Annotated in this window: 55 protein-coding genes (1 of these 55 only partly in view); 28 read left to right on the forward strand and 27 right to left on the reverse strand. The window is 63.2% G+C overall.

Features of this window, described 5'->3' with window-relative positions; genetic code table 11:
• The first annotated feature begins 415 nt into the window (after positions 1-415).
• From VSR34_RS05955 to VSR34_RS05990, 8 genes are all read left to right on the forward strand, one after another.
• A complete protein-coding gene (locus tag VSR34_RS05955) occupies positions 416-1,546 on the forward strand; it encodes a HAMP domain-containing sensor histidine kinase (RefSeq protein ID WP_028210161.1) in 1,131 nt (376 codons plus the stop codon).
• Between the two features lie 510 nt (positions 1,547-2,056).
• Positions 2,057-2,323: a translation initiation factor IF-1 gene (gene infA, locus VSR34_RS05960; RefSeq protein WP_028210160.1), complete on the forward strand. Its 267-nt coding sequence runs from the start codon at positions 2,057-2,059 to the stop codon at positions 2,321-2,323.
• A 314-nt stretch (positions 2,324-2,637) separates the two neighbouring features.
• Entirely contained in the window at positions 2,638-2,928 is a 291-nt protein-coding gene (locus VSR34_RS05965; RefSeq protein WP_081715839.1) for a hypothetical protein, read from the forward strand.
• A gap of 51 nt (positions 2,929-2,979) precedes the next feature.
• Complete coding sequence (locus VSR34_RS05970) at positions 2,980-3,243, forward strand: hypothetical protein (protein WP_238327618.1); 264 nt, start codon at positions 2,980-2,982, stop codon at positions 3,241-3,243.
• Between the two features lie 60 nt (positions 3,244-3,303).
• Entirely contained in the window at positions 3,304-3,519 is a 216-nt protein-coding gene (locus tag VSR34_RS05975) for a hypothetical protein (protein WP_028210158.1), read from the forward strand.
• A gap of 84 nt (positions 3,520-3,603) precedes the next feature.
• A complete protein-coding gene (rpsU, locus tag VSR34_RS05980; RefSeq protein ID WP_081715861.1) occupies positions 3,604-3,816 on the forward strand; it encodes a 30S ribosomal protein S21 in 213 nt (70 codons plus the stop codon).
• A gap of 341 nt (positions 3,817-4,157) precedes the next feature.
• The gene (locus tag VSR34_RS05985) at positions 4,158-4,361 is read left to right on the forward strand and encodes a cold-shock protein (RefSeq protein ID WP_028207638.1); all 204 of its coding nucleotides are present in this window, start codon (positions 4,158-4,160) and stop codon (positions 4,359-4,361) included.
• A gap of 190 nt (positions 4,362-4,551) precedes the next feature.
• Positions 4,552-4,776, forward strand: coding sequence for a hypothetical protein (locus VSR34_RS05990; protein WP_081715838.1), 225 nt, complete (start codon positions 4,552-4,554; stop codon positions 4,774-4,776).
• Positions 4,777-4,896: 120 nt separating this feature from the next.
• On the opposite strand, the gene VSR34_RS05995 is transcribed toward VSR34_RS05990, so the two are convergent.
• Both VSR34_RS05995 and VSR34_RS06000 read right to left on the reverse strand, forming a co-directional pair.
• Positions 4,897-6,849 (reverse strand): ATP-binding protein, encoded by a 1,953-nt coding sequence (locus tag VSR34_RS05995; protein ID WP_342962087.1) that lies wholly within the window; start codon positions 6,847-6,849, stop codon positions 4,897-4,899.
• Between the two features lie 94 nt (positions 6,850-6,943).
• The gene (locus VSR34_RS06000; protein WP_342962088.1) at positions 6,944-8,635 is read right to left on the reverse strand and encodes an ATPase domain-containing protein; all 1,692 of its coding nucleotides are present in this window, start codon (positions 8,633-8,635) and stop codon (positions 6,944-6,946) included.
• Between the two features lie 267 nt (positions 8,636-8,902).
• Here VSR34_RS06000 and VSR34_RS06005 point away from each other — a divergent pair, with 267 nt between their 5' ends.
• Entirely contained in the window at positions 8,903-9,028 is a 126-nt protein-coding gene (locus VSR34_RS06005) for a hypothetical protein (protein WP_255217820.1), read from the forward strand.
• A gap of 44 nt (positions 9,029-9,072) precedes the next feature.
• Here the strand turns inward: VSR34_RS06005 and VSR34_RS06010 are convergent, their stop codons facing one another.
• From VSR34_RS06010 to VSR34_RS06045, 8 genes are all read right to left on the reverse strand, one after another.
• Entirely contained in the window at positions 9,073-10,638 is a 1,566-nt protein-coding gene (locus VSR34_RS06010) for an alpha/beta hydrolase (protein ID WP_342962089.1), read from the reverse strand.
• Between the two features lie 99 nt (positions 10,639-10,737).
• Positions 10,738-12,201 (reverse strand): efflux transporter outer membrane subunit, encoded by a 1,464-nt coding sequence (locus VSR34_RS06015; protein ID WP_342962090.1) that lies wholly within the window; start codon positions 12,199-12,201, stop codon positions 10,738-10,740.
• Between the two features lie 89 nt (positions 12,202-12,290).
• Entirely contained in the window at positions 12,291-15,368 is a 3,078-nt protein-coding gene (locus tag VSR34_RS06020; protein ID WP_342962091.1) for an efflux RND transporter permease subunit, read from the reverse strand.
• Positions 15,365-16,429: an efflux RND transporter periplasmic adaptor subunit gene (locus VSR34_RS06025; protein ID WP_342962092.1), complete on the reverse strand. Its 1,065-nt coding sequence runs from the start codon at positions 16,427-16,429 to the stop codon at positions 15,365-15,367. Before VSR34_RS06025 ends, VSR34_RS06020 begins: the two co-directional genes overlap by 4 nt.
• A 163-nt stretch (positions 16,430-16,592) precedes the next feature.
• Positions 16,593-17,870 (reverse strand): arginine deiminase, encoded by a 1,278-nt coding sequence (gene arcA, locus VSR34_RS06030; protein WP_342962093.1) that lies wholly within the window; start codon positions 17,868-17,870, stop codon positions 16,593-16,595.
• Positions 17,871-17,891: 21 nt separating this feature from the next.
• Entirely contained in the window at positions 17,892-19,316 is a 1,425-nt protein-coding gene (locus VSR34_RS06035; RefSeq protein ID WP_342962094.1) for a basic amino acid/polyamine antiporter, read from the reverse strand.
• 116 nt (positions 19,317-19,432) lie between these two features.
• Positions 19,433-20,011, reverse strand: coding sequence for a hypothetical protein (locus VSR34_RS06040; protein ID WP_342962095.1), 579 nt, complete (start codon positions 20,009-20,011; stop codon positions 19,433-19,435).
• A 262-nt stretch (positions 20,012-20,273) separates the two neighbouring features.
• A complete protein-coding gene (locus VSR34_RS06045; RefSeq protein ID WP_342962096.1) occupies positions 20,274-22,247 on the reverse strand; it encodes an alpha/beta hydrolase in 1,974 nt (657 codons plus the stop codon).
• A 277-nt stretch (positions 22,248-22,524) separates the two neighbouring features.
• On the opposite strand from VSR34_RS06045, the gene VSR34_RS06050 reads away from it, so the two are divergent.
• Positions 22,525-22,842: a hypothetical protein gene (locus VSR34_RS06050; protein WP_342962097.1), complete on the forward strand. Its 318-nt coding sequence runs from the start codon at positions 22,525-22,527 to the stop codon at positions 22,840-22,842.
• A 395-nt stretch (positions 22,843-23,237) separates the two neighbouring features.
• Entirely contained in the window at positions 23,238-24,602 is a 1,365-nt protein-coding gene (locus VSR34_RS06055) for an FAD-dependent oxidoreductase (protein WP_342962098.1), read from the forward strand.
• A gap of 135 nt (positions 24,603-24,737) precedes the next feature.
• Here the strand turns inward: VSR34_RS06055 and VSR34_RS06060 are convergent, their stop codons facing one another.
• Positions 24,738-25,568 (reverse strand): MerR family transcriptional regulator, encoded by an 831-nt coding sequence (locus VSR34_RS06060; protein WP_028214291.1) that lies wholly within the window; start codon positions 25,566-25,568, stop codon positions 24,738-24,740.
• A 317-nt stretch (positions 25,569-25,885) separates the two neighbouring features.
• Here VSR34_RS06060 and VSR34_RS06065 point away from each other — a divergent pair, with 317 nt between their 5' ends.
• Together VSR34_RS06065 and VSR34_RS06070 are read left to right on the forward strand one after the other, a co-directional pair.
• Entirely contained in the window at positions 25,886-26,503 is a 618-nt protein-coding gene (locus tag VSR34_RS06065) for a LysE family translocator (protein WP_342962099.1), read from the forward strand.
• Between the two features lie 66 nt (positions 26,504-26,569).
• Positions 26,570-28,936, forward strand: coding sequence for a DNA polymerase II (locus VSR34_RS06070; protein WP_342962100.1), 2,367 nt, complete (start codon positions 26,570-26,572; stop codon positions 28,934-28,936).
• Between the two features lie 25 nt (positions 28,937-28,961).
• On the opposite strand, the gene VSR34_RS06075 is transcribed toward VSR34_RS06070, so the two are convergent.
• Positions 28,962-30,377: a PLP-dependent aminotransferase family protein gene (locus VSR34_RS06075; RefSeq protein ID WP_028231937.1), complete on the reverse strand. Its 1,416-nt coding sequence runs from the start codon at positions 30,375-30,377 to the stop codon at positions 28,962-28,964.
• Between the two features lie 168 nt (positions 30,378-30,545).
• Between VSR34_RS06075 and VSR34_RS06080 the strand changes: the two genes are divergently transcribed.
• On the forward strand, positions 30,546-31,874 hold the full coding sequence (locus VSR34_RS06080; protein ID WP_028214287.1) for an aspartate aminotransferase family protein: 1,329 nt from the start codon (positions 30,546-30,548) through the stop codon (positions 31,872-31,874).
• A gap of 222 nt (positions 31,875-32,096) precedes the next feature.
• Positions 32,097-32,345 carry a hypothetical protein gene (locus VSR34_RS06085; protein WP_028214286.1) on the forward strand — a complete coding sequence of 83 codons (249 nt, stop codon included), beginning with the start codon at positions 32,097-32,099 and terminating at the stop codon, positions 32,343-32,345.
• A 150-nt stretch (positions 32,346-32,495) separates the two neighbouring features.
• On the opposite strand, the gene pcaC is transcribed toward VSR34_RS06085, so the two are convergent.
• From pcaC to VSR34_RS06110, 5 genes are all read right to left on the reverse strand, one after another.
• Positions 32,496-32,888: a 4-carboxymuconolactone decarboxylase gene (gene pcaC, locus VSR34_RS06090; RefSeq protein ID WP_028231939.1), complete on the reverse strand. Its 393-nt coding sequence runs from the start codon at positions 32,886-32,888 to the stop codon at positions 32,496-32,498.
• Positions 32,888-33,676: a 3-oxoadipate enol-lactonase gene (gene pcaD, locus VSR34_RS06095; RefSeq protein WP_342962101.1), complete on the reverse strand. Its 789-nt coding sequence runs from the start codon at positions 33,674-33,676 to the stop codon at positions 32,888-32,890. Before pcaD ends, pcaC begins: the two co-directional genes overlap by 1 nt.
• A 32-nt stretch (positions 33,677-33,708) precedes the next feature.
• Entirely contained in the window at positions 33,709-35,076 is a 1,368-nt protein-coding gene (locus VSR34_RS06100) for a 3-carboxy-cis,cis-muconate cycloisomerase (RefSeq protein WP_028231940.1), read from the reverse strand.
• A 145-nt stretch (positions 35,077-35,221) separates the two neighbouring features.
• On the reverse strand, positions 35,222-35,881 hold the full coding sequence (locus VSR34_RS06105) for a 3-oxoacid CoA-transferase subunit B (protein ID WP_342962102.1): 660 nt from the start codon (positions 35,879-35,881) through the stop codon (positions 35,222-35,224).
• Between the two features lie 17 nt (positions 35,882-35,898).
• Complete coding sequence (locus VSR34_RS06110; RefSeq protein WP_028231941.1) at positions 35,899-36,606, reverse strand: 3-oxoacid CoA-transferase subunit A; 708 nt, start codon at positions 36,604-36,606, stop codon at positions 35,899-35,901.
• Positions 36,607-36,936: 330 nt separating this feature from the next.
• Between VSR34_RS06110 and VSR34_RS06115 the strand changes: the two genes are divergently transcribed.
• Positions 36,937-37,860 (forward strand): LysR family transcriptional regulator, encoded by a 924-nt coding sequence (locus VSR34_RS06115; protein WP_028214280.1) that lies wholly within the window; start codon positions 36,937-36,939, stop codon positions 37,858-37,860.
• Between the two features lie 119 nt (positions 37,861-37,979).
• The gene (gene folE, locus VSR34_RS06120) at positions 37,980-38,636 is read left to right on the forward strand and encodes a GTP cyclohydrolase I FolE (RefSeq protein ID WP_028214279.1); all 657 of its coding nucleotides are present in this window, start codon (positions 37,980-37,982) and stop codon (positions 38,634-38,636) included.
• Between the two features lie 56 nt (positions 38,637-38,692).
• Here folE and epsC read toward each other — a convergent pair whose 3' ends face one another.
• Positions 38,693-39,622 carry a serine O-acetyltransferase EpsC gene (gene epsC / locus VSR34_RS06125; protein WP_028214278.1) on the reverse strand — a complete coding sequence of 310 codons (930 nt, stop codon included), beginning with the start codon at positions 39,620-39,622 and terminating at the stop codon, positions 38,693-38,695.
• A gap of 109 nt (positions 39,623-39,731) precedes the next feature.
• The gene (locus VSR34_RS06130; RefSeq protein WP_028214277.1) at positions 39,732-39,965 is read right to left on the reverse strand and encodes a hypothetical protein; all 234 of its coding nucleotides are present in this window, start codon (positions 39,963-39,965) and stop codon (positions 39,732-39,734) included.
• 306 nt (positions 39,966-40,271) lie between these two features.
• Here VSR34_RS06130 and VSR34_RS06135 point away from each other — a divergent pair, with 306 nt between their 5' ends.
• The gene (locus tag VSR34_RS06135) at positions 40,272-40,733 is read left to right on the forward strand and encodes a DUF3005 domain-containing protein (protein ID WP_342962103.1); all 462 of its coding nucleotides are present in this window, start codon (positions 40,272-40,274) and stop codon (positions 40,731-40,733) included.
• Between the two features lie 463 nt (positions 40,734-41,196).
• A complete protein-coding gene (locus VSR34_RS06140; RefSeq protein ID WP_028214275.1) occupies positions 41,197-41,901 on the forward strand; it encodes a LuxR family transcriptional regulator in 705 nt (234 codons plus the stop codon).
• Here VSR34_RS06140 and VSR34_RS06145 read toward each other — a convergent pair.
• Positions 41,885-42,193, reverse strand: coding sequence for a helix-turn-helix transcriptional regulator (locus VSR34_RS06145; protein WP_238328076.1), 309 nt, complete (start codon positions 42,191-42,193; stop codon positions 41,885-41,887). The two genes, VSR34_RS06140 and VSR34_RS06145, sit on opposite strands and share 17 nt — an antisense overlap.
• A 177-nt stretch (positions 42,194-42,370) precedes the next feature.
• Here VSR34_RS06145 and VSR34_RS06150 point away from each other — a divergent pair, with 177 nt between their 5' ends.
• Positions 42,371-42,961, forward strand: a complete 591-nt coding sequence (locus VSR34_RS06150) for an acyl-homoserine-lactone synthase (protein ID WP_028214273.1) — start codon at positions 42,371-42,373, stop codon at positions 42,959-42,961.
• Positions 42,962-43,073: 112 nt separating this feature from the next.
• Here VSR34_RS06150 and VSR34_RS06155 read toward each other — a convergent pair whose 3' ends face one another.
• Complete coding sequence (locus VSR34_RS06155) at positions 43,074-44,636, reverse strand: MFS transporter (RefSeq protein WP_342962120.1); 1,563 nt, start codon at positions 44,634-44,636, stop codon at positions 43,074-43,076.
• 322 nt (positions 44,637-44,958) lie between these two features.
• Here VSR34_RS06155 and VSR34_RS06160 point away from each other — a divergent pair, with 322 nt between their 5' ends.
• From VSR34_RS06160 to VSR34_RS06185, 6 genes are all read left to right on the forward strand, one after another.
• Entirely contained in the window at positions 44,959-45,420 is a 462-nt protein-coding gene (locus VSR34_RS06160; RefSeq protein WP_028214272.1) for a universal stress protein, read from the forward strand.
• 272 nt (positions 45,421-45,692) lie between these two features.
• Positions 45,693-46,349 carry a helix-turn-helix domain-containing protein gene (locus VSR34_RS06165; protein WP_342962121.1) on the forward strand — a complete coding sequence of 219 codons (657 nt, stop codon included), beginning with the start codon at positions 45,693-45,695 and terminating at the stop codon, positions 46,347-46,349.
• Positions 46,350-46,481: 132 nt separating this feature from the next.
• Complete coding sequence (locus tag VSR34_RS06170) at positions 46,482-47,759, forward strand: SUMF1/EgtB/PvdO family nonheme iron enzyme (protein ID WP_028214270.1); 1,278 nt, start codon at positions 46,482-46,484, stop codon at positions 47,757-47,759.
• A 480-nt stretch (positions 47,760-48,239) separates the two neighbouring features.
• The gene (locus tag VSR34_RS06175) at positions 48,240-48,611 is read left to right on the forward strand and encodes a BON domain-containing protein (RefSeq protein WP_028214269.1); all 372 of its coding nucleotides are present in this window, start codon (positions 48,240-48,242) and stop codon (positions 48,609-48,611) included.
• Between the two features lie 982 nt (positions 48,612-49,593).
• On the forward strand, positions 49,594-49,743 hold the full coding sequence (locus VSR34_RS06180; RefSeq protein ID WP_238328073.1) for a hypothetical protein: 150 nt from the start codon (positions 49,594-49,596) through the stop codon (positions 49,741-49,743).
• Positions 49,744-50,462: 719 nt separating this feature from the next.
• A complete protein-coding gene (locus tag VSR34_RS06185) occupies positions 50,463-50,900 on the forward strand; it encodes a hypothetical protein (RefSeq protein WP_051381489.1) in 438 nt (145 codons plus the stop codon).
• A gap of 176 nt (positions 50,901-51,076) precedes the next feature.
• Here the strand turns inward: VSR34_RS06185 and VSR34_RS06190 are convergent, their stop codons facing one another.
• Positions 51,077-51,286, reverse strand: coding sequence for a hypothetical protein (locus VSR34_RS06190; protein ID WP_028231943.1), 210 nt, complete (start codon positions 51,284-51,286; stop codon positions 51,077-51,079).
• A 191-nt stretch (positions 51,287-51,477) separates the two neighbouring features.
• Positions 51,478-51,942 carry a triose-phosphate isomerase gene (locus tag VSR34_RS06195; RefSeq protein WP_081716195.1) on the reverse strand — a complete coding sequence of 155 codons (465 nt, stop codon included), beginning with the start codon at positions 51,940-51,942 and terminating at the stop codon, positions 51,478-51,480.
• 107 nt (positions 51,943-52,049) lie between these two features.
• Here VSR34_RS06195 and acnB point away from each other — a divergent pair, with 107 nt between their 5' ends.
• Positions 52,050-54,635: a bifunctional aconitate hydratase 2/2-methylisocitrate dehydratase gene (gene acnB / locus VSR34_RS06200; RefSeq protein ID WP_342962104.1), complete on the forward strand. Its 2,586-nt coding sequence runs from the start codon at positions 52,050-52,052 to the stop codon at positions 54,633-54,635.
• 53 nt (positions 54,636-54,688) lie between these two features.
• On the opposite strand, the gene VSR34_RS06205 is transcribed toward acnB, so the two are convergent.
• Positions 54,689-54,865 (reverse strand): hypothetical protein, encoded by a 177-nt coding sequence (locus VSR34_RS06205; RefSeq protein WP_154671347.1) that lies wholly within the window; start codon positions 54,863-54,865, stop codon positions 54,689-54,691.
• A 62-nt stretch (positions 54,866-54,927) separates the two neighbouring features.
• Between VSR34_RS06205 and VSR34_RS06210 the strand changes: the two genes are divergently transcribed.
• Complete coding sequence (locus VSR34_RS06210) at positions 54,928-55,725, forward strand: substrate-binding domain-containing protein (protein ID WP_342962105.1); 798 nt, start codon at positions 54,928-54,930, stop codon at positions 55,723-55,725.
• On the opposite strand, the gene VSR34_RS06215 is transcribed toward VSR34_RS06210, so the two are convergent.
• From VSR34_RS06215 to VSR34_RS06225, 3 genes are all read right to left on the reverse strand, one after another.
• On the reverse strand, positions 55,726-55,974 hold the full coding sequence (locus VSR34_RS06215; RefSeq protein WP_028214264.1) for a hypothetical protein: 249 nt from the start codon (positions 55,972-55,974) through the stop codon (positions 55,726-55,728).
• A gap of 174 nt (positions 55,975-56,148) precedes the next feature.
• On the reverse strand, positions 56,149-57,477 hold the full coding sequence (locus VSR34_RS06220) for an MFS transporter (protein ID WP_036045945.1): 1,329 nt from the start codon (positions 57,475-57,477) through the stop codon (positions 56,149-56,151).
• A gap of 50 nt (positions 57,478-57,527) precedes the next feature.
• Positions 57,528-57,671 carry the 3' end of a gamma-glutamyltransferase family protein gene (locus VSR34_RS06225; protein ID WP_028214262.1) on the reverse strand. It continues 1,494 nt past the right edge of the window, so 144 of the gene's 1,638 nt are visible here — the last part of the coding sequence; the start codon falls outside the window, past its right edge; its stop codon occupies positions 57,528-57,530.

Genomic DNA, 57,671 nt, shown 5'->3' on the forward strand with positions numbered 1-57,671 from the left:
CATCGCGAACAAGCCTTTTTTCTGGCCTCTTTTCGTCGATTTGCCGATCGGGGGCGGCGTCAGTCTCAGGGTATCGGAAAATGGATCCGCATCGGTACACCCGGCAAGTTTTCAGCGGAACACGCGTACCGCCCCGGTCATTTCACTTTGCGCGCCAGGATGGCGCCAGGGTTGACCATTAGCGGTCTCGCCATGGAGCGTGCATTGGGGCAGTAAAAGCTACAATGAACATATCCATGTCCGCTTCCCCTTCCGGTGCTGCGGGCCACTGAAAATCCCTTCATCTGATTTCCGGCGTACACGCATCGAGCCCACGTTTGACCGATTGGAGCATCGCACCATGCCGTTTAGGCAAACGTGATGGCAGAGAACTTGCCTTTCCAACTCCGTATCCGCAAAGCACCGAGGGGGATCGATGAGCCTGTCCGACTTTATTGAGGCCAACCTTCGCGAGCTGGTTGAGGACTGGACGGAGTATGCCCGGACGATCAGCCTGGAGGAGAGCCATCTCGACGAGCGCGAGTTGCGCAATTCCGCTCGCGACATCCTCATACGAATTGCGGCCGATATGCGCGAACCGCAGTCGGACGTGCAGCAGAAAGCCAAGTCGCGCGGCGAGGAGCCTGCGTCGAAATCCAGTTTCAACGAGACGGCTCACCTGCACGCAGACGATCGCCTGGCGCATGGCTACGGAATCAATGAGGTGGTGGCGGAATATCGCGCGCTGCGTGCGAGTGTTCTGCGCAGATGGCTGATGATGCCGCAGGCCGATGCCGCAGCCTTTCAGGAAATGATCCGTTTCAATGAAGCCATCGACCAGATGCTCGCGGAATCGGTCCGGCAGTACGCGCAACGGAGTCAATACATCCGCGATCTGTTTGCCGGCGTACTCGCGCACGATCTGCGCTCGCCCGTCGGCGCGATTCTGAATTCGGCCGATGTGCTTCTGCGGGACAACGCCCTCTCGGCTTTCAGCGCGCGCGCAGTCGCCAACGTACAACGCAGCGCGGTGCGCCTGAAGCGGATGATCGATGATCTGTTCATCTTCGCACGCGCCCGTCTGGGCGAAGCGCTTCCGGTCGAATTCACGCCTCAGGACCTGGGACGCATCGCCAGTGACGCTGCTGAAGAAGTACGCGCCGCGTGGCCCGACGCGCGCATCGAAGTTTGCCTGACCGGCGACCTTGCCGGCAGATGGGACGGCGCGCGGGTCGGCCAGCTCCTCGTGAATCTGCTCGTGAATGCTGTTCAGCACGGCTCCGGAAAAATATGCCTGAGCGTTGCTGGCCAAGGCGAACAGATGACGCTTGCCGTATCGAACGAAGGCGACGCGATACCGGCGCGCGCGCGGCCCACGCTGTTTGATCCGTTGACGCGTGCGAATCCATCGCCTGGGCGTAGCGCCATGGTTTCCGGAATGGGGCTTGGCCTTTACATCTGCAGGTGCATAGCAAGCGCGCATCACGGCACGATATGGGTCGATTCGACGAAAGACGAGACCACGTTCACGGTTCAGATGCCTCGTTTCCCGTCGTCCCGGAGCTGACGATAGGCCCCACACCGGTATTTGATTGCTCCACGCAGCGATTCGACGGAATACGGCGCCACGTCCGCGGGTACGCGAGCCGGTCGAATGCATCCGGCTCACAAACTCGCCCGTCACTACGAAAGGTCCGTCTCGGGGGTTTGTGCGGGAGGTGGCTGTCTTCGGTTACAATGCATGACGATTCGCCCCTTACGTCGCACAACAAGGTCTCCGTTGGCGCGTTGCGAATGCTCCTTCGACTGATCGCCCGGTGATACCGGCGACAAGCCTATCCGTTGGACGTGCCTCTATCCCGATTGGACCGGTATAGCTGGCCTGGGCGTCTGACTTCTCCACTCGACTGCAGGATCTGCCGCCCGAACAGGGGCGACGGCCGTGACATCTCCAACGCGAGGCAGCTCATCTGCCCCACGCGTCCCACCATTGCGGGGCAAGCGTCTCTCAACGCGCGTAGCTTGCTCCTCGCCGAGGCATCGCACATCGATGTCCGGCACATTAAAGGACCTTTGAATGGCAAAAGAAGAACTGCTGGAACTCGACGGTATCGTTGAGGAAGTGCTTCCGGACAGCCGCTACCGCGTTGCGCTCGACAATGGCGTCGTGGTCGGTGCGTATGCTTCCGGACGTATCCGCAAGAACCACATCCGCATCCTTGCCGGAGATAGGGTCACACTGGAACTCTCGGTATACGACCTCACAAAAGGACGAATCAATTTCCGGCACAAGGACGAGCGCAGCGGTGGCTCAACGCAGAGGGCAGCGTTCCGCCGTCGTTGAAACCGGCGGCCAGGGACGCGGGCTGCGCCCTTCACTGACACGGTACCAGGGCGCATCGCCGTCATCGATTGCGCCAGCGCGCTTCGCGAACGGGACGCAGAAGTTTTACTGTACAAAGGCATCAATGGGCGTAGCATGAAGTCGTTGATGCTCACAGCGTCCCGGGCCTTCCCCAGTCGCAGTTCGTGTGGGTAGCGACCGTTCAATTTCTTCGCAGGCCGAACAATCGCGGCCACCGGTGCTGGGACCGGCTTCAGTCGCCCGCACTCCCCTCCACAATCCGCCGCGTAACGATGCGGTCGCAAAGGCAAGCCATGACAACAGGTCTCCGTTTGTACCGTGGGCTCGAAATTCACCCACTGGTTTATCCGCATCGCGCCACTACCGCAGCTGGCGGCCATAACTACGACGAGGGTTTCGATGCGGCCGTACGAATCCAGGAGCCGGAAAGTTCAGAGGCAACGTCGCGCAGCCGTGTATTCAGGCTCGCCCAGCCCACACCCTTCCAGAATGCCGGTGACGCACGCCGGGCATCGACTGCCTATGCAGTCCGCCTCATCGATGAATGCCCTGAGAACACGAGCGTGCTCGATCTCGAGGCGTGAATCGCCTCACGGGGAGGGTCGTGCCGCACAGGCAAGCATTCGCAGTGAGCCATGCTGGAAGACAGGAGAAGGGAAATGGGCAGAAATGAACTGCTGGACCTGATTCGAAACGACGGCACCGGTATTATCGACCGTTTTCTGCCTTCGGGGGCTCGCGCCGAACTCGAAAGCGTTATCCGCGACGGTCATCGCAACGTCGATGCGAATGCGTGGCTGATGTTCATGTCGGTCCGCGCCCTGCTGCGCAACGACGGCATGCCGACCTGCGAGTCGGATTGGGAGGCGGGCCATGTCATGGCCCTTCTGAACGCGTAAAGGCCCGTCGCGCAACCGGTGGTCACCACCACCGCAGCGCGGCAATCACGCGAGAAAGCAATGCAATTCAATTCAACGCGGTTTCTCATCGACCCCACCCCGCGCCGGGCCGACGGCGAGTATATGGCCCATGTCCGCATCAGTTGCTACCGTGCCGACGGCAGCGAATATGACGTCCATCTAAGCGGTGACCTGGCGGGCTTTGACGTACGCGACGACGCGATCGCCTACGCGAAGAACTGGGCGCGCGAATGGCTGGATGCACGCTTTGGCTGATGGGAGCGCAAGCGGATGGACCGAACTTACCCCGCCGCGCCCCTCCACATGATTCACATCACGAACTCACAAACAGGAAAAGAATTGACTACTGTCATCCCCAAACTGAATGAGCCTCTGGAAGTCGCATTGCGCCGCTTCCGCCGTTCGATCGAGACCACCGGCTTGTTAAAGGAACTGCGGGCCAGAATGGCTTACGAAACACCGACTGCCGAGCGCAAGAGAAAGAAGGCTGCGGCGGTGGCGCGACTGCGCAAACAGCTCAAGCGCTCATTGCCGCCAAGAAAACCTTACTGACCGAAGCAGCTCCGCTCGCTTTTCCGGGAATCCTAACCAGTACCGGACGCCGTCATTCACGTCGCTATCACGCGCCGCACGTGAGCGAGCAAGCGGCCCCGCAAGATGACATCGGATACCGTGCGGCCCTCGCTACGCGGGCCTGCGGCAGTGTGAAACCGAAATACCTTGACTTTGATTACTTTCCCCGGTAGTGTCGAGCGCTGAAGTCTTCAAGAAGTGCGATTGCTGCTCATCATTGACCGCATCCTGCGGTACTCGTTGTCCTCTCCCCTCCTTGATCCTTTTCCCAGCGCCCCGTGCGGAGCGCATCTATGTACGTTCATGCTCAGGAGAATTCCATGGACACCGGTACCGTAAAGTGGTTCAACGACAGCAAGGGTTTTGGATTTATCACGCCCGACGCTGGTGGCGATGATCTGTTCGCGCATTTCTCGGAAATTCGCGGCGACGGATTCAAGACACTCGCAGAAGGCCAGAAGGTCAGCTACGAGACAAAGCGCGGCCCCAAGGGCATGCAGGCCTCCAATATCACCCCGCTGTAAGTCATCCGGGCTTGTGCCGCCGCGACGGCGGCACCGCACCCCTTCGTCCAGTTGGTCCGCATTGGGCATCTCGTGCCGGGTGGCAAAAATGCCAGCCGCCTTCCGACGACGCCCCCGAAGACGCCCTCCATCACGTTCGGCCAGTCTCTCCAGGCGAGATGACTTGGCTCCAGCTTTTTAAAAGACAATAGTGCAAAATCCTGTCGCCAGGCACTACCGCGGCTACGCGGTCAGGCCCTCGGCTCACCGTCTTCCCGACGGTTGTTTCTCTTCGAACCTCACACTTACGCGCCCGCTCGATCGCGAAGGACGTTCGCGTTACGAGTTTTATTCGCTCGGCTATTTCCCCACCGAAACGGAAGCCCTGCGATTTTCAGATCATTGGGGGCGCGACTGGATCGACACCCGGGGCTAATTGCGTTTCGACCGTTCACCGTGCCAACGCGGACATAATCCAATCCCCCGACTTGTCGCTGCACGCCTCCATGAGCCCGAAGGCCGCGTTCCCAGATGGGCGCCCGCTCCTTCGAGGACGCTAGCCGGATCGAACAAGACGTAGCGCCTTAGCTATCTCCGCCACGAGTTGATGCTGTTGATAGGGCTTGCGCAGCCGCACGATGTCCATGCTCGTTCCCGACGGCAAATCTGCGTAGCCGGTTGCCATCACGACCGGCAGGTCGGGCCTCAATTGACGAGCGGCGTAAGCCAACTGGATACCCGTCATGCCGGGCATCGAATAGTCGGTAATGAGCAGATCCACTTTGCGACCGTTCTTGAGCACTTCGAGTGCACTTGCGCCAGAGTTCGCTTCGATGACTTCGTGTCCCAGATCTTCGAGCAAATAGGCAGTGCTGTTGCAAATCAACGCGTCGTCATCGACGAGCAGAATGGTGACCCCTTTGGGCGCGGCCGAGCCTTCGTTCGACATCGATTCGGCCACCGCCTGTCCGACGGGTAGCTGCGCTGTCACAGGCAGCCACAACTCTACCCGCGTACCGCGGCCCTCCTCACTTTCGAGCCGCAGCGCGCCGTTCAGTTGAAGCGCGAGGCCGTGCGCCATCGAAAGACCCAGACCGGTGCCTTTGCCGAGTTCTTTCGTCGTGAAGAAAGGTTCCATCGCTTTCGAGAGCGTTGTCGCATTCATGCCGTGTCCCGTGTCGCTCACGATCACACGTACGTAATCGCCGGCGGCGAGATCCGGGTGTCCGGAGGCCTGCGCCTCGTCAACGCGTATCGAGACCGTCCCGCCGTCCGGCATCGCATCGCGTGCGTTGACCACGAGATTCAGAAGCGCGAGTTCAACCTGGTTGGCGTCCGCCAGCGTGAGCGGTAGCTGCGCCGGCAACTCGAACTCCAGTTCGATGCGCGCCCCGACTGAACGTTCGAGCAGGTCGGTCATGCCGCGAATCAGATTCCCGAGGTGAGTCGGTTCTATCCTCAGGTCCTGTTGCCGCGCGAACGCGAGAAGACGCTGCGTGAGCGACGCACCGCGGCTCGCACCACGAAGTGCGCCATCGACGAGGCGCGCGAGTTTCTCGTCGTGAATCTGCTTGCGCAGCAGTTCGAGGTTGCCCATGACCGCCATCAGCAGATTGTTGAAATCGTGGGCCACTCCGCCGGTCAACTGTCCGATCATTTCCATTTTTTGAACCTGACGCAGCACCTCCTCGGTATGCTCGCGCTGCTGGATCTCTTCGAGCACGGTTCGATGCGCGCGCTCGAGCTGAGCGGTGCGCTCCAGGACCTTCGCTTCGAGCGTTTCGTTGAGGCGGCGCAGGTTGGCTTCAGCGGTCTTTCGCGAGGTGATGTCCGATGAAACGCCGACGAGCCTTGCCTTCCTGCTTCTGCGGTCGAACACATGCCTTGCGCGCAGATCGACCCAACGCAGGGTGCCGTCGGACCAGAAACAGCGGCATTCGACGGCAAAGTCGCGGCGTGTTTCGATGCTGATCCGTATCGCCTCACGCGCGCGCTCCCTATCGTCCGGATGGAGGCGCGCTTCGAAATCTCCGTACGTGAAGGGGCCGCTCGCCGGCCAGCCAAAGACCGCCCTCGTTGGTGCCGAGGCGGTGAATTCGGTCGGCGGCAGGTCCAGCTCCCACTGTCCGAGCTGGCCCGCGGTCAGCGCGGTCCTCAGACGCGCCTCGCTTTCATGCAGTTCCTCCATGCGCGCGCGCGCTTCGTACTGCCGATAGCGCCCCCGCTGCGCAGTCGCCACCACACTGACGAACGTCATGGGATGGAACGGGCGCTCGAGAAATACGACGTTGCCGAGCGTCCTCACCAGAGTCTGCGGCTGCGGGTTGCGGTCCGGATAGCCGCCCCGCTGCGTGAGGATGATGAACGGAAAGTCCGACCACTTCGGCTGCGTCGCCACCCACGCTGCGACATCGGTGAGGTCGGCATCACGCAGCGCCTCTTCGGTCACCACCGCGCAGCAGATCTCGTCGCTCAGCGACGCCGAAAAATGCGCAATATCGGCGCACACGATCGTCCCTGTGCCGGCCTCCCGCAACAGAGCCGCGGCGACCGGAGCATCCCGTCCCAGCGGCGCCAGGATCAGGGCGCGACATGCATTTCGATCAATCGTCGTCATCAGCCATGGCGCCGAGGTTCATCAGTGGCGCGTGCCCCACGAAAATCGGCACGCCGCGCAGCACTCCCTGGAACTCGTCGAGAGCGGCGCCTACCGTCAGCCCGTTTTCACTGATGCGAAATTCACGGATCGTTTCTTCGTGGCGGCCCGTGCGCTTCTTGATGACGGATACGGCGCGCCTGACCCTGCCTCGCGCCTCGAAATACCGCAGCAGAATCACGGTATCGGCGAGGTAGGTCACATCCACGGGTGCTTTCATGTCGCCGACGAGGCCATGCTGGGCCACGGTCAAAAAAGTGCTCGCGCCCTGCCGGTTCAGATACTGCAGCAGCTCGTGGATGTGAAGCACGAGCGCGTTTTCTGCCGGCATCGCGGCCTGATATCCGTTGAGGCTGTCGATCACCACCGTTTTCGCCTGCGCACCATCGACGCGCGAACGGACGCGGTGGGCGAATTCACCGGGAGACAGCTCGGCGGCATCGACCTGCTCGACGTGCAGACTGCCCCGATCGCGCATCGCCTCGAGGTCGAAGCCCATCTGGCGTGTCCGATCGAACAACAGGCCGAGTTCCTCGTCGAAGACGAACAGCGCCGCCTTCTCGCCGCGCTGAAGCGCCGCCGAAATGAACTGCAGCACGAAAGTCGATTTACCCGTGCCGGCCGGCCCGAGGACCAGCGTGCTGGATCCCTGCGCGACACCGCCGCCCAGCAGCGTGTCGAGTTCGGCGACACCGCTGCTCATCGTCTCGCGCGCACTGCGGAGCCGGTGCTCGGCGGCGACGAGGCGCGGGAAAACGGCAACACCGCCGGTCCTGATCGCGAAGTCGTGGTATCCGCCGCGGAACGCCCGTCCGCGATATTTCGAAACTTTCAACCGGCGCCGCTCCGCTCCGTAGTCAGGCGAGAGCTCTTCGAGCTTGATGACGCCGTGGGCGATGCTATGGACGGTCTTGTCGGTTGCCTCCGAGCTCAGGTCGTCGAGCAGCAGCACCGTTGCGCCATAACGCGAGAAAAAATGCTTGAGGGCCAGGATTTGCCGGCGGTAGCGCAGCGAACTCTGAGCGAGCAGGCGAATCTCGGACAAGCTGTCGAGCACGACGCGTTTTGGCTGCGTACGCTCGACGGCGCTGAGAATCGTCCTCGTGGTCTCGCCGAGTTCCAGATCCGACGAATACAGCAGACTCTGCTGCTGGTCCGCATCGAGCAGACTTTCGGGCGGGACGACCTCGAACACGTCGATTTCGTCCGCGAGATGCCAGCCGTGCGACGCGGCGCCGTTGCGCAACTCCTTCTCCGTTTCGGACAATGTGATGTAGAGCCCCCGTTCGCCCGCTTCCGCGCCCGTGATGAGAAAGCGCAGCGCGATCGTCGTTTTTCCCGTCCCGGGAGCGCCTTCCAGAAGAAAGATATTGCTCGCCGTCAGCCCGCCCACCAGGACATCGTCTAGCCCCGGCACGCCGGTTTTGGCTGTCTGAAGGTGGTTTGCCGTTTCAGTGGCCATCGATCGCTCCAGATTGCTTGAGGATGTTTGGACGAAGGTATGTCCCGCGATTATAGAAAGCGCATCGGCGATGCGGAGCAGGCGCGCGTCGAAGGCGTGCCCACACTGGCGTCGCAGCCGGAGAATCGACGGCTCACGGCATCGTCCGACAGGGCGAGCTGCCGCGTGCGGCGTCACCGTGGGTCGTCATGTTTCCTGAGCCCCTGTAAAGCGACGCATGATAGTCGCATTTTTTGGACCCGGCCCCCACGATGGGGTCAAGGGCGCTCGGTGGCGCAAGCGTGAACGGCGCCCGCTTCTCAGCGGACGTACCCGCGAGCGGAAGCGATGCAGGCCCGAATGCGCTAGCGAGGCGGTCCGGAAAATGCGCACGATGCAGTGCGCGCAGCCGGCGCGCAGGCCTGTGGCACGCCCAAAGCGCCACCTACCCGCTCCGGAGCGCCCATGCAATCCGATCCTCCGATTCCCGACCAGCCGGTGGTCCCTGATCTGCCCACGCCCGGCACCCCGACCGATGTGCCCGACGTCGGCACGCCGGAGCCCGAACCGGACCAGACGCCCCGTGAGTGAAGCGCGGCGCGGACAGGCCGCTGGAAACATGGGAGCACCTTGGTCTAGGGCTCGTCGCCCCCGACCGGTTCGAGCGCGTTCAGGTCGTCCGGAAACCCGTCAGGCTGTCCAGCCGCGGTTTCGTGGGTGCGCGGCGCGGACTTGACAACCGGTGTCGGCATCTGGCCCATACGTTCGTCGATACGTTCCAGCACGTAGGGGAAGAACGGATTCGACGCAATGCGAAACATCGAGTCGAGCGTCAGAATCAGCGTGCCGCGCTCGCCGCGCGGCGCTAGCGTGCCAAGGTGCTCGTGGAAGTTTTCCGAATCGTCCGGTGCGATGCCGTATAGCGTGTCCGTGACCGGGAATGGAATCGCGACGTGAGAGAGCGAGAAAATTTCCTGCGGATAATCGATATCCAACGGTTTCGTTGTCGTCTGTACTTCGCCTGCAGGGATACTGCGCTCGACGGTATGCGGCGAATCTGGTGAGGCGTTGCCAATCACCGTCGTGCGATAGTTCTGGGGCCCGGTGCGCAGCAGTCGCGAAATCGCCGTATCGAAAGCGGCGCGCAGGAAAGTCCTGAATCGCACGCTGCGGTTCACATCGAACAGCACCACTTCACTGCCGTTCTCGGGAAGCTTGTCATAGAGCGACGACATGATGGCGGGCGTGCTGACCGTGAAATCGGTCACCGACTGGAACGTCAGGATCGGCGGCAGCGCGTCGAGCCGGTTCTCGCGCTCGAGCCTCGCCATTTGGTCCTGAATGGCGGTGGTCAAGAGGTACGATTGACGGGCGCCGTTCACCGGGAAAGAGTTGTATTTGAACGGATTGAACTCCGGAATGATGCCGAGCCATGCCGCACGCGCGAACGCGGGCAGGACCGCAGGCAAGCCGGCGAGCCCCGCGAACCGCGCGTAACGCGTCACGCCGATCATCGGTGAAATGAGCACGACTCTGCTCGGACGCGTCAGCGCGGGATGCTCGATCGCATCGAGTGCATATTGGAGTGCCAGCGCGCCACCATTCGAAAAACCCACGAGTTCGAGCGGCTTGTCCGGCCCCACACGCCGACGCGCTTCCCGTACGGCGAGCCGGGTGGCGGCAGCCCAGGCCTGCCAGTGGACGTCGGCCAACCCGGCTGGCACCGTACCGTGACCCGGCATGCGGATGCCGATCGCGACGAAGCCGCGATCGCGATAGTGGCGTGCGATATGCCGCAAGCTGAATGGCGAGTCCGTCATGCCGTGCAACAGCACCACCGCACCGACCGGCGGCCCCTGCGGCTCGAGGATGTACGAACGGTTCCAGTCCTGTTCGAAGTGCCCAGGATAAATCGGCGCGCCTTCGTAGTACCGGTTCGTCGGAATGCGCTCGGACGGGCTCAGTTTCCCGACGACGTTGACACGAACCTCCTCGAAAATGCGTGCCTCGGCTTTCAGGTAGGCGTCCCAGTCCCCCGCGTCGATTTCCTCGACGGTCATTTCGCGCGGCACGTAGGTGTGCCAGACAGATAGACCTGGACCGCGCTGCGAGTACCACGCGCGCAAACCGATTGCGAGTATCACCAGCAGGACGACAACCCATGCGGCAATCTTGATCAGCTTCAGGGAGGTGCGTAGCATTCTCGTTCTCTTGAATCCGGTTGAGCCTCACATGGGTTACCGCTGCGTTGCGCAGGGCCCGTTGATAAAAAGCTGGGCGAGTTCCAAGCCTGCTCGATTTCACCTGCCTTGCACTGAATTGCCCCTTCCCGCAGCACTCAGTGCCACCGGCCTACGCGAATCGGCGATATCCACCCATCCGCCCCCCATGGCCTGATACACGCCGATCACCTGGTTGAAGCGCGAGGCCTGCAGGCTGGCGAGCGCAAGCTCGGCGGAGAACAGGTCGTTTTCGGAGACCAGCACTTCGAGATAACCGATCAGGCCGTCTTCGAACTTCAGCCGCGAAAGCCGCGCAAATTCGCGCAGCGCCTCGACCCGCTGCTGTTGCAGTTCGGCCTGCTCGATGGTCTTCTGCGAGCTGACGAGCGCATTGTTCGTATCGCCGAACGCACCCAGCACCGTCTGCCGGTAGACCAGTTCGGCCTGGCGCTTCTGCGCCTCGGCCGACTGCACCTGTCCGCCGATCGCGCCCGACGTGAAGATCGGCCCGGTCAGCCCCGCCGCGACCGACCAGACCTGTGCCGGCCCCGAAAGGAAGTCGCCAAATGCGGTGCTCACCGAACCGAGCGCGCCCGTAAGCGAGATGGTGGGATAGTACAGCGCGCGCGCCGCGCCGACATTGGCGTTGGCCGCGACCAGATTCTGTTCGGCCTGCAAAATATCGGGGCGCCGCTCGAGCAGCGTCGACGGCAGGTCCGCCGGTATCACCGGCGGCACGAGTTCGCTCACCGACTTGCCGCGCGGGATCGGCCCAGGTGTGCGCCCGAGCAGAACGGAGATGCCGTTTTCCACGATGCCGATCTGCTGCTCGATGGCCGGTATCGCGGTTTGCGCGAGCTTGTACTGCGAGCGCACCTGCGCAAGCTCCGTCTGCGAAACGAGGCCGTCGCGGTAACGCAACTCGAAGATGCGCAGTGTTTCGCCGAAATTGCCCGCCGTGGCCCGCGCAATGTCGAGTTGCCGGTCGAGCCCGCGCAGCGTGATGTAGCTGGTCGCCACGCCCGTCACGAGCGAAAGCACGACGCCGCGTTGCGCCTGTTCGCTGGCATAGACCTGCGCCTGCGCGGCTTCGGTCAGGCGCCTCACGCGCCCGAACAGATCGATCTGCCAGGAGGCGGACAGCATGCCCTGATAGAGGTTGAAGACGGGATCGAGCGTGGGCGGCAGCGGCGGCATGCCGGCCTGGCTCGCGCGGTTACGGCTCACGTTGGCGCCGTAGCCGATCTGCGGCAGACCCTGTGAGCGCGCGGAGCGCAGCACGCCGATGAACTGGTCGACGCGCGCGGCCGCGATGCGCACGTCGAGATTGCCCTGCAGCGCCGATTGAACCAGGTCGTTCAGCACCGGGTCGTCGAACTGCTCCCACCATGCCGTGTTCACGACCTCCTCGGCCTGCGGCAGGTCGATGCGCCACGTGGCCGGCACCTGCACTTCTGGGCGACTGTAATCGGGTCCCACGGTGATGCAGCCGGCCACGCAAGTGGCTGCGGCAAGCAGCGCGGCACGCGTCAGCGTTCTCATTACGGACTCCAGGTTCTGCTTCAAGCGCGTGTTGGGCATGCGCCGGGCGCTGCGGCCGCCGCATTCGACACACATCAGGCCTCCTGAACTTATACCGTCTCGCTCGCCGCACCCGCGGGCCGTTGCGCGAGCCGGTCTTCCCTGCCGAACACCACCATGTACAAGGCGGGCAGAAACACGAGCGTCAGCACCGTTGCCACCAGCAGCCCGCCCATGATCGCGAAGGCCATCGCCCCCCAGAACACCGTGGGCGCAATCGGGATCAGACCGAGCACAGTCGAGAGCGAGGTCAGGAACATCGGCCGTATGCGCGAGGTGCCCGACGCGACCACGGCCTCCAGCACTCCCATGCCCTCCTGGCGAAACGTCTCGATCTGCACGATCAGGATCAGCCCGTTCTTGGCGATCATGCCGATCAGCGCCAGAATGCCCAGAATCGCGACGAAGCCGAGCGGCCGGTTGAACACCAGCAGCGCGAGCACCACGCCGATCAGCCCCAATGGCATGACCGAAACCACCATGGCGAGGCGCCGGAAGCTCACCAGCAGCACCATCATGCTCGTGAGCATCAGCACGATCATGACCGGCACCACGGCAAACACCGATGCCTGGGAGATCGCGCTTTCCTCGAAGATGCCGCCGGTCTCGACCCGGTAGCCCCTGGGCAGCTTCGCCTTGAACGCGTCGATCTTCGGCGCCAGGGTCGCCACGACTTCGTTGGGCAGCGCGCCATGCATGACGTCGGCGCGCACCGTGAGCGTCGGCACGCGGTTGCGCCGCCATACCAGCGGCGACTCCTGCTCCTCCGTGAACGTCGCGAACTGGCTCAGCGGCACCATCCGGCCCGCTGGTGTGGGGACCTGCAACGTGCCCAGCGTCTGGACCGTGAGCGGCTGCTCCTGGTCGGCGCGCGCGACCACGTTGACCAGATAGATGTCGTCGCGGATCTGCGTGAGGGGCGTGCCCGTCACGATGGTGTTCATGATAGCGGCCAGCGCTGCACTGCTCACGCCGAGCTGGCGCGCCTCATCCTGATCGATGTGGATGCGGATCTGCCGGGCCGGCTCCATCCAGTCGAAATTGACATGGCGCGTGCGCGAGTCCGCACCCACGATGCCGGCGAGATCGAGGGCAACCCTGCGCACCTGTGCCGGGTCCGGGCCCGAGACGCGGTACTGCAGCGGCCAGCCCACCGGCGGCCCCAGTTCCAGCGGCGACACGCGTGCCACGATGCCGGGAAACTGCTCGCTCAGCACCTTCTCCAGTTTCAGTTGCAGCCGGTCGCGCGCCTCGAGGTTTTTTGCCACCACGACGATCTGGGCGAAAAATGGATTGGGCAACTGGGCATTGAGCGTGAGAATGAAGCGCACGGCGCCACGGCCCACATAGCTGCTGAAGTGATCGACATCGGGATCGCTCTTCAAAATGGCTTCGATGCGCGCGACCTGCGCCTCGGTGGCGTGGATCGACGCGTTCTGGCGCAAGGTCAGATCCACCGTCAGCTCGGGCCGGTCCGACGCGGGAAAAAACTGCTGCGGCACGAAGCGCACCAGGAAGATCGACACCACGAACGCGGCCAGCGTCACCGCGAGCGTCAACCACCTCATGCGCAGCGCGCCACGCAGGAAGCGGTCATAGGCCATGATCATCCTGCCGGGCTTGTCGGGCGCCTTGTCTGCCTTCGGCGCCTTCAGGATGGCCTGACCCACGAGCGGCGAGAAAATCACGGCGCCAAACCACGACACGAGCAGCGCGATGGCGACCACCGAGAAAATGGAAAACGTATACTCGCCCGCCGAACTCCTCGCGAAGCCGATCGGCACGAAGCTCGAAATCGACACGAGCGTGCCGATCAGCATCGGCGCGGCGAGCGTCCGGTACGCGAACGTCGCCGCCTGATCCTTGGTGTCGCCCGCGGCGAGCCGGTTGATCATGGCATCGACGGTCGTCATGGCGTCGTCCACCATCAGCGTCAGCGCGATGATCAGCGCGCCTAACGACACGCGGTGCAGGTCGATGTGCACGACGTCCATGATCGCGAACACGATCGCCAGCGTGAGCGGAATCGACGCCGCCACCACCGTCCCCGGCCGGACGCCCAGACTCACGAAGCTGCACGCGAGGATGATGATGATGGCCTGCCAGAGCGACGCCATGAAGTCGCTGATGGCGACATCGACCGTATCGGACTGGTTGGCGACGAGAAAAGGCTCGATGCCGGCGGGCAGGTTCGCGGTCGCATCGGCCATCTCGGCCTTCAGGTTGTGGCCGAGCGCGAGGATGTCGCCCGAATCGCGCATCGCGATGGCAAGGCCGATGGCGGGCTTGCCGTTGACACGGAACATCGGCTGCGGCGGATCGGCGAAGCCGCGCCGGATGGTGGCGATGTCGCCCAGGCGTACGATGCGACCGCCCAGCACGAGGTTGACGTTCCCGATATCGCGTTCGGAATCGAAGGCGCCCGTGACCCTGAAGAACACGCGCTCCTGCCCGGTCTGCAGAACCCCCGACGGCCGGATGACATTCTGCGAGCGCAATGCCGCGACGATGGACGGGTAATCCAGACGCAGGCCCGCGAGACGCGTGGTGGAGAACTCGATATAGATCTGCTCGTCCTGCGCGCCGAGCACCTCGATCTTCGAGACGTCCGGCACCAGCAGCAGACGCGAGCGGATCGCCTCGACGCGATCACGCAGCTCGCGCATGTTGTAGCCGTCGGCGGTGAATCCGTAGATGATGCCGAAGGTGTCGCCGAAGTCGTCGTTGAAGAACGGCCCGAGCGTACCGGCTGGCAGCGTCTGGCGCATGTCGCCCACGTTCTTGCGAACCTGATACCAGATGTCCTGCACTTCGGCGGGCGGCGTCGATTGCAGCAGATCGACGAAGATCGTCGTCTGGCCCGCCGTCGTATAGCTGCGGATGCGATCGAGATGGCGGGTCTCCTGCAGCGTGCGCTCGAGCCGCTCGGTCACCTGCGAGAGCGTGTCGTCGACCGTGGCCCCCGGCCACACGGCGGAGACCACCATGGTGCGGAACGTGAAGACCGGGTCTTCGGCGCGCCCCAGCCGGAAGAACGACAGGGTGCCCGCCACCAGCGCGGCGATCATGAGGAACACGACCAGCGGGCGCTTCGCGAGTGCCCATTCGGATAGATTCGGGCCGATCACCTGGCTACCCCGGTCCAGTGAATTTTTTGTCCCGGCCGCAATGCCTGCACGCCGGCCGTCACGACCACGTCGCCTGGGGCGAGGCCCTGCGAGACCTGCACGCGCTCCTCGCCATACGCCTGAAGCTGCACCTCGCGCACCGACACCGTGTCCGTCTTCGTATCGACCACCCACACCGCCGGCTTGCCTGCGGGCTGGATCAGCGCGCTCGAAGGAATTTCGATGGCGGGCGGCCGCTCGACCTTCATGTGGCCGGTGACCGTACTGCCCAGGCGCATGGCCGCCGGTGGATCGACCAGGCGCACCCTGATCGCGAAGGTGCCGGTCACGGGGTCGGCGCGGGGCGATACTTCGCGCACCTTACCGATTGCCGTCACCTGCGGGTTGCTGGCCAGCGCCACGACGATGTCGGGGTTTTGCGGGGCGACGTCCTTGATGGCGGCGGGCACGTCGAATACCGCATCCACTGCGCCTTCGCGGGCGATCTGGACGATCATGCGGCCGGCCGGCACCACCTCGCCCGTCTCGGCGCCGCGCGCCGTGACCACGCCCGCGACATCGGAAACGAGATCGGTATAGCTCAGGCGGTTCTGCGCGATGCTCACCAGCGACTGCGCCGAATCGACCTGCGACTGCGTGATCTTCGCCATTGCTTCGGACTGCTCAAAGGAAGCGCGCGAGACGGCGTGCTCCGCGAGCAGATCGCGCATGCGGGTAAACATGGTGCGCGCTTCGAGCGCCTGGGCCTGGGCAGCGGCCAGTTGCGCGCGGGCGGACTGCAGGCTGCTTTCCTCGTTCATCCGGTCGAGCCGCGCGAGCACCTGGCCGGGCCTCACGCGATCGCCGACATCGACGTTGCGGGCGATCATCCTTCCGTCGATACGGAACGACTGGTTGATCTCGGCCTGTGCCTGCAGCCGGCCGGTGAGGGTGATGGTGCTTCCCGCGTCCTGCTTTTCTATCGTGATGACGCGCACCGGACGCACTTCCGCCACCGGCGCCTCTTCGTTCTTGCGGCAGCCCGTCAACAGCGCACCTGCCGCCAGGACACCCACCGTCACGGTCAAAGCCAGGGATACCGATCGCCCCGTTGCTTGTATGGCAAACACTGATGTACTCCTCCGGCTCGCTGGACGCGGCTGCCAATATTCATCTTCACACCGAACTGACAGCGCACCCTCTCGCAGCGCCCGCTCGCGCGGGCGCCCCCTTTATGCCTGAGTACTAGAAATCCACCGCATCGCGAATGATCGGACACGTCATGCAATGCCCGCCGCCGCGCCCGCGCCCCAGTTCCGCGCCCACGATCGTCACCACCTCGATCCCGGCCTTGCGCAGCAGGGTGTTCGTGTACGTGTTGCGATCGTAGGCGAACACGACGCCCGGCGACGTGCAAACCAGATTCGCGCCGCTGTCCCACTGCGTGCGCTCACGCTGGTAGTCGTTGCCGCCCGCTTCCACTACGCGCATTTTCTTGATGCCGAGCGCGGCGCTCACCACTTCGACGAAGGACTTTTTCTCCTGATGCAGTTCCACGCCCGCCGGATGGTCGCTGGGCCGGTACGTGAACGTGCGGGTGCGCGCGAGGAAATCCGGCGCGATCAGCACGCAGTCGCGGTCGGCAAACGTGAAGACCGTATCGAGGTGCATGGCCGCGCGAATCTTCGGCATGGCCGCCACGATCACCTGCTCGGCCGCGCCTTTCTGGAACAGCGTGGCGGCGAGCTGGCTGATCGCCTGGCGCGACGTGCGCTCGCTCATGCCGATGAGCACCGTCTTGTTGCCGATGGGCATGACATCGCCGCCTTCGAGCGTGGCCATGCCGTGATCCAGCGTCGGGTCGCCCCACCAGACGTTGACCTTGCCCGCGAAATCGGGATGAAACCGGTAAATCGCGGCGGCGAGGATCGTTTCCTCGTGCCGTGCAGGCCAGTACAGCGGATTGAGCGTCACGCCGCCGTAAATCCAGCAGGTGGTGTCACGCGTGTACAGGGTGTTGGGCAGCGGCGGCAGCAGATATTCGGTGGAACCCGCCGCTTCCCGCACGACCTTGAGCGCCATGCCGCCGTGCGCCTCGGGGAAATCGTAGATCGAGAGGCCGCCAAGCAAGGTCTCGGCGAGCGTGCGATCGTCAAGTCCTTCCAGATAGCTTCGCAGTTCGTCGATGAAACCCAGCCCCACCTGGTTCGGCACGATCTGGTTATCGAGGATCCACTTCTTGCCTTCTGGCACGGCCACGGTTTCGGCGAGCAGGTTATGCATCTCGACCACCTCGACGCCGCGGTCGCGCATCTTCGTGACGAAGTCGAAGTGGTCGCGCTTCGCGTTGTCGACCCATAGCACGTCGTCGAACAGCAACTCGTCGCAATTGCTCGGCGTGAGGCGCGAGTGCGCCATGCCCGGCGCGCACACCATCACCTTGCGCAGCTGCCCGACTTCCGAATGAACCCCGAAGGGGCTTTCTTCCTTCACCTTGCCGTTCCCACCACCCTTCTTCGCCATATCGATCTCCGCTCGTCCCAGTTAGATCGCCATGAGGCCCGTTGCAAGGGCAACGATGCACACGATGGCCGCAACAGCCGTCACGATGAAAATGGCCCAGTCGCTCATACCTTCGAAGACTTTCAGGTTTCGCTCGCGCCGTGCCATGACGTACAGCACCGTGCCCGGTGCATAGAGAATTGCCGCCAGCAGGATGAATTTCACCCCACCGGCAATGATCATGAACAAGGTGTAGATCACCGCGACCGAGGCGAACGCGAGGTCGCGTCTGCGCTCTTCGGGCCGCACCTCGTAGCTCTCGCCCCGGTTCGACACCATCCATCCGTAGGCTGCGACGAACAGATAGGGAATCAGCGACATGGAGCTCGTGAGATTGAGCATCAAGGTGAATGCATCGCGCGAGAAGTACGTGCTCGCGACCAGAATCTGTACCACGATGTTGGTGATCCAGAGCGCATTGGCTGGCACGTCGTTGGCGTTTTCGCGCGCGAATATCGCCGGCATGTCCTTGTTTTTTGCCGCGGCGAACATGACTTCCGCGCAGATCAGCGACCAGGCCAGGTAAGCGCCGAGCACCGAAACGATCAATCCGATGCTTACGAATACTCCACCCCACGGACCGACCACGCTTTCGAGCACGGCCGCCATGGATGGCTGCCGCATGCCTGCCACGTCAGCACGCGGCAGCACGGCAAACGGCAGCATCGAGACGAGCACCATGAGCGCCGTCACCGCGACGAAACCAAAGATCGTTGCACGCCCAACGTCCGTGCGCTCCTTCGCATAGCGCGAATACACGCTCGCGCCTTCAATGCCGATGAACACGAACACGGTGACAAGCATTGTCGCGCGCACTTGCTGGAGAATGCCGCCCTCTTGGTCCGCGGACTCGATATTCAGGCGGAACGTGCCGTACTTGAACACGAAGAGCAGGATGACGATGAACACCAGAATCGGAACGACCTTGGCGAACGTCACGACGGTATTGATGAACGCCGCCTGCTTGACGCCACGCAGAATGAGGAAGTGAAACAGCCAGATGCCGATCGACGCCACGACGATCGCCGTCACCGTGTTGCCATCTCCGAAGACCGGAAAGAACGCACCGAGCGTGGACTTGATCAGCACCCAGTACGAGACGTTGCCGATGCAACTGCTGATCCAGTAGCCGAATGCGGAGAGGAAGCCCGGGTAATCGCCGAAGCCCTCCTTGGCATAGACGAAAACGCCGGCGTCGAGGTCGGGTTTTCGCTCCGCGAGCGCCTGAAACACGCGCGCGAGCATGTACATGCCTATGCCAGCCACGAGCCACGCGATGGTGGCACCAACCGGCCCCGTCGCATTGGCGAATGTCCGCGGCAGGGAGAATATCCCCGCCCCCACCATGCCCCCGACGACCATCGCCGTCAGTTGCATGCGACTCATCTTCTGCACGGTATCGGCCATCGCTTTCCTCGCTTTATCTGGGACTTCGTTCTAACGAGAAATCAACCCCACCTGCGTCGTGAAACACGAATCGTTATCCTGACGATAATCACCGCGCTGCGGAAATCACTTGCGCTTCATCGGGTCACGCGAACGGCGTTGTGACCGAACTGCACGCGAACAGCGTCACCCGGGAAAAGTTGCTGATCGGCATCTTGCGTCACGGAAATCAACTGCCCCGAATCCAGACGAACGCCGATTTCAACGCCCGCTCGCCGCGTCACACGCGACTCGACGGCATTGCCGGCCAGTCCGCCCAGCACCGCACCGCCAACGCCCGCGGCAACGGCGCCGTTACCGCGCCCGATGTTGCTGCCTGCCGCTATGCCGCCCAGTGCGGCACCCGAGACCGCCCCTACACCGGTCGGGCCGGGTTGGATCGTGACAGGCCGAACGGTTTCGATCACGCCAGTCTCGACCACCTGCGCCTGCTGCGCCTGGGCCGGCGTAAAGCTGTTGGCCGAAGTTGGCGTATCGCAGCCAGTGAGCGCAATCGAGGCGAACAGCGAGCCAATCAAAATGCCGGCGAAATGTCGCATGACAATCCCCTTGTGATATTCACTCCCTACCCAGTGCCCGTCAGCTGACCGCTTCTCCCGGCGTCTGCCTGCATCCTTTAATTCCAGTTCGCCAATCCGTGAAGCGTCGTTGGCCACGACGTGGACGGACGATCCTATTATTTGGACACCTGATTAACGTCATAACATTTACAGCAATATTTTTCTGTGTCTTCAATCGAATTTATGCCTTCAACAGGTCATTTTCAAACCAGTATTACCCTGGTTCATGAATTGTTAATTCATCCCTGACAGTTATCAAGATTCTACGCATCTTCGCTTTTATCCGGATCGTAGATGTGCAATGAAACGCAAACGCGGAATGCCTCGCAAACAATTACGATCGCGCGACCGCCCCGTATCACCTCGCTTCCGCTGCCCCACAAACCTTGCCACGCGCATCGATCGTTTCGATGTCCTCGTGCAAGATCCGGCGGATTTCGAGAATCGCCTCCGGTGTCTGCTGGACGCTGTGTCCGGCGACGATCACCTTTTCCGAAAGGGCGCCCGCGAAATGCGCACTGCGATAAGGCACCACGCCATCATAGGAATCCTCCAGCGGTCCGTTCTCCCGCCGCCTTGCGATGATCGAGTGAAAGCACACCTGAGGGCTGGCCGGTAGCTGCGCAGTCACACGGATCATTGGATCGGTTTCACGCAATTGCTCGATACTGTTCGGTACATGAAACGTCTTACCCTGGGGATCCAGACTTGTCGCAGTTTGCATCACGTCCTCGATTTCTGTCAGCAGTGCGAGTGGCAACCGCACGAGATTTGCAACCCATCGGGACAGGCGATTGCTCGCGAATGGCGTGCCCCGGTGTGGCGCGGCGATGAAAATCGTTCGCTCCACCTGCGGCATCGGCTCGAAGCGCAGCAAGCGATTGAGCCGCTCATCCGCGCGATCGACGTCGGTGCCTTGGGGTACATAGGTATCCTTGAAGGCCGCCCATAGCTCGTCGCCGGAACTCGAGACCAGCAGCCTCGCAAGAACGCCGCCCATGCTATGGCCTATCAACACCATGCCGCGCGAAGCCGGCATCGTGCCGTCAGGATCGAAGTGTACGAGCGTTCCTTGAATGGCTCTTCGAATCCGTGCAAGGTTGACCAGGATGGGGACGTTGGTCGGGTAGTAAACCTGCCACACCTGAAAATGCTCCCGCAGCAATAAATCGCCCTGAATATCGTTCGCAACATTGACCCATGCTTCCGGGCTACTCGCAAGACCGTGCAGCATCAGCACGATTCGCCGATCGGGATCGAAAGGCTGCATCAAATAGATGCGAGGACGATCAATGCCGCGCGAGCGCCCGAAGAGCGTGCGCAGCGACTGGCCGGCGAAGCCCGAGCGCGCCAGCCAGATCCCGTAGCCTGCACTGAAATTCGCGGCCAGCGGCACAGTCTGCCCGTGATGCTCGACACGCTCCTCACGATAGGGGTCGTAGACGGACAAGGTGACGTCGCGCGAGCGGAGGACTTCGTCGAGCGCCCCCTGACTAAACCAGACCAGCGCGGTGACATTCGGCGAGGGCATTTCGCTGAACGGGCGGTTGTCTTGTGCTGGACTCGGGGCGGCTGGCTGCGAAAGGTCTGGGCCGGCGGTCGCATCGACATCGGAACCGGCAGCGCCGTCCTGCGAAGGCTCGCTCATGACCGCGACGAGTTCCGCGCCGAGCCCATCGCGGCGGTAAATGCTGCGCAGCCCCGCAAACGACAACCTGGAGGCGGGAATCACTTCGCGTGGTTCGCGCACGCCTTCTGGCAGCCTGACCCGGTGCAGGTCGAGATGAATGCTCCAGCCGGCTATGAACTGGGTACCGTGACCGCCACCGCCGGACTCCGAATCGAGCGCCCCGCGCAGGAACAGCGCGCCGGCCAGTTCCTGGACTGCGTAGTTATAGTAGTCACGGACCTGCGTCTGTCGATCCTCGAAGGCTCGTTCGCCGGCCGTGCGCTGACCGAGAAATAAAAATGCGTACGAGTAGCGCGCGGTTTTGAGCCACAAATCAAATTGCGTATCGTTCCAGGTGGTGCCGTTCGTTGGCGTCTGCGCAATGGCCATCTGCAGGGATAGCTCGGCCAAACTGGCGAGTCGCCGATCGATGTCGATTCCGTTGACAGAAGCGATTGCGTCAATACACGGTTGAGGCTCTCTCTGGCAGGCGCTCTCGTTGAGCGCCGCAACGCGCACCACGTCTCGTGTGGCGGCGCTCAGGCGGCCGGTCGAAAGCACGTCGCCGCGCCGCATGGCGATGTATTGCTGCGGCCCTTGCGAACTGACGGTCACCATCGCACAGCCGGACAGCAGACCCGAGAATAGAAACGTAAGGATCAAGCTACGCGGGTTCCGCAAAGACAGGATGCATGCTACGACGAGTTGAGCCCAGGAATGCTGACGGGCGGATTTGCCGCATTCACACGGGCGATTCGGGACTATTGAATAACGCGCGCGGTTCAAGCATGCGCACGACATTGCGACGAGGCACGCAAGGTCGGAAAACGTTGGCAGCCCGCGGTCAGTGAACGGACTTTCACACGCCCGATCAAGCGGACGTCCTTGCAATACCGTGCAGTCGTTCTCGCGGTCAATCATTTCGATGTAGACCGTCATCATGGCCGGATTGTCAAAAGGCTTGCCGATTTCCCAACTCGGCGACGATCCTTCAGACGAATCAGAGACGCTGACGGATGAATTGCCGACTGCCGGTGATCGTTGCGAGCGCGACCTCCGGTGCCTTCAATGGCCGGTTGATTTTGTCGCGCCGCGTAATGTCCTGTCCCAGCCCCATTGCGCGCGCATCGAGGATGGAACGGGGCCAACATACCATTGTTTATCGATAGCAGCGCTGACGTTGCTCGCCGCCCGCCCGCGCCAGCAAGGACTTGGGCGGAACGCTCTGCTGTTTCGCGTCGCCGATGCGTTGAAGTGATATTTCCTGGCTCTCGCCTTCCATGCTGCATTGTGGAATGCCTGCCTGGCCGCATTGCGACACGGCAATGAAACGGATTCAACGGCAGCACTTTTCGATGCGCCGATAACCTACGCGATTCAATCAGGATAGCTAAAGTAAATTATGCAGCCAGCGTGGCGTTGAGGCCCCGAAGCGCTGGAATCTGGACAAGTCGGCAGGAGCGGCATGGCCCCGACCCAATCTGACCGAGTCTCGTTGGCACGATGTGCGTGCGCGGGTGGGAAAACCCTGATTACACCGCTGGACAGATTCCCTTACCTTGCGAATCTACAGAAAACATATAGCATTTTTTACACATGAACATTTTGACTTCTTCGCCACGAGAGTCGAGGCCGCTCCAGCGAAGTTTCTGGATGCAGGAAACCGAGCCGCAGTTGCGGCCTTGTGCGTCGCTGACCACTCGTGAAACGGCCGACGTCGTCATCGTTGGCGGGGGATACGTGGGGCTGTGGACCGCCCTCACCCTCAGCGAAGTCAGCCCCGAAAAGAAAGTGGTCGTGCTCGAGCGCGACGTTTGCGGGGGCGGCGCATCCGGACGCAACGGCGGCTTCGTCATGTCGTGGTGGCCAAAGATCGCGTCGCTGCTGGCCTTCATGGATGTCGAAAGCGCACGCTTTCTTGCGAACGCCTCGGAACACGCGATCGAGGAACTCAGGGCGTTTTGCGAGCTGCACGCCATCGATGCGCATTTCCGGCGTGCCGGCTGGCTGTGGACCTCGACATCGGAAGCACAGCGTGACTCGTGGGCAGCGACCGTCGAGACCTGCGCGAGGCTGGGCATGCGCCCGTTCGAGGCCGTAGCGCCTGCCGAAGTGGCCCGCAGAACCGGATCGGCAATTCACCGCGCGGCCGTGTTCGAGCGCAGCAATGCCACTGTGCAACCTGCCGCGCTGGTTCGCGGCATGCGCAGAGTGGCGATGGAGCGCGGCATCCGGATCTACGAGAACACGCCGGTCCTGGAGATAGGTCACGACATCCCTTCGGTCATTCGGACTGCAGAGGGTGAAGTCCGTGCCCCAGCTGTGGTGTTGGCAACGAACGCATGGGCGGCCGCCGTTCCGGAGATCGCGCGTTTGATCGTGCCCGTGAATAGCTCGATCGTGGTCACCGAATCCATTCCAGAACGGTTGAAGGCGATTGGCTGGACGGGCGGCGAGGCCATTACCGATTCGCAGTTGATGGTCGACTATTACCGGACGACGCGAGATGGGCGTATTGCCTTTGGAAAGGGCACCGGCGCGCTGGCCAGAGGCGGCGTCATCGACGCGACGTTCAGTTACCACAGGCAAGGCTGTGCCATGGCGGAGCATGACTTCAGGCGTAGTTACCCGATGCTCTCCAACGTGCGCATCACGCATGCGTGGTCGGGACCGATCGACCGGACTTACGACAGCCTCCCTGTATTCGGCACGTTGTCGGGCACCAGCCATATTCACTATGGCGTTGGCTGGAGCGGCAATGGTGTCGGTCCCAGCCGGATCGGCGGAAGAATTCTGGCAAGTCTCGCGCTCCAGCGCAAAGACGAATGGAGCGGCTGCGCGCTGGTTGCACGTCAGGCGAAACCGTTTCCGCCGGAGCCGGTCAAGTATCTCGGTGGTTCATTGGTGCGAGGCGCGGTGCGCAGAAAGGAGTCCCGCGAAGCGGTCGGCGCCCGGCCCAGGGCAATCGACATGATGCTGGCGAAATTCGCTCCATCCGGACTAGAAGATAAATCTTGAGGATGACCTGGCATAAAGCCGGTGATTGTTCACGGTGAGGAAAGCACCGGTTTATCGCCGCGGTCCGGCGGTCGCCGTGCCGCTCCGATCCCTTAGGCGCGCGTCGGTTGCGATGCTGCGCGCGCCAGCTTTCAATCAGAAGCTCTTCGGCGTATTGACCCAGACGAGAACCGTTGGCTCGTCGCCGATGGCTTTCCAGCTGTGAGGGCGCTGACTCGCGAAGGCGATGCTGTCGCCCGGGCCGAGGATGTGCTGCACGTCGTCCACCGAAATCTGAAACGTTCCAGACAGGACGTGAATGAATTCCTCGCCTTCATGCGAGTAAAAGCCGCTGCTCTCAGCGCCCGGTTGAAGCACCCACTTCTGGCAGTCGAGCAGATCGAGCGACTCGGCCAATTGCAGGATGCGGATGTTTTTTCCAAAGCCCGCAACGCTCCTTTCACTCCCCCGGCGCACGACGTCACGATGCGGCCCGCGGCTGGACGGACGCGAGAGGTCCGTGACCGTCGTGCCATAGCACAACGCGAGCGCCTGCATGCTCGCCACCGTGGCACCCTGTGACGTACGTTCGAAAGTCGAGATAAAGGAAAACGGAAGGCCAGAAGCCTCAGCCGCCTCGCGCAACGACATTCCGGCTTTGTTTCGGGCCAGCCGGAAACGGCTGCCCAATCCGGTCAGCCCGTTGTCGTTCACGCTGTCCGCGTTCTGAGCTTCGCTTTGCTGCGCAATGGCGGCAGTATTGAATCCTTTCTCCGCGAGCGCCTTGCGAATAGCTGACATATTCAGCCCCTCGACTTTTCGCATGTGCTGTATCGCGCGAATTTTCTCGATATCCGTCTGATCGAAAACACGCTGGCCCACCGGTGAGCGCTTCGGCGACACCAGCCCGTGTTGCTCCCACAGCCTCAGTGTGGATACGTTCGTTCCCGTCAGTCGGGCAACGTCGGTAATGCGATGCAGGGTCATGCGTGTTCCTCGGCGTGTGATGGGCGAATTCAGGCAGGAAAAGCGCCTGCTTGCGCCCATGGCGGACCAGCAGCGGTCCATTATTTTACCGGTTCGTCGAATGTCCGAAGGGACGCGCGTTTCAGGCGAACACGGCATCGCTGTTTCGCATTCGCCCGATTCGCCCTGGCTTCGCACACGCATGAAGGCCGTACGGTACGCGAGCCCCTGCCCTATCCGTACCGCCCACCGTCCCATTAACTGTACCGGTACTGTATAGAAAGTTGTGGATAGACTGTCTCCCAATCTGCAATCCCTTTCCGGACCCTCCTCGCCCCATGTTGCCCGAACTGCTCAGCGCGCTGCCCGCCGGCATGCTTTTCGTCGTGGTCACGACCATCACGCCCGGCCCGAATAACACCATGCTGCTCGCCTCCGGCGTCAACTTCGGCTTTCGCCGCACCGTGCCGCACATTCTGGGCATTAGCGCCGGCGTGGTCTTGCTCATGCTCTCGGTCGGCTTTGGGCTCGGCGAAGTATTCCGGCACGTTCCCGTGCTCTATGTCGTGCTGGAATCCGCGAGCATCGCGTATCTGCTGTATCTCGCCTGGAAGATCGGCACGTCGGGCGACCTCAAGGTCAAGGGCGGCGAGCACCGGCCCATGCGCTTTCATGAAGCCATCGCCTTCCAGTGGGTCAATCCCAAGGCATGGATGATGGTGCTCACGGCCGCCACTACCATCCGCCTGTCTGCAGACTTCGGCACCAATACGATGGTGATGGCGTTGCTGTTCTATGTGATTGGACTGCCCTGCATCTGTATGTGGGCCGCGTTCGGCACCGGGATGCGACGCTTTCTCTCGAATCCGCGCAGGCTGCGTGTCTTCAATGTCGCCATGGCGCTCTCGCTGCTCGTTTCGCTGTATCCCATGTTCGCGCACGTGCTCCGGCGATAGACCATCCTCCCTGTCCCCGCCCGGACGTTACAATTGCAACGGGAAAATGGGCGGTGGAGTCACACTTTGTCTGAGTTTGAAGCGGGCTTTATTCTCACCCGCCATTGGCGCGATACGGGCGACAGCACGGAAGTGGATTTCTGGCTCGCGACCGAAACAGGGCCGCGCCGCGTGCGTCTGCGTCCGCAGCCGTCGGTCGCTTTCGTGCCGGTCGCGCAGCAGGCGGCTACGCGCAGCGTGCTGGAACGCGATGCGCGCGCCGAGCTTCGCCCGCTTGCGCTGCAGGACTTCCAGCGCCGCCCCGTGCTCGGCCTCTACTCCCCGCAATATCGCAAGTTGACGGGGCATGCAAAGCGCCTCGCCAAGGCGGGCATCGACGTCTACGAAGCCGATATCCAGCCGCCGGAGCGCTACATGATGGAACGCTTCATCACGGCGCCCGTGCTGTTTCGCGGCGAGGCGGGCGCGGGCGGCGCGCTGTTCGACGGCGAGATGAAACCCGCCAACGGCTATCGCCCGCGACTCAAGCTCGTATCGCTCGATATCGAAACGAGCGCACAAGGCGAACTGTATTCGATTGCGCTGGAAGGCTGCGCTCAGCGCCAGGTCTTCATGCTTGGGCCCGCAAACGGCAACGCGAGCCCGCTCGACTTCGACTTCGAGTACTGCGATAGCCGCGCGCAGATGCTCGAGCGCCTCAACGCGTGGATGGCGCAGCACGACCCCGACGCGATCATCGGCTGGAATCTCGTGCAGTTCGATTTGCGGGTGTTGCACGCGCATGCCCGGCAAACCGGCGTGCCCCTGCGCCTCGGACGCGGCGGCGAGATCATGGAGTGGCGCGAGCACGGCACGCAGGAGAACCATTTCTTCGCGGGCGCCGCGGGCCGCCTCATCATCGACGGCATCGAGGCGTTGCGCTCGGCCACCTGGAGCTTTCCGTCGTTCAGCCTCGAGTATGTCGCGCAGGCGCTGCTCGGTGAAGGCAAGTCGATCGATAATCCGTATCAGCGCATGGACGAGATCCAGCGCCGCTTCGACGAGGAGAAGCCCGCGCTCGCGCGCTACAACCTCAAGGACTGCGAACTGGTCACGCGCATCTTCGAGAAGACCGAACTGATCTCCTTCCTGCTCGAACGCGCGTCGGTGACGGGACTGCCGGCCGATCGCATGGGCGGATCGGTGGCCGCCTTCACGCATCTCTATCTGCCGAAGATGCATCGGCTCGGCTATGTCGCGCCGAATCTCGGCGACGTGGTGGGCGAGAACAGCCCCGGTGGCTTCGTGATGGACTCGCGCCCCGGCATCTACGACTCCGTGCTCGTGCTCGATTACAAGAGCCTCTACCCCTCGATCATCCGCACGTTCCTGATCGATCCGGTCGGTCTGATCGAAGGCCTGAGCGAACCCAGCGACGAAGCCTCCGTGCCGGGCTTTCTCGGCGCCCGCTTTTCGCGCAGCAAACACTGCCTGCCCGAAATCGTGCGTCAGGTGTGGGAGGGCCGCGAGAGCGCGAAGCGGCAGCACAATGCCCCGCTTTCGCAGGCGCTGAAGATCATCATGAATGCGTTCTACGGCGTGCTCGGGTCGACTGGATGCCGCTTCTTCGACCCGCGCCTCGCTTCGTCGATCACGATGCGCGGGCATGAGATCATGCGCAAGACTCGGCAGCTCATCGAGTCCCAGGGCTACGACGTGATCTACGGCGACACCGATTCGACCTTCGTCTGGCTCAAGCACGCGCACAGCGAGGCCGACGCCGCGCGAACGGGCAAGCAGCTCGTCGAATACGTGAATGCCTGGTGGAAGGCCGAACTCGAAGATCGATTCGGTCTCCAAAGCGCTTTGGAATTGCAGTTCGAACGCCATTACTCGCGTTTTCTCATGCCCACCGTGCGCGGGGCGGAAGAAGGCAGCAAGAAGCGCTACGCCGGCCTCACGCTCGCGAAGGACGGCCGCGAGGAAGTCGTGTTCAAGGGGCTCGAAACCGTGCGCACCGACTGGACGCCGCTCGCGCAGGAGTTCCAGCGCGAACTGTACCGGCGCATTTTCCAGCGCGAGCCTCATGTGGAGTACATCCGCGACTATGTGCGGCGCACACTCGATGGCGAACTGGACAGCCAGCTCGTCTATCGCAAGCGCCTGCGCCGGCCGCTCGCCGAGTACCAGCGCAATGTGCCGCCGCACGTGCGAGCCGCGCGCGTCGCCGACGAGTTCAATCGCGCGAAAGGCCGTCCGCTCCAGTATCAGAACGGCGGCTGGATCAGCTACGTGATGACGACGGCCGGGCCCGAGCCGCTCGAAACGCTCAGTTCGCCGCTCGACTACGCGTTTTACGTGAGCCGCCAGCTACAGCCCGTCGCGGATGCGATTCTCCCTTTCCTGCGCGAGGATTTCGAAACGGTGATGTCGGGGCAGCAGAGCTTGTTCTGACGTTGAACGCGCGCCGTCGCCGCCCTCAGCGCACGCGCTCGATGAAGCGCCACAGCGCATCGTCGGTCGAATACGGCGCGTTGAAGCGGAACCACGCGCTCGGTTCGTCGTCGGGCCGGAAATACGAGCCCGGCGCGAGCCAGATGCCGTCACGCAGCGCCGCTGTCGCAATCGCCCCCGCGCGTTCGGGCTCGACGGCCAGGCGCGCCCACACGAAGAGCCCCGCGCGCGGCCGGTGGAACACCTCCAGCCCGAGCGCGTCGAGCCGCTCCTCGACGCACGCATGCGCGGCCTTCAGGCGTTCGTTCACGAGCTCGACATGGCGCGCGTGACGGCCTTCGAGCAGCACCTTGTCGACGACGCGCTCGATGGTCTCCGACGACGTCAGCCCCACCGCCATTTTTGCGCGCGCCAGTTCGCGCAGCACGTCGCGCTCGGCCACCACGTAGCCGCAGCGTAGAGATGGCGTGACCGTCTTCGAAAAGCCGCCCACGTAAAGCACGCGCTGCAGACCTTCCATCGCCGCGAGGAGCGGCGCGCCGGGCGGCGCGAGCTCGCGGCTCACGTCGTCCTCGACGACCCACATGCGCTGGCGCTCGGCGATCTGCAACAGGCGGAAGGCGTTGGCCATCGTGAAGGTCGCGCCCGTGGGGTTCTGCAGCGTCGTGTTCACGAAGATCGCCTTGGGCTGATGCGCGGCCACCTGGCGCTCCAGCGCCTCGATGTCGAGCCCGGCCGGCGTGCGCGGCACGCCGTGCACGGTGAGTCCCGCGAGCTTGAGGATCTGCAGCAGATTGCAGTAGCCGGGGTCCTCCACCAGCACCGTGTCGCCCGCGCGCAGCAGCGTGCGCACGACGAGATCGAGCCCCTGCGTCGCGCCATGGGTGAGCAGGACGTTCGACACCTCGACAGGAAGCCCCTGGCGGTCGAGCTGCGCCGCAATGCGCTCGCGCAGCGGCGCGTAGCCGTACGGGTGCCCGTAGTCGCCAAGGCGCACGGCGGGCACGCGGCTAAGCGCGCGCAGGGTGTGATGGAGGCCGCTTTCGTTGATCCATTCGCCCGGCACCCAGCCGCAGCCGGCCTTGATCGGCACCGAATGATCGGCGAAGACGTCGGAGAGCAGCCACGTGGCCGTGAGCGTGGGCGGCTGCCAGCCCGTCACGCGCGCCCGCTCCGACTCCCCGCTGCTCTCGTGGCGCGCCGCCACGCGGTAGCCCGAGCCGCGCCGCGCCACCACGACGCCCATCGAAACCAGCCGGTTGTACGCCTCCGTCACCGTATAGGTGGAAAGCGAATGCGTTTGCGCGAGTTGCCGCACCGAAGGCAGCAGCGCGCCGGCGCGCAGCGTTTGCGCTTCGATGGCGCGCGTGAAGGCCTGTACGAGCTGCTCGACGAGCGTGGTGGAGGCGCCGCGGCCACGCTCCAGTGCGAGTTCGATCATGGGAAAGCAAGGACGTGATGCGAGGGAAAACCCGAACGATTCGGAAGCCGACCAATACAGTTGACGAGAATTGTCCAGCACAGTTTTCAGATCAGTATAGAGACTGTCTATGCCGCGGCTCAAGTCCCGGCGCTACAGTTGTGCAAACCCAACTGAGGAGAAACACGCATGACTTCGCGCCCCGTCATCGACGATCTCTCGTCGTTCTGGATGCCATTTACCGCGAACCGCCAGTTCAAGGCCGCGCCGCGCCTGCTCGAATCGGCGAGAGGTATGTATTACCGCACGAGCGACGGCCGCGAAGTGCTGGACGGCAGCGCGGGCCTGTGGTGCGTGAACGCGGGGCACGCACGCGAGGAAATCGTCGCCGCGATCGCCCAGCAAGCGGCGACGCTCGATTTCGCCCCGACGTTCCAGATGGGTCACCCGCTCGCGTTCGAAGCGGCCAGCAAGATTGCGGAAATCATGCCGGCCGGCCTCGACCGCGTGTTCTTCACGAATTCCGGATCCGAGTCCGTCGATACGGCGCTGAAAATCGCGCTGGCCTACCATCGCGCGCGCGGCGAAGGCCAGCGCACGAAGCTGATCGGCCGTGAGCGCGGCTATCACGGTGTGGGCTTCGGCGGCATCTCGGTGGGCGGCATCTCAGCGAACCGCAAGGCGTTTTCGGGCCAGTTGTTGCCCGCCGTCGATCATCTGCCGCACACGCACAACCTCGAACACAACGCGTTCTCGAAGGGCCAGCCGGCCTGGGGCGCGCATCTCGCGGACGACCTCGAACGCATCGTCGCGCTGCACGACGCCTCGACCATCGCCGCCGTGATCGTCGAACCCGTGGCGGGCTCGACCGGCGTGCTGGTTCCGCCGCAAGGCTACCTCCAGCGTTTGCGCGACATCTGCACGAAGCACGGCATCCTGCTGATCTTCGACGAGGTCATCACGGGCTTTGGGCGCCTCGGCAAGGCCACGGCCAGCGAGTATTTCGGCGTGACGCCCGACATCCTCACAATGGCCAAGGCGATCAACAACGCCGCCGTGCCGATGGGCGGCGTGGCCGCGAGCCGCACGGTTCACGACACCATCGTGAACAGCGGCGCGCCGGGCGCCATCGAACTGTTCCACGGCTATACCTATTCGGCGCACCCGCTGGCCGCCGCCGCCGCGATCGCGACGCAGGATCTGTATCGCCGCGAGGGCCTGTTCGAGCGTGCCCACGCGCTCGCACCGAAGTTCGAGGCTGCCGTGCACGCGCTGCGCGGTGAGAAGCACGTGAAGGACGTTCGCAATCTCGGCCTCGTCGCCGGCGTCGAACTCGAGTCGCGCGACGGTGCGCCGGGCGCGCGCGCTTACGAAGTCTTCGTCAAATGCTTCGAGGCGGGCGTGCTGATCCGCTTCACGGGGGACATTCTTGCGTTCTCGCCGCCGCTGATCGTGAGCGAGGAGGAAATCGCACGCCTCTTCGGCACGGTTCGCGACGTGCTCGCCACGGTGCAGTAAGACGCGAAGCGAGCGTTTTTTCGTTCAATGTGATGTGCTCGCATGGGCGGCCCGATTTCGGGCCGCCCTTTCTTTTCGACCCCGTTCGAGCCAACCGGACTCCCGGTTCAAGCACGGAACGCGCCATCGGCGTATCGTTGCGTTATCCGCCACGGCACACGCCATTGCACGTTGAGCCGCAGCGCGCCGCAACCCACGTGCGCTGCGCCAGGAGGGAATCTCATGAAGATGCCAGTCCGCACCGGCACGCATATCGAGGGCGTCCACTGGATCGCCGAGTATCTGGAAGCGACCCATCAGATCCGCGTCTTTCGCGGCGGCCGTGTGGTCGATACGATCGCCGCACCCGCGGCGATGTTCGGCGAAGAGCGCGACGCGGGCTCGGCCAGCGATGCCGCGAGCCGCGCCGAGGAAGCCGCGCTGCTCGCCTTCCTGCGCCGCTACGTGGCCGACGTGCAGCCTGAAGAGTAGGAATCTCTAGCGCAAACCGCGCTTGCCACGTCAGGCGCCGCGCATCGCGTGGTTCGTGATCACATAATTAATCTGTACTGCAGAACGATGTTGCGCCGCCGGTGTTCGACTGAACGCGGGGCGCCGGCCCCGCGCCTATTCATCACAGAATCAGGACTGCTGCTCGCCGTCCTGCTCGCGGAAAATCCGGTCGGCGAGATGAAACGCCGAGTTCGCCGCCGGCACGCCGCAATAGATCGCGGTCTGCAGCAGCACTTCCTTGATCTCGTCGCGCGTAACGCCGTTGTTGCGCGCCGCGCGCAGATGCAGCGCGAGTTCCTCGCTGCGATTGAGCGCGACCATCATCGCGATCGTCAGCAGGCTGCGCGTGTGGCGCGGCAGACCTTCGCGCGTCCAGATCTCGCCCCATGCATAGCGTGTGATGAAATTCTGGAATTCCGCGGTCACTTCCGTGCGATTGGCGATCGAGCGATCGACGTGCGCGTCGCCCAGCACCGCGCGGCGCACCTGCATGCCTGCTTCGTAGCGCTCCTCGTCGTTCATCACGCCTCCAGCAGGAAATCGGTCACGATCTTGTTGTATTCGTCCGCCCTCTCGACATTCGAAATGTGCGCGGCGTTCAGTTCGACATAGCGCGCGCCCGGCACCGACGCGGCCAGTTCGCGCCCTTGCGCGGGCGTGGCTGCCACATCGTGCGTGCCCGAGATTACGAGCGTGCGCGCCTTGATCGAGCCGGCTTCGCCGCGCAGGTCGGTGGCGTTGATCGCGTCGCAGTTCGAAGCGTAGCCCTCGTTGTCGGTATGCACGAACACGTCGCGCACCTGCGACATGACGAGCGCATGGTTCGCGGCGAATTCAGGCGTGTACCAGCGCGGCAGCACCGCGTCGGCGAGCGCGACCATGCCTTCGCTGCGGGCCTTCGCCGCACGCGGCACCCAGACTTCGGGCGAGCCGATCTTCGCGGCCGTATTGCACAGCACGAGACGATCGATGCGGTCGGCGTAACGGGCGCCGAGGCCGACGCCGGTCAGCCCCCCCATCGAAACCCCGACGAAATGCGCGCGCTCGATGTGGAGCTGGTCCAGCAGACCGATCACGTCGCCGGTCAGTTGCTCGATCGTGTACGGGCCCTGCGGCGCCGCCGAGTGGCCGTGGCCGCGCGTGTCGTAGCGCAGCACGCGGAAGTGTTTCGTGAATTCGGCGAGCTGCGGCGTCCACATCGACACGTCGCTACCGAGCGAATTCGACAGGACCACCCACGGCGCCGTGCGGTTCGCCGTACCGTCGATGCGGTAGAACAGGTGCGTGTCGTTGACGGCTGCGTAAGGCATGCGTGTTACTCCTCGTGTGTCTTCTGTAATGATCAATGGGACGCGCGCAATTTTTCGCGCCTCTCGTACGACGCCAGCACGGCGTCGACGAAAGCCAGCGCTTCGCCCACGTAGTTGGCCGGATCGAGCAGCGCCTTCAGGCGCGCTTCGTCCAGATGACGGGTGACAGCGGGATCGGCCGCAAGGACTTCGTAGAGCGTGCGACCGCTTTGTACCGCTGATTTCGATGCGTGCTCGACGAGATGATGCGCGTCGAGGCGGCCGATCCGGTCGCCTAGCGCAAGCATCACCGCCTCACCGAGAATCAGGCCGTGGGTGGTGTCGAGATTCGCCGCCAGCCGCTCGGGCCGAACTTCGAGTCCCGCCGCGATCTGTTCGATCTGCGCGAGCGCCCCGCCGGCGAGGCGCGCGAGATCGGGCAGCGCATCCCACTCGGCTTGCCAGCCGCCGAGCGCGCGCTCATGCTCCTGAACCATGCCCGCGAACACCGTCGCGACGAGGCCCGGCGCGCGCGTGGCAGCCGTCAGGACGGCTGCGCAACCCACGGGATTGCGCTTGTGCGGCATGGTCGAGGAACCGCCCTTGCCTGCTGCCGCCGGCTCGGCCAGCTCGCCGATTTCAGTCTGCATCTGCAGCGAAATGTCGCGTGCGATCTTGCCTAGCGTGCCGATGAGCATGCCGAAGAATGAAGCGGCCTCGGCAATGCGGTCGCGCTGCGTATGCCACGGCAACGCGGGCGACGCGAGACCAAGCTCCTGCGCGAGTGCGGCGCTCACCTTCGGCGCGGCGTCGCGCAGGCTGGCGAGCGTGCCGGCCGCGCCGCCGAACTGCAGCACGAGCGCGCGCTCGCGCAGCGCCGCGAGCCGTTCGCGATGGCGCAGCATGGCGTCGAGCCACTGCGCGAACTTCAGGCCGAGCGTGATGGGCAACGCCTGTTGCAGCCACGTGCGCCCCACCGCGGGTGTCGAGCGATGCTTGCGCGCGAGGTCTGCCAGCGCCGCACTGAGCGAATCGATGCTGCGTTCGATAAGGACGAGCGCATCGCGCAACTGCAGCACCGTGGCCGTATCGATGATGTCCTGGCTCGTGGCGCCCCAGTGAACGTACTTGGCGGCTTCCGGGTCGGCAGCCTTCACGCGTGCCGTGAGCTGCTTGACGAGCGGGATCGCCAGATTGCCGCCCAATGCGGCGTCGCGTGCGAGCGCGGGCGCGTCAAGCTGATCCGCCGCGCAAGCCTCGACGATCGCGGCCACGGCCGACTGCGGAATCACGCCATGCGCGGCGCAGGCGCGCGCGAGCGCCGCCTCGACATCGAGCATGCGTTGCAGCGTGGCGTCCGCAGACCAGACCGCATTCATCGGCTCGGTCCCGCAGATCAGGCTCGTGAGGCGTTCAATCATGGAATGTGGCGCGAAGAAGAACGGCGTTCAGAAGGGATCACGGATCGAAGGAACGAAGCGGGCGCGGCAACCGGCGGCGAATACCCCCGGTTGCCGCGCCACTGCGTGCAAAAGATGCGCACGTCGATCGATGCAAGCAGACAGTTTACGCCGCGCGGCGGTTTTGCGTCGAGTCGATCAGCGGCACGCCGGCGAGCTTCTGGAGGGCGTCGAAATCGATGTCCGAATAGATCTCGCGCACGGCCAGCCCTTCGGGCGTGACGTCGAACGCGGCCAGGTCCGTATAGATGCGGCCCACGCAAGCCACGCCCGTGACCGGGTACGAGCACTCGCTCACGAGCTTGCTTTCGCCCTGCTTCGTGAGCAGTTCCATCATCACGAACACCTGCTTCGCGCCGAGCGCGAGGTCCATTGCGCCGCCCACGGCCGGAATCGCATCGGGCGCGCCGGTGTGCCAGTTCGCGAGGTCGCCCTTCACCGACACCTGGAACGCGCCGAGCACGCAGTAGTCGAGGTGGCCGCCGCGCATCATCGCGAACGAATCGGCATGGTGGAAGTAGGCGCCGCCGGTGAGCAGCGTGACGTGCTGCTTGCCCGCGTTGATGAGTTCATCGTCTTCCTCGCCGGGCGCGGGCGCCGGGCCCATGCCTAGCAGACCGTTCTCGCTGTGCAGGAAAATTTCCTTGCTCGGGTCGAGGTGATTGGCGACCAGCGTGGGCACGCCGATGCCGAGATTCACATACGCGCCTTCGGGAATGTCCGCGGCCACGCGCTTGGCCATTTCGTCGCGATTCAGTCGTTTCATTGCCTCTCTCCGTTCCTTCAGGCAGCCTGGCCGCCTTGCTGCCCATGCGCTCGATGCGCCGCTTGCGGCACTTCCACGACACGCTGCACGAAAATGCCGGGGGTCACGATGTTTTCCGGATCGAGCTGGCCCAGTTCGACGACCTCGGAAACCTGAGCAATCGCGACCTTCGCCGCGCTCGCCATGATGGGGCCGAAGTTGCGCGCCGTCTTGCGGTACACGAGGTTGCCCCAGCGATCGCCCTTATACGCCTTGATAAGTGCGAAGTCGGCGTGCAGCGGTGCTTCGAGCACGTAGTGCCGGCCATCGATCAGGCGCGTTTCCTTGCCTTCGGCCAGCCTGGTGCCGTAGCCCGTGGGCGTGAAGAAGCCGCCGATCCCGGCGCCCGCGGCGCGGATGCGCTCGGCCAGATTGCCCTGCGGCACGAGTTCGAGCTCGATTTCGCCGGCGCGATAGAGCTCGTCGAACACATACGAATCGGTTTGACGCGGGAACGAGCAGATGATCTTGCGCACACGTTTCGCCTTGAGCAACGCGGCAAGGCCCATGTCGCCGTTGCCCGCGTTGTTATTGACGATCGTGAGATCGCGCGCGCCCTGCTCGATGAGCGCGTCGATCAGTTCGGCGGGCATGCCGGCCGTGCCGAAGCCGCCGATCATCACCGTGGCGCCGTCATGGACGTCGGCAACGGCGGCTTGAAGCGAGTCGAAAATCTTGTTGATCATGCCTGTTCCTGAAAGCGATCCGCATCGCGGAAAGTCCACGTCACTCGATCGCGAAAAGTTCTATATACGAACACTGATTCGTTTAGCGAACGTCCAGCGCATTATCGGAGCGGATTCAAGCACTTGTCAAGGCGTGTCTACCCAAACCGGCAGTCCATTGCATGTTGGGCGGGCGCGTCATGCCAAGCGCGCAGATGCACTTTTCTGCCGCTCTGAGGGGAGAAAGCCGACGACGCTCGCCTGTGGGCATACCCGAATATCCGGAACGCCGATTCATCGGCTAGCCTTTATCCGATTTCGACATAGTGCGCTCTCGCCACCCGCTGCTTCATGCAAGACCTCGATCTCAACCTCATCCCCTTTCTCGTGGCCATGGACGAGGCACGCAATGTGAGCCGCGCCGCCGAGCGCCTCGGCGTGAGCCAGCCGCGCGTGAGCACGGCGCTCGGCAAGCTGCGCGAATACTTCGGCGACCCGCTTTTCGTGCGCACCTCGCGTGGCATGGAGCCCACGCCGCGCGCGCTCGGGCTGATTCCCGCCGCGCGCGACGCGTTGGTGCGCATCGAGAAAGGTATGCTGCAGGCGCAAGACTTCGATCCCGCCACGAGCACGCATACGTTTTCCATCGCGCTTTCCGACGTGGGCGAGATCGTCTTCCTGCCGCGCCTCTTGCAGGTATTCGGCGAGCGAGCGCCCAAAGCGAACCTGCGCTCGGTCTCCCTGCCGCCAAGCCAGGTGGAACGCGGTCTCGAATCGGGCGACATCGATCTCGCGGTCGGCTATTTTCCCGATTTGGGCGGCAACAACTTCTTCCAGCAGCGTCTCTTCACACACCGCTTCATCTGCATGATGCGCAGTGGGCATCCGCTCGCCGGCAAAGGCATGACGATCGAGCAGTTTCTTGCCACGGGCCACGCCGTCGTACGCGCCGAAGGGCGCAGCCAGGAAGTGCTGGAACAGTATCTGGAGAAGAGGCGCATGCGCCGCCGCGCCGTGCTCGAAACGCCTCACTTCATGAGCCTGCCGTTCATTCTCACGCGCTCCGATCTCATTGCGACCGTGCCGCATGCAATCGGCTTCGCCTATGTGTCCGAACATGCATCGGTGACGCTAGTGGAACCGCCGCTGCCGCTGCCGCGCTTCGACCTCAAGCAGCACTGGCATCGCAAATTTCACAACGCGCCGCGCGGCGAATGGTTGCGCGGCGTGGTCGCGGAACTGTTCAACGACGCCATGGACGAGTGGCCCAGGTAACCCGGACGATCGCGCGCGTCTCGCGCATCCGGCTCGCACGAAGCCCTGCAAAACATGAAACAATGTGCGCTCGTGGTGCACGCCAAAGCGGCGTCCCTCCACATGACAGGAGCCCATGCATGAGCGAAGAAAAAAAAGCCGGTAAAGCGAAGCAAAGCAAGAGCACAACGAGCGCAACGCTTGCGCGGCCGTCACGCGCTGAAGCCGAGGACGCAGTGCGTGTGCTGTTGCGCTGGGCCGGAGACGATCCCTCCCGCGAAGGGCTCATTGATACACCGGCGCGCGTCACTCGCGCCTATGAGGAATTCTTTGCGGGCTATGCGGTCGATCCGCGTGACATCCTTTCGCGTACCTTCTCGGAGGTGGACGGTTACGACGAAATGATCGTGCTGAAGGATATCCGCTTCGAGAGCTACTGCGAGCATCACATGGTGCCCATCATTGGGCGCGCTCACGTGGCGTATCTGCCCGAGCATCGCGTCGTGGGCATCTCGAAGCTCGCGCGCCTCGTCGACGCCTTCGCGAAGCGCCTGCAGATCCAGGAGAAGATGACCGCACAGATCGCCGACACGCTCAATGACGTCCTGCAACCGAAGGGCGTGGGCGTGATACTCGAAGCGGCACATCAGTGCATGTCCACGCGCGGCGTGCACAAGGCCGGCGTGGAGATGGTCACGTCGCGCATGCTGGGCACCTTCCGCACTGATCCCTCCACACGCCGCGAGTTTCTCTCCATCGTCGGCAATCCGGCCGCGATGAGCGTCGCCAATACCTGAGCCGAAACCGCAGGCAACGAACGGGACTGCAGTCCCGTTCGTCATCGTTCCCCGCTCTACTTCATCGGGCCTTCGTCGCCGCGCTCGATCTCGCGGATCTTGCCCTGGCGCACGCTGCTGCCCGGCGGCACGCTATGCGTGAGCCACACGTTCCCGCCGATCACCGAGCCGCGCCCGATCGTCACACGTCCGAGAATCGTCGCGCCCGCGTAGATCACGACGTCGTCCTCGACGATGGGATGGCGCGCGTTGCCCTTCACGAGCGTGCCGTCGAGATCGGCCGCGAAGCTCTTCGCACCGAGCGTCACGGCCTGATACACACGCACGCGCTCGCCGATGATCGCCGTCTCGCCGATCACGACGCCGGTACCGTGATCGATGAAGAAGCTCGAGCCGATCTGCGCGCCAGGATGGATGTCGATACCCGTAGCCGAATGCGCAATTTCGTTGATGAAGCGCGCGAGCAACGGGACGCCGAGGCGGTGCAGCGCGTGCGCGAGCCGGTGGTGCGTCATAGCCCACACGCCCGGGTAGCAAAGCAATATCTCGGTGATGTGCTGTGCGGCGGGATCGCCCGTAAACGCGGCCTGGATGTCGCTCACGAGCAGCGCCCGAATGCCGGGCAATTGCCGCCCGAACTCGCGCGCCACTTCGAATGCGCGCGCGCGCAACGCGTCGTCGCTCGCCTGCGCGCTCTCCGGCAGGAAACGCAACGCTCGCCGAATCTGTTCGGCGAGCAGGCGCAGAGTGCTGTCGAGCGTATGGCCGACGTAGTAGTCGATGCTCTCGTCGGTCAGGTCGGGGGCGCCGTAATGCGTGGGAAAGAGCGCGGCGCGCAGGCCGGCGACGATGTTGATCACCGCATCGCGCGAAGGCAATTCGCGGATGCCGAGCGGATGGCGCGTGCGATGACGCTCTTCACGCGACGCACGCAGATCGGCGACGATCTGTTCGAGACCCCAGTCGGGGGAAGCAGCATTGGACATGGTGATGCGCAGCAGACGCACGGTCCGCGGGGGATGTATCGACCCCAGAGATTACCGCGTTTTACGGGAGCGCGCCGAAGCGCCCGCGGCGGCCAGCGCCGCAAGCGGGTCAAAGCGTGACCGTGCTCGCATCGATCCACCGAACGGCCCAGTCGCGCGCATGGGCGATGGCGGCCGCTTCGTCGGCAAACCGGAGGTCGGCAGGAAAAAAACGATTGGCAACGAGTTCGCCGTCGCTGGATCGCGAAATCACCACATACGGTTGATACGAGCCGTCGCCCGCACGCGCCGGAGCGCAATTCAGCAAATAGCCGCGATGCGTAAATGCAGCGTCGAAGTGCATGTGTGTCACCCGCCCTGACTGCCTCGTCCATTTTTTGTGGCGCGTGCGTTCAGGATCGTGCGGCAAAGCCACAGCATGAGCCCTCTCCCGGCCCATTAATCGAAAGCGCGCCTACTCGTTGAAAGAGGATCATACTCCTCGGAAAAAGACCCATTCAACGAAAAAATTCAGATTCGCTGGAGGCGTTCTCCTGGCGAACCGGCTTGCTTTTCACCCCGATTCAAGGGTCGCTGCCCTGCAGCGGAACAGTGCTTGCTGAATCGTCTGTCGAGCATCTGCACCGAGAACTTCCAAGGAGTGAGCATCATGAATCGTCCCGACGCCAAGCCAGAAACCCGGGGGGGCGATGTGAGCGCGTCGCAATCGCGCCCGCGCAGCGCCGAACTCCACAACGAGCGCACGCACGATAGTTCGGTCGACACCGACGGCAAGAACCGCGAGGCCGCGCGCCTCGCCGGCGAGGGCCACATCGGCCCCGACGAGGACACGACGTCCAACGCCACGCTCGTCAACAGCGTCCCGGAGGCAGAAGACGGCCTCGCGGGTTTCGACAGCCGCAAGGACGGGCACCGGCTTCCGTTCGCGCTGCAATCCGGCTACGAGGCCATCGACAAGGGCATGAGCGAGCCCGAATTGTCCTTCTACGACGTCGACGCTGAGCTCTCCGACCCGCGTGAGCCCAACGTGCGCCGCACCCCGGGGCGCATTCACATCGCGCTCAACCATCTGCGGCCGACCCGCCTCATCGAATTGCATCGCAAGGCCTGAACCGCTGACCGCCGCTCGCGCGGCGGCGGTCCGGCTTCACAAAGGCACCCGCCCGACAACCCGCCACAAGGCGCGGCCCTGACGTAATCAAGCGTATTCGGTCCTGTGCAGTTGAAAATCGAAATAAAAAGCGCGGATAAAATCTCAATTCACATAATCGAGTCCATTATCCAGGCAGCATGCAGTTTATTTCCGATTTTCAAACGAGGCACGGCTTTATTCCCATTCGATGACTGCCTCCTCGGCGGGCGGGAGCGCTTGTGCCTCTCCCCTGTGTCACTGAAATCTGACAAGAATGACCCCACAATCCGGCCGGATTGCAGACGGGGGACGATCATCCGAGGAATTAGTGATAAATTGTTACATCATAAGAAGCGAGGAGCGTCGGTCACCGGCCCTGGCCCGCGATCTCGCCCTGCGCTGATGGAGAGTGTTGAACGTGCCTCTACATTTCATAGAGCAGATGTCACCTGTGCTCGACGCGCCCGAAGAGGCAGCGTGGTTCGACGCGGTGGCGAAGCTCGCCAGTTCGTGGGGATTCAGCCAGGTCATGCTGGCTATCCTGCCGCGCCCGGGCATGAGGCTCGAGGACGCGTTCATCCGCACGAACTATTCGGCCGCGTGGCGGCAGACGTACAACGACCACGGCATGGCCTACTTCGACCCTACCGTTTCGCATTGCACGACGCGCTCGTCACCACTGATCTGGTCGCCCGATCTCTTCGCGACCGAGCAGCAGCAATCGATGTATGAGGAAGCCCGCTCGTATGGGCTGCGCGCAGGCATCACCCTGCCGATTCACGGCCCACGGCAGGAAATCGGCATGCTCTGCTTCGTCAATGACGCGAACCCGACGGATGGGTTCTGGGACGACGTGAACCGCGCGCTGCCGAACCTCGTTCTGCTGCGCGATCTCGTGCTCGACACGAGCCAGCGGCATCTGAACGACCATGTCCAGTCGTTGATCCCCAAGCTCACGCCACGGGAAAAGGAATGCCTCAAGTGGACTGCGCTGGGCAAGTCCACTTGGGAAATTTCTCACATCCTGAATTGCTCTGAAGCCGTCGTGAACTTCCACATGAAGAATATTCGCGGCAAGTTCGGCGTGAACTCACGACGTGCGGCAGCCGTGATCGCGACTCAAATGGGTCTTATTGACCCGGGCTAAGCACCATCGGTGCATCGGGACGGCGCAGCACGCGCTCGGCGCGGCCGAGATCGCCGTCCGAAATCGTCTTGTTGAAATACAGCCCGAGCAGGATCGACACCGGCGGCGGAATCTCCGCGCCCGACTCGAACCGGCTGCCGCGCGACTGCGTGACGCCAAAGCGCGCCCAGAAGCGGCGCTGGCTCTCCTTCTTCTTCTTCCGATACGCAATGATCAGGACGCGGTCGACGACCGAAGACAGATCTCCGGAAGACGAAATGGTACTCGCACCCGAGTGCCATTGATTTTCCATAAGTTCCATGATGACTCTCGCTGTCAGATATGCCTGATGAGTGACTACCGCCGAAGTGATTCTCCTTAAGTGGCCCTATCTCCGCACCTACCTATCTAGATAGGTGTTTTTTTATATTCATAACGCATAGCTTTCGAACCGTACTGCCGCGCTTCCACACAAATCGGGAGAGTTGTCATGCAAGCTGCGATACGGATCGGACCCAGACAGGACTTCGACAACGAGGACATCAACGAGATGTACCGGCTACGCGCTCGGGTATTCCGCGACCGCATGGGGTGGGATATTCCCACCATCGCGGGCATGGAAATCGATGGTTATGACGCGCTCGGGCCCCATTACATGCTGATTCAGGACACCCTCGGCAAGGTGCGCGGCTGCTGGCGGCTGATGCCCACCGAAGGCCCGAACATGTTGCGCGACACCTTCCCGCAATTGCTGCAAGGCAACACCGCGCCCGCGGGCCGTGGCATCTGGGAATTGAGCCGCTTTGCCATCGAGTCGGACAACGAACAGGCGTTCGGTTTTGCCGACGTGACCCTGAGCGCCATGCGCGCGGTCGTTTCGTTCGCCGACCGTACGGGCATCAACAGCTATGTGACGGTGACCACGACGCCTATGGAGCGCCTGCTGCGACGGACGGGCATTGAACTGACGCGGCTTGGCGCCCCCATGCGCATCGGCGTGGAAAATGCCGTCGCACTGGAAATCGCGATGAGCGAGCAGACGCACCACGCGCTGTTCGGGGCGTTGGCGCACGCCGCCTGAGGGCTATCGGGAGAGCAGCAACGGTGCGCTGCCGGCCGCTTGCGCCCAGCTGCGGCAGGAGGGCTTCTTGTCTGACAAATTCTCGCTCGCGCTCGTGGGCGAGCGGAGCCCATCAGTCGACCTTGACCTCTTCGGCCATCGGTTCGCCGCTCCTTCTCGCCGCCGAGGTGCTGCGCGTAAAGCGGATGTGGGAAATCCGCGCCACGCACAGCGCCGCCGCGAGCGCGGCTAGCCCCGTCAGTCCGATCCCCAGGTGAATCGCGTCCACCAGGATGTGGCGCACCGCATCGATCAGCGAGGCACCGTCGAGCCCGCCCGTCCTGAGCTGGGCGACGAGGCCATCGCGCAGCGCGGGATCGATCAGCACGCGCGGATCAGCGAGTTGCGGCTGCAAGCGCTGCTGCAAAGGCGCGCCGAGCGCCGCCAGCGCGTCGCCCACGCCTGCCGCGAAGCGATGGTTGACGATGGTCGCCACGATGCTGGTGCCGAGCATGCCGCCGACCATGCGCGTGGATTGCAGCAAGGCGGTCGTAATGCCAAAGCGCTCGCGACCGGCGATCTCCTGCCCGAAGATATTCAGGTTGTTCAGGATGAAGCCGAGTCCGATACCCACCGCTGACATCTCCAGCTCGAGCCACAGGTGCGCCGTATGGCGGGAAGCGAAGGCGAGGCTCGCGCAAGCCCCGGCCAGCAGGCAGAAGCCGACCGTGAGAATCGTCGTGGGCTTGCGCAGCCGGATCACGATGCGTGTGTTGATGAGGCTGCCTAGCGCGATGCACGCGGCGATCGGCGTGGCGAGCAGGCCCGCCTCCTGGGGTGACAGTCCGAAGCCGCCCTGCAGCAGGAGCGGCGCGAAGAAGATCAGCGAGAACATCACGAAGCCGGAAAGCGTCGAGAGCGTGAACAGCGTGACGAGTTGCGGATCGCGAAAGAGGTCGAGCGGGAGGATCGGATGCGTCGCGCGGCGCTCGCAGGCTAGCAGCGCTGCCGCGGCGGCGAGCACGGCCATGCCGAGCATGGCGTTGCCGGCCGTGAGACCGTCCTTCGGCACCGCCTCGATGAGCGTCTGGAAGCCGCCTAGTACAAGCGCCACGAGCATGGCGCCCGTCCAGTCGATGCGCACCTCACCGGTGCGCGCTGGCTGGTAGCGCGGCAGATGCGCCCAGATGAAATACAGCGCAAGGCCGCCGACCGGCAAATTGACGAGAAACGTCGAGCGCCAGCCGAAATGCTCGCTGAGCCAGCCGCCCAGCGACGGGCCGGCGGCCGTCCCGATGCCATAGGCCGCGGCCATCACGACCTGCCAGCGCACGCGTGCGCGCGGGTCGGGGAAGAGATCGGGAATCGAGGCGAATGCCGTTCCCACCATCATGCCGCCCCCCACGCCCTGCAGCGCGCGGGCCGCCGCGAGAAAACGCATGTCGGTCGCGAGCCCGCAGAGCACCGAAGCCACCGTGAAGACGATGACCGCTGCGATCACGAAGCGCTTGCGGCCGAAGTAGTCGCCGAGCCTGCCGAACACGGGCACGGTGACGACCGAGGCAAGCAGGTAGGCGCTGGCGATCCACGCGTAAAACCGGAAGCCGTGCAGTTCGGCGACGATCGACGGCAAAGCGGTGCTGACGACGGTTTGATCGAGCGCGACCAGCATGTTGACGAGGCCGATGCCGAGCATGGCCAGCAACGCATCGCGAAACGGCAGGTTGGCGGAGGAAGGTTTCACGGGAGGGAAACTGCGCGGAGCCAAAAAGAGGCAACGATAGCGGTATGACGGTGCGCGTGCAACCGAACCAGAAATCGCATGCGAAGCACGACAGCGACGATATTCCGACGCAGCGTACTTGATCTTCCGTCGCACTCCTTCCATCTTTCATACAGTGTGGCTGCATGTTCACGCGCGATCCATTAAGCTTCTCGCCAGTCACGAGCCGCGTACGCCCCGGCACCACATAACCAGAGGCTGCGCGATTCTCGATTCCACCCCAAGAGGAGGTCTTATGTACAAACGCATCCTTGTCGCCGTCGACGGCAGCGCGACCTCGCGCCGCGCCTTCGAAGCCGCGCTTGCGTTGGCGAAGGCGATGGGCGCGGCCCTGCAGCCGTATTACGTGATCGAGAACACGCCCATGTATTTCGATGCACCGGGCTACGACCCGTCGATCCTGCGCAATCAGATGATCGCCCAGGGCGAGGAGCTCGCCGAAGAAATGGACAAGGCAATGAGCGAGCAAGGTGTCGACGGGGCCATGGTCACGGGCGAAGCTTCCTCGCTCGACGACGTCCCGACGCTCGTGCTCAACGCCGCGAAAACAGCGGGCGCCGATCTGATCGTCATGGGCACGCACGGCCGCCGAGGCTTCCAGCGCCTCATTCTGGGCAGCGTTGCCGAACGGTGCGTGCGGCAGTCCACCCTGCCCGTCCTGCTCATCCCGTCAGCCGCCGGAAATGCCCAAGCGTAACCGGATCGATTTCACGCTTGTTATTGAAAGTCGCTTGCGCTCCGTCAGTCCCCGCGCAAGCGACTTCTGACAAGGCTCAATACGACTCGTCTCAAAAGCGCGTCAGTTTGCCGCGAATTTGAGATATGACCCCGGTAGACAATGCCCGGACAGTGATCAAAGGAGCGTTGTCGATGCTTACCCCTACCGCCGTTTCCCACAGCACCCTGCACCGCAGCAATCACACGCTCCCCGTGCCTCCACGCACCGCCACACGCTGTTCGGTTTGCGCGATGCGGCACCTGTGCATGCCCCAGGGGCTCACCCTCGACGATCTGCCGAGGCTGGAGGCGGTGATCTGCTCCGCGCGCAGCGTGCGGCGCGGCGAGACGGTATACCGCGCCGGCGACCCGTTCGACAGTCTCTACGTCGCGCGTTCCGGCTCGCTCAAAACCGTGATGGCCCATCGTGACGGCCGCCAGCAGGTCACCGGCCTGCGGCTGGCCGGCGACCCGCTCGGCTTCGACGGCATCAGCACCGGCTTCCATACCTGCAGCGCGATCGCGCTCGAAGACAGCTCGGTCTGCATCATTCCGTACCAGGCACTCAAGCACCTGTGCCGCGAAACCGGCGCCCTGCAAGACCGGATGCACCGCCTCATGAGCGAGCAGCTCATTCGCGAATCTTCGCAGATGATGGTGCTCGGCTCGCTTTCCGCCGACGAACGCGTCGCCGCCTTCCTGCTCGATGTTTCAGAACGCAACGGCCAGCGCGGCTACTCGCATGCGGAATTCAACCTGCGCATGACCCGCGAGGACATGGGCAGCTATCTCGGCATGACGCTCGAAACGGTGAGTCGCACCCTGTCGAGATTTCAAAAGCGCGGACTGATCGACGCACAGGGCAAGCTGATCAAAATCATCGACCTGGAAGGTCTGCGGCGCGTGTAACGCATGGAGTGCCGGGCGCAGCGGCCGCCCGGCGCTCGCGCGTCGCGCCTCGGCGACGCGCTATTGACGTTGGCACAACTCGTGCGCAGGGATAAAGTTTCGCTCTACGCCCACGCAAGGAGAATCGCCGAAATGCATCTCCCGCATTCCCGTACGCTTGCTAGCCGTCTCACGGAGGCGCGTGCCGCCAGCGACGCCCTTTTCGACGTCGTCAAGCCCGAATTTCTCTATGAGCGGCCGATTCGCGAGCGTCATCGCATCGTGTTCTACATCGGCCATCTGGAAGCCTTCGACCGCAACCTCTTCGACAAGCGCCTGTTCGATCTGCCTTCCTCGGACGCGCGCCTCGACCGGTTGTTCGCTTTCGGCATCGACCCCGTAGATGGTCAGTTGCCCACCGACACGCCCGCCGACTGGCCTGCCCTCGCCGCAGTCCATGCCTACGGGCGTGACGCCCGCAGCCGCATCGACGATCAACTCTCGGCGCTCGATCTGCCGGTCGATGCCTCGAATCACGACACACCGGGACAGTTGCTGAACGTCGCGATCGAACATCGGCTCATGCATGTCGAAACGCTGGCTTACATGCTGCATCAGCTGCCGTTCGAGCAAAAACGCGCGCCGGGTGCCGCGCGCCCGCGTTCCGACCATCGCTACGACGTCGAGCACGAGATGGTGCAGGTGCCAGCGGGACGCACCGAACTCGGCATGACGGCCGAGCGCGGGGTATTTGGCTGGGACAACGAATTCGGCGAGCAACAGGTGGACGTGCCCGCGTTCGAGATCGACCGGTTCATGGTCACGAACGGCGTGTTTCTCGCGTTCATCGAGGATGGCGGTTACCGCAGGCGCGATCTCTGGAACGACGCAGACTGGGCGTGGAAGGAAAGTGCACAGGTCGAGCACCCTGTGTTCTGGTCGCGCGGCCCCGAAGGCTGGCAACTGCGCACGATGTTCGAAGACATTCCCCTGCCGCGTGCCTGGCCGGCGTACGTGAGCCACGCGGAAGCGAGTGCCTTTGCGCGCTGGCGCGGCGCAAAGCTGCCGAGCGAAGCACAGTGGCAGCGTGCTGCGCACGGCGCGCTGCCCGGCTACACCGACAACTTCGATTTCCGCAGCTGGGATCCGGTGGCTGTCGACGCAACGCCGGACAGCGTCAGCACGTGGGGCGTCGAAGGCCTGTACGGCAACGGCTGGGAGTGGACGTCGACGCTCTTTGGGCCGCTGCCCGGTTTCAAGGCGTTCCCGTTCTACGAGGGCTATTCGGCGAACTTCTTCGATGGCCAGCACTACACGATGAAAGGCGGCTCGCCGCGCACCGCGCAGTGCATGGTGCGGCCGACCTTCCGCAACTGGTTCCAGCCGCATTATCAGTATGTTTATGCGGGTTTCCGCTGCGTTCGCGATTGAGGAATCAAGCGATAGTTGACACAACCTGGCTATCGCTTTCTTCCTGGAAGACTCATCTATCGAACATCAGCGTCGCAATTATGCGACGCCCGACGCACTCTCTTTTGCGCACTTGCAGCTGCACATGCGCTCGAATTCTCGCCCAACCGGGAAACAAGAGGTCGGGCACATTCGATGTGCTGATAGACCCAATTGGGATCCATGGAGACGTGGCCACAAACTCATGACCACAAACGGCTCGCTTACACATTGATGAGATCGATTGCAAGCTAATCATTCAACTGCGTTTTTTCCTGCCTGCGCCGCCCATCGCGTTCTTATAATCGCGTCCCGTCGAGAGTCAGCGCGGCTTCGGACGAACAGACCGAGGAAACCGGGCGGGTCTGCCTCGCCCTCGCGCAATGGTGTTTCGAAGTCGATGGAGTAGCGCACCGACCCGTTCGTGGGTCGATAACAACCTATGACAACAGGAGAAACCGCATGAAGGCTATTCAAACGTTCAAGCTCGCCGCAGCGACGGCTCTCATCGCTGCGTCCTTGCAAGTCTATGCACAGGACGACGCGGCATCCGCAGCACCCGCGGCCAGCGCTCCGGCCGCCGCTTCGCAGCACGAATCGAAGCAGGCCAAGGCCGCTAACCGCGCGCTCAGCCGCAAGGTGCGCTCCGTGCTCGCCAAGGACAAACACATCGACGTGGCTAAGATCACCGTGCGTGCTCGCGACGGCGCCGTGGTCCTGCAAGGGACGGTGCCCGAGCAGTCGCAGATCGATCGCGCTACCGAAGTCGCCAGGAGCGTGCAAGGCGTAACGTCGGTCAGGAACGCGCTGACGATCCGCTCGAACGAGTCGTAAATTTCGCTCGCTGCCGGTCCTTTTCCCACCCGGGCGCTGACTCCAGCGTGGACGGAGCGAAGGGGGTCTCCGGGGCATCCTGGAGACCGCATTTACAGTAATCGTGGATAATGCCTTTGGCCAAAATCAGCGAATCGGGATCGGCGTTCGTTGTGTGTAGACCGCGTACCGCTGTCGCGCTGAATTTCCCATCCGATACGTGCCAGGCGCTTCTCCAGCGCCGCCTGCACATCCCCGTCGAGAGTCATAGCCTCTGCCGCCAGCGTCTGCGCGAGCTGGTCCGCGCGGCTCGCACCGATCAGCGGCGCCGCGATCGAGAATCGCTTGAGAAGCCGATTGTTCGGCTTGCGCGCCGAACGTGATCGTGCCAGGACAAATACGCGACACGGTCAGGCCCGTGCTGCCACGCTTCTGCGGTCGTTCAAATGTGGCCGGGTATGTAGACGTATGAGAGCTTCACTTCAATGACTGGCGTAAAGAACTTGTACGCCGATGCCTCGGAGTTCTGCAGGCGCAAGCCCGTCGAATGCGAGTAACGATAGCGGAGTTGTTGCCCTCGGCGTGCCGCAGGGCACCGTGAAAAGCTGGATCCGGCGCAGCCTCGCTCACCTCAGAGGCTATCTGGAACCTTGAAAGATGGCACCACGACGCGCGAGAGGTGCATCCGCGCTCATCCTTATTGCGCGGTGCGGTGAAGCAGTGACGTATCGCAACCGAGCTCACTGCAATGGATTTCGCCACATTGCCGCCAGGACTCGAACACTAGCTTCTGGACGCTTCGGGTTATCCAAAAGTATGTGCCCCTTATGCCCGACGAGGAGCCCATTGACCGTTCGTACAATGGTTTTCTTTTTCTCGTCCGTCTACCCTTATTGCAAGAGATTTGGTCCACCTGCATCGAGATAATCCGATGTCGGCGGCAGCGACCACCGTCTTCAACGACCGCCAAGGCCCCGCTAATCGGGTGCCACAGGAGATTGCCATGCACACCTATTCGATCCGTTATCGCGATGCCTGCGGCCGATGGTCGGTTGCCTATGCACAGGCCACTTCACAGTCCGACGCTGAAGCGATTGCAACCTGCCGTTATGGCACGTTCCATTCCGTCAGCCGTGCCGGATTCGTTTCTTGAACAACGTGGGCTGGGGACGGCCGCAACACTCCCAACCAGCTACTTGTGCAACGCGTTCCAGGAGAAGTCCCGGCTGCCACGGACGAGCCGCCGGAATCCGGACAGTTGATGCGAATTGCGCCGCCCCACCAGGAGCGAATCAACCTTCGCGGGACACCGCAGTGCGCCGTGTGTATACGATCGTATGAAGCTTTGCCATTGCGTTGAAGACAGCGTGCCGGTACAAGCCGCTAACGGACACAACCGCTTTCGAACCGGGTACAGGGCGAGCCGCAATCCCATGCCAGGCGCCTCGCTATACATTCCGGAACGGATAGCGCGACATACGTCCGTATGATGGACAAGCTGCTGGGAGCCAGATAGATTGGATTGACAGGTACTTCGGCAGAGACCTCATGCCCTCAATCATTCAATTTTCCGGTGGCTCGATACTCGCCCCGAATCCTTCCAGATCCCAAGAGCAGTCCGCATGTTTTGACCGCCAGTCACCGGGCCAGAGCTTGTCTCCCGACCACTGAGGCGATAGTGCAGACGGGCACCGCCTGGTCGCCTTTGCAACGCTGCCTGAACCAACCTGGCTGTGCCGTCAGCCGCGAATGCTAGCCGGCAAAGCGTAGTCAGCCTGTGTTGACAGGAACGACAATTGATACAGGACCCCTAAGGCGCGCCTGGCCGGAGAGCTCCATGGAAATCAAAGGCACACCGAACAGGAGATACCCGTGAAAATCTCTCATTTGCCTCGACAGGTCGCCTTCGGCGCGGCCCTCGTCTCGAATGTGATTTACGCGCAGGAGATCGGTGCCAGCCTCGATTGCCATCTTGGTCCCCACACGTTCATCGAGCAGTTGGTCGAACAAAAGCAGATCGATCCGATACCCATGAGAGTTTCGGCCGACTCGGTCAACGCGTATCGACTCAGGCCGGATCAGAATCTGACTGCACTGGGATTCAAAGTGCGGGCTGTCTTCGGTTTCTCCCCGAACGACGACATGTTCACGCAGAAAATCAGCGCAGGTGAAACGCCCCATCGGGTCTATGGTGTCGTCGTAATGGCGGCGAAAGAGGCGGTTAGCGAGCGCATTCGCGAAACTGGGAGCCCGGCAACGGTAAGGGAAGTCATGCCGCTTCTCATGACGGCGGTCATTTGCGAAAAATAGTTCGTCTTCAAGCACGTCATGCAACGTTAATCGCTTGAGAGGAAGCGGTGCGAGACTCAATCGCACGATGGTGTTAGCTGCTTATCGGCATCGACGGAAGGTGCGTGAACGCCAGGCCGAACGCGTCGCGCGTTTAGTCTGGTCGAAAGTGGGATCCGCCCCCCCACGAACATAATTCAGGCCGTACCGGTGCGAGGCAACGTCTCGTCGAATAACGTCGAGACAATGTTCGACATGTCGGCGATGGCTGGTGCGCAAGATTTCGAATCCACTTCGTTGATCGCGGCCACGTTGCCTGCGCTTCGCCCATTTTCGTCGAACGTGTTGTCGAGAAAAGCGTCCGCAATGGCCTTGACCACCTCCGGCCCGATCACACGCGAACCCATCGTGATGATCTAAAGCTCGTTCGGATTGGATTCGTTGCTCGACACTTCAAAGACGTCGAAGCGATCTTTCAGATAGTCGGCCAGCACTCGGGCCAACTCGGCTCCGGCGCTGTCGCCTCCCGCTGTCGCCTCCAATGGCCACTTTCATGGCGATCTCCTTGACAAGAAGAGTTGGCAAGCCAGCATCGAGGTCAAAGGACTGACCCGACACGCTTCAATATCTCCAGATACCCGCTCACATTCCACGCCGAACGACCGATGAAGAGCCCGTCGATGTTCGGGCAAGCGGTGAGTTCAGCGCAGTTGTCGGGGTTGACCGAGTCGCCGTACAGGCACGGTATGCGGCGCCCGAGAATCGCCTGAGCGACCAGACTGATCGCCGCTTGTCGCGCATCGGCGTATTCGGGGCTGGCGGGAACCCCGTGTTCGCCAATGGCCCACACCGGCTCGTACGCGAGCAGAATCGGCGCGCAGCGCTGCTCCGGGCTGAGTCTTGCCAGCGCGCCACGGACCCCGGCAATGCGGGCGGCGCGTGGATCGATAGCGTCAACGCCGCACTCGGGTTCGAGCGCAAATACATCGGCGGAACTCGGAGGCGGCTCCCAATACCGGGCTTCGACGCGTGCGGGCCAACTCTTATATAAGACATAAGACATTTGACGCAGCAGGGCATTGCAATTAGAATCGCCGTCGGAGCAGTGCCCGGCACGGGCTCGGTGCGCCTGAAATGCCTTCCCCTGAAACGAATACCAGCAGGTCCCCCATGCTTGAAAACTTTCGTGCTCATGTAGCCGCGCGCGCCGCGCTCGGCATCCCCCCCCTGCCGCTGACGGCACAGCAAACCGCCGAGCTGGTGGAGCTGCTGACGAATCCGCCCGCGGGCGAAGAAGAGACCCTGCTCGACCTGATCACCAACCGCGTGCCCGCCGGCGTGGACGAAGCCGCCCGCGTGAAGGCCGGCTTCCTGGCCGCCGTGGCCAAGGGCGAAACGGCCTGGGCGCTGATCTCTCGCGCGCGCGCCACCGAGCTGCTCGGCACGATGCTCGGCGGCTACAACATCCAGCCGCTGATCGAGCTGCTGTCCGACGCCGAAGTGGGCACCGTCGCGGCCGACGCGCTGAAGAAGACCCTCCTGATGTTCGACGCGTTCCACGACGTCAAGGAACTCGCCGACAAGGGCAACGCCAACGCGCGCGCCGTGCTGCAAAGCTGGGCCGACGCCGAATGGTTCACGAGCCGTCCGGAAGTCCCGCAAAGCCTGACCATCACCGTTTTCAAGGTGACGGGCGAAACCAACACCGACGACCTCTCGCCGGCTCCGGACGCCACGACCCGCCCCGACATCCCGCTGCACGCGCTGGCGATGCTCAAGAACGCTCGTCCGGGCATCACGCCTGAAGAAGACGGCAAGCGCGGCCCGGTCAAGTTCATCGAATCGCTGAAGGAAAAAGGCCACCTCGTCGCCTACGTGGGCGACGTGGTCGGCACCGGCTCCTCGCGCAAGTCGGCGACCAACTCGGTGCTGTGGTTCACGGGTGAAGACATCCCCTTCATCCCGAACAAGCGCTTCGGCGGCGTGTGCCTCGGCGGCAAGATCGCCCCGATCTTCTACAACACGATGGAAGATGCCGGCGCCCTGCCGATCGAACTCGACGTGTCGAAGATGGAAATGGGCGACGTGGTCGAACTGCGCCCGTACGAAGGCAAGGCTCTGAAGAACGGCGAAGTGATCGCCGAGTTCCAGGTCAAGTCCGACGTGCTGTTCGACGAAGTGCGCGCCGGCGGCCGCATTCCGCTGATCATCGGCCGCGGCCTGACCGCCAAGGCGCGTGAAGCGCTGGGCCTCGCTCCCTCGACCCTGTTCCGTCTGCCGCAGCAGCCGGCCAACAGCGGCAAGGGCTTCTCGCTGGCCCAGAAGATGGTCGGCCGCGCGTGCGGCCTGCCGGAAGGCCAGGGCGTCCGCCCGGGCACGTACTGCGAACCGAAGATGACCTCGGTCGGCTCGCAGGACACCACGGGCCCGATGACGCGCGACGAACTCAAGGACCTGGCGTGCCTCGGCTTCTCGGCCGACCTCGTCATGCAGTCGTTCTGTCACACCGCCGCTTATCCGAAGCCGGTGGACGTGAAGACGCACCAGACCCTGCCGAACTTCATCAGCAACCGTGGCGGCATCGCGCTGCGCCCGGGCGACGGCGTGATCCACTCGTGGCTCAACCGCATGCTGCTGCCCGACACCGTCGGCACCGGCGGCGACTCGCACACGCGCTTCCCGATCGGCATCAGCTTCCCGGCCGGCTCGGGCCTCGTCGCCTTCGCGGCCGCCACCGGCACGATGCCGCTCGACATGCCCGAATCGGTGCTGGTCCGCTTCAAGGGCAAGATGCAGCCGGGCGTGACCCTGCGTGACCTCGTCAACGCAATCCCGCTGTATGCCATCAAGCAAGGCATGCTCACGGTTGCCAAGCAAGGCAAGAAGAACATCTTCTCGGGCCGCATTCTCGAAATCGAAGGCCTGCCCGACCTGAAGGTCGAGCAGGCGTTCGAGCTGTCCGATGCATCGGCCGAGCGCTCGGCCGCCGGCTGCACGGTCCACCTGAACAAGGAACCGATCATCGAGTACCTCAACAGCAACATCACGCTGCTGAAGTGGATGATCGCCCAGGGCTACCAGGACCCGCGCAGCCTGCAGCGCCGCATCAAGGCGATGGAACAGTGGCTGGCCGACCCGCAACTGCTCTCGCCGGACGCGGACGCCGAGTACGCCGCCGTCATCGAAATCGATCTGGCCGACATTCACGAGCCGATCGTGGCCTGCCCGAACGACCCCGACGACGTGAAGACGCTGTCGGACGTGGCCGGTGCGAAGATCGACGAAGTGTTCATCGGCTCCTGCATGACCAATATCGGTCACTTCCGTGCCGCGTCGAAGCTGCTCGAAGGCAAGCGCGACATTCCGGTCAAGCTGTGGGTCGCTCCGCCGACCAAGATGGACCAGAAGCAGCTGACCGAGGAAGGCCACTACGGCGTCTTCGGAACGGCCGGTGCACGCACCGAAATGCCGGGCTGCTCGCTGTGCATGGGCAACCAGGCACAGGTGCGCGAAGGCGCGACGGTCATGTCGACCTCGACCCGTAACTTCCCGAACCGTCTGGGCAAGAACACGAACGTGTACCTCGGCTCGGCGGAACTGGCGGCAATCTGCTCGCGTCTGGGCAAGATCCCGACCAAAGAAGAGTACATGGCCGACATGGGCGTGCTCAGCGCCAACGGCGACAAGATCTACCAATACATGAACTTCGACCAGATCGAAGACTTCAAGGAAGTGGCCGACACCGTGCAGATGTAAGCACGTCGTCGGGCTGCGGCGCGGTATTCGCGTTGCAGCGTCCCGTCGGAGCGTCACGCAATGGCGCCGCAGGCTGAATGCCTGCGGCGCCATTTTTCTTTGGTGCGCTCGTCGATTCGCTCAGGAATCCTTTGCGACTCAGCTGCGGCGTTAATGTGGTACGCATTGACCGGATTGGCGTCGCTCGCATTCGCAAATGCGCGCCATGACGCGCGGCCGGTTAAAGTCATGACTGGCGCCCGAAGCGGATGGATGTTCGGGCTGGCTCAGCCGATCAAGATGGGGCGCAGCCATGACTATCCACAAGCTCAAGGTTGGCTCATTCGCGATTTGCGTGCTGCTCGCGATATTGAGCCCCAGCGCGGCATTGGCAGGCGAGGTCAAGGTCATGATATCGGGCTGGTTTGCGCCTGCGTATCGCGAACTGGGTCCGCAATACGAGGAAGAAACCGGCGATACCCTCGTCACCATCTGGGGTCCGGCAGCGGGCACGGCCTTGAATGCGATTCCCGTGCGGCTCGCGCGTGGGGAGTGGGCCGACGTGCTGATCGTGGTCGGCTACGCGCTCGACGATCAGATCAACACCGGCAACGTCGTGCCGGGCAGCAAGGTGGACCTCGCACGCTCGCCAATCGGCGTGGCGGTTCGCGAGGGGGTGCCGAAACCGGATATCAGCTCGGCCGACGCATTGCGCCGAACGCTGCTTGAAGCGAAATCGATCGTTTATCCGGACAGCGCGAATGGCGTCTACATCGGCGAAGAACTGTTTTCGCGTCTCGGCATCGAAGGGCGCGTGAAAAGCAAGAGCCGTATGGTTCCTGCCGAGCGGGTCGCCACCGTCGTTGCAAACGGCGAAGCGGAACTCGGTCTGCAACAGGTCGTGGAACTGTTGCCGGTGAAGGGGGTCACGGTGGTCGGCAGTTTGCCCGCGGAACTGCAAAGGTACACGGTGTTTTCCGGGGGCATCGCCGCGACTGCGAGAAATCCGGCTGGCGCTGAAGCGCTGCTTCGATATCTGTCGTCGCCGGAGGCGGCGCCCGCGATCGCGAGGAGCGGCCTTGAACCGCTCGCGACCGCGCCCGCGAACTGATCAGGCCATTTCGGGCTGCCTCGCATACCACCACTCGTCGACGGCCTGTTTGGCGTTCTGCTCGACCATGCTCAGCGCCATCAGCACATCGATCTTGAGCCTGGGAATAGCAAGCTCCAAGCACGGGAGTTTCGCCGTTGCGACCTGCGCATCGGTGCCTTCCAGAACCGCACGGCACAACCACTGCGTGTCCGTCGCATCTGCTTTCGCATCGACAGTGACTCGAAAGCCACGATAATCGATCGCCATACACTCTCCCGTAACCTGACAAATCGTAAATCCCGCGCCGGTGGACGGCGGCGAGCGTGCGACTATATCACCACTCGGGGGCGGCTTTAGCGCAGCGCGCTCGATTCATGCCCTGATTTAAAGGGCTATTCTGCGGGCACGGCGCCAGCGGCGATACCCGTCGAAACCGCAGTATCAGCTCGCGAGCGTGGTGCGCAGCGCAGCCTGCCGCATCGTTCGCCATCCCACGATCGCGAGCGACACACCCGAAATCACGGCCGCGAGCGAAACGTAATAAGCCGGCGCGAGCGTATCGCCCGTCACGTGGATCAGCACCTCGGCAATCGTCGGCGCGAAGCCGCCAAAGAGCGTCACGCCAAGGCTGTACGCAATCGAAAGCCCCGCGGAACGCACGCGCACGGGAAAGATCTCCGACATCAGCGCCGGCATCGGGCCCGAATACGCCGCCTTGAACACCCCGGCCGCGCCCTGGAGCACGAGGAGCCAGCCCAGCGTGGGATGGCGCTGCAAGAGTGCGAACATCGGATACGTGAGCGCGGCAAGCAGGATCGACGTGGTCAGCATGATGCGAATGCGCCCGATGCGGTCCGAGAGCGCGCCCATCACCGGCGAGAGCGCGAACTGCAGTCCCCCGTTGAGCACGACCACGCCGAACGAGGTCGCCGCCGCCATGTGAAGCTGCTTCACGGCGTACATCGGCATATAAAGCTGAAGGATGTACACGCCGACAGTCGATTGCGCGACGATGCCCACCGCGAGCAGCACGTTCACCCATTGGCGCGCGAGCGAGGGCTCATGGGTTGCGCGCCCATCCGCTTCGCGCCTTTCCTGCTGGTTCGCGACGAACTCGGGCGTTTCGTCCAGATGCGAGCGGATGTACCAGCCCACGGGGCCAAGCAGGAGCCCGAAGAAGAACGGCACGCGCCAGCCCCACGCCTGCAGTTGTTCGGGCGGCAGCCACCATGCGAGCACGCCACCGAACGAAGCAGCGAGAATTGCGGCCGCCCCCTGGCTAGCGAACTGCCAGCTCGCGTAGTAGCCACGTTTCGCCTGGCTGTGCTCGACCATGAACGCCGTCGCACTGCCGAATTCGCCGCCTACGGCGAAGCCCTGCACGAGTCGCGCAAGCAGGATCAGGAGCGGCGCCGCAATGCCGATCGCCGCGTACGGCGGCATGACCGCCATCGCGAGCGTGCCCGCCATCATGAGCGCAATGGCGAGCGTGAGTGCCGCCTTGCGTCCTTTGCGGTCGCCGTAGACGCCAAGCACGATGGCGCCGAGCGGTCGCATCAGGAAGGAAATGCCGAAGGTGCCGATGGCAAGCAGCGTTGATAGCCATTCGTCGTGCACGGGAAAGAACTGCTTCGCGATGATCGGCGCGAAGTAGCCGTACACGAGAAAGTCGAACCACTCGAGCGCATTGCCGATCGACGAGGAGAACACGATGCGGCGCACCATGCCGCGGCTGAGCGGCGCTTTCGAAGCCGATGATCCCATCCCCATGTCAATCTCCTCCATTTATTTTGATCTGCTAATTGATCGATTTGGGCCGCTCAGAAGCCCGCTGCGAGACCGTCGCGGCGCGTGTCGCTCGCGGCCACATAACCGCGCTCGGGATCGTTGCGATCGAGCTTCCAGATGAACTGGCCCGAGCCGAAGTCCATATAAGGATCGTCGATGCCCTTGATCTCGTGGCC

This window comes from Paraburkholderia sp. JHI2823 (assembly GCF_038900695.1).
GTDB classification, from domain to species: domain Bacteria; phylum Pseudomonadota; class Gammaproteobacteria; order Burkholderiales; family Burkholderiaceae; genus Paraburkholderia; species Paraburkholderia mimosarum.

Coding starts and splice junctions, on each gene's coding strand:
- VSR34_RS06165 (WP_342962121.1), top strand. CDS start 45,693: ATGCGGCACCTGTGCATGCCCCAGGGGCTCACCCTCGACGATCTGCCG.
- VSR34_RS06035 (WP_342962094.1), bottom strand. CDS start 19,316: ATGGCCGATACCGTGCAGAAGATGAGTCGCATGCAACTGACGGCGATG.
- VSR34_RS06205 (WP_154671347.1), bottom strand. CDS start 54,865: ATGACTTTAACCGGCCGCGCGTCATGGCGCGCATTTGCGAATGCGAGC.
- VSR34_RS06135 (WP_342962103.1), top strand. CDS start 40,272: ATGAATCGTCCCGACGCCAAGCCAGAAACCCGGGGGGGCGATGTGAGC.
- VSR34_RS06015 (WP_342962090.1), bottom strand. CDS start 12,201: ATGAGAACGCTGACGCGTGCCGCGCTGCTTGCCGCAGCCACTTGCGTG.
- VSR34_RS06065 (WP_342962099.1), top strand. CDS start 25,886: ATGTTGCCCGAACTGCTCAGCGCGCTGCCCGCCGGCATGCTTTTCGTC.
- VSR34_RS06210 (WP_342962105.1), top strand. CDS start 54,928: ATGACTATCCACAAGCTCAAGGTTGGCTCATTCGCGATTTGCGTGCTG.
- VSR34_RS06115 (WP_028214280.1), top strand. CDS start 36,937: ATGCAAGACCTCGATCTCAACCTCATCCCCTTTCTCGTGGCCATGGAC.
- folE (WP_028214279.1), top strand. CDS start 37,980: ATGAGCGAAGAAAAAAAAGCCGGTAAAGCGAAGCAAAGCAAGAGCACA.
- VSR34_RS05985 (WP_028207638.1), top strand. CDS start 4,158: ATGGACACCGGTACCGTAAAGTGGTTCAACGACAGCAAGGGTTTTGGA.
- VSR34_RS06155 (WP_342962120.1), bottom strand. CDS start 44,636: ATGCTCGGCATCGGCCTCGTCAACATGCTGGTCGCGCTCGATCAAACC.
- VSR34_RS06050 (WP_342962097.1), top strand. CDS start 22,525: ATGGCCGGATTGTCAAAAGGCTTGCCGATTTCCCAACTCGGCGACGAT.
- VSR34_RS05970 (WP_238327618.1), top strand. CDS start 2,980: ATGCTGGAAGACAGGAGAAGGGAAATGGGCAGAAATGAACTGCTGGAC.
- infA (WP_028210160.1), top strand. CDS start 2,057: ATGGCAAAAGAAGAACTGCTGGAACTCGACGGTATCGTTGAGGAAGTG.
- VSR34_RS06130 (WP_028214277.1), bottom strand. CDS start 39,965: ATGCACTTCGACGCTGCATTTACGCATCGCGGCTATTTGCTGAATTGC.
- VSR34_RS05955 (WP_028210161.1), top strand. CDS start 416: ATGAGCCTGTCCGACTTTATTGAGGCCAACCTTCGCGAGCTGGTTGAG.
- pcaC (WP_028231939.1), bottom strand. CDS start 32,888: ATGAACGACGAGGAGCGCTACGAAGCAGGCATGCAGGTGCGCCGCGCG.
- VSR34_RS06160 (WP_028214272.1), top strand. CDS start 44,959: ATGTACAAACGCATCCTTGTCGCCGTCGACGGCAGCGCGACCTCGCGC.
- VSR34_RS06180 (WP_238328073.1), top strand. CDS start 49,594: ATGCACACCTATTCGATCCGTTATCGCGATGCCTGCGGCCGATGGTCG.
- VSR34_RS05965 (WP_081715839.1), top strand. CDS start 2,638: ATGACAACAGGTCTCCGTTTGTACCGTGGGCTCGAAATTCACCCACTG.
- VSR34_RS06145 (WP_238328076.1), bottom strand. CDS start 42,193: ATGGAAAATCAATGGCACTCGGGTGCGAGTACCATTTCGTCTTCCGGA.
- pcaD (WP_342962101.1), bottom strand. CDS start 33,676: ATGCCTTACGCAGCCGTCAACGACACGCACCTGTTCTACCGCATCGAC.
- VSR34_RS06060 (WP_028214291.1), bottom strand. CDS start 25,568: ATGACCCTGCATCGCATTACCGACGTTGCCCGACTGACGGGAACGAAC.
- VSR34_RS06150 (WP_028214273.1), top strand. CDS start 42,371: ATGCAAGCTGCGATACGGATCGGACCCAGACAGGACTTCGACAACGAG.
- VSR34_RS06055 (WP_342962098.1), top strand. CDS start 23,238: ATGCAGGAAACCGAGCCGCAGTTGCGGCCTTGTGCGTCGCTGACCACT.
- VSR34_RS06215 (WP_028214264.1), bottom strand. CDS start 55,974: ATGGCGATCGATTATCGTGGCTTTCGAGTCACTGTCGATGCGAAAGCA.
- VSR34_RS06190 (WP_028231943.1), bottom strand. CDS start 51,286: ATGGGTTCGCGTGTGATCGGGCCGGAGGTGGTCAAGGCCATTGCGGAC.
- VSR34_RS06085 (WP_028214286.1), top strand. CDS start 32,097: ATGAAGATGCCAGTCCGCACCGGCACGCATATCGAGGGCGTCCACTGG.
- epsC (WP_028214278.1), bottom strand. CDS start 39,622: ATGTCCAATGCTGCTTCCCCCGACTGGGGTCTCGAACAGATCGTCGCC.
- VSR34_RS06220 (WP_036045945.1), bottom strand. CDS start 57,477: ATGGGGATGGGATCATCGGCTTCGAAAGCGCCGCTCAGCCGCGGCATG.
- VSR34_RS06080 (WP_028214287.1), top strand. CDS start 30,546: ATGACTTCGCGCCCCGTCATCGACGATCTCTCGTCGTTCTGGATGCCA.
- VSR34_RS06010 (WP_342962089.1), bottom strand. CDS start 10,638: ATGCTACGCACCTCCCTGAAGCTGATCAAGATTGCCGCATGGGTTGTC.
- VSR34_RS06140 (WP_028214275.1), top strand. CDS start 41,197: ATGTCACCTGTGCTCGACGCGCCCGAAGAGGCAGCGTGGTTCGACGCG.
- VSR34_RS06105 (WP_342962102.1), bottom strand. CDS start 35,881: ATGAAACGACTGAATCGCGACGAAATGGCCAAGCGCGTGGCCGCGGAC.
- VSR34_RS06195 (WP_081716195.1), bottom strand. CDS start 51,942: ATGTCTTATGTCTTATATAAGAGTTGGCCCGCACGCGTCGAAGCCCGG.
- VSR34_RS06100 (WP_028231940.1), bottom strand. CDS start 35,076: ATGATTGAACGCCTCACGAGCCTGATCTGCGGGACCGAGCCGATGAAT.
- arcA (WP_342962093.1), bottom strand. CDS start 17,870: ATGGCGAAGAAGGGTGGTGGGAACGGCAAGGTGAAGGAAGAAAGCCCC.
- VSR34_RS06075 (WP_028231937.1), bottom strand. CDS start 30,377: ATGATCGAACTCGCACTGGAGCGTGGCCGCGGCGCCTCCACCACGCTC.
- VSR34_RS06175 (WP_028214269.1), top strand. CDS start 48,240: ATGAAGGCTATTCAAACGTTCAAGCTCGCCGCAGCGACGGCTCTCATC.
- VSR34_RS06005 (WP_255217820.1), top strand. CDS start 8,903: ATGCAATCCGATCCTCCGATTCCCGACCAGCCGGTGGTCCCTGATCTG.
- VSR34_RS06110 (WP_028231941.1), bottom strand. CDS start 36,606: ATGATCAACAAGATTTTCGACTCGCTTCAAGCCGCCGTTGCCGACGTC.
- VSR34_RS05975 (WP_028210158.1), top strand. CDS start 3,304: ATGCAATTCAATTCAACGCGGTTTCTCATCGACCCCACCCCGCGCCGG.
- acnB (WP_342962104.1), top strand. CDS start 52,050: ATGCTTGAAAACTTTCGTGCTCATGTAGCCGCGCGCGCCGCGCTCGGC.
- VSR34_RS06170 (WP_028214270.1), top strand. CDS start 46,482: ATGCATCTCCCGCATTCCCGTACGCTTGCTAGCCGTCTCACGGAGGCG.